The organism is Streptomyces sp. NRRL F-2664 (genome assembly GCF_000719345.1).
Lineage (GTDB): Bacteria > Actinomycetota > Actinomycetes > Streptomycetales > Streptomycetaceae > Streptomyces.
On sequence record NZ_JOFX01000006.1, the window covers coordinates 56,359 to 113,671 of the forward strand.

Below are 57,313 nucleotides of genomic sequence, written 5' to 3' on the forward strand. Positions count from 1 at the left end.
AGATCTCCGGCGGCCGCATGCACTACATGTTCAACCGCGTGGGCGGCCTGAAGGAGGACCTGCCGGCCGGCTGGCTCGGCCGGGCCCGCGCCGCGATCGCCGACGTGCGCACCCGGATGGACGTCTACGACAAGCTGGTCCACGGCAACGAGATCTTCCGCGGCCGCACCCGCGGCGTCGGGGTCCTGTCCGCCGAGGCGGTACACGCGTACGGGGTCTCCGGTCCGATCGCCCGCGCCTCCGGCGTCGACTTCGACCTGCGCCGCGACGAGCCCTACCTGGCCTACGGCGAGCTCCAGGACGTCCTGAAGGTGGTCACCCGGACCGAGGGCGACTGCCTGGCCCGCTTCGAGTGCCTGCTGGAGCAGACCCACAACTCCCTGGACCTCGCCGTGGCCTGCCTGGACCGGATGGACGGCCTCCCGCCGGGTCCGGTCAACCAGCGCCTGCCCAAGGTCCTGAAGGCGCCCGAGGGCCACACCTACGCCTGGACCGAGAACCCGCTGGGCATCAACGGCTACTACCTGGTGTCGAAGGGCGAGAAGACCCCGTACCGGCTGAAGCTGCGCAGCGCCTCCTACAACAACATCCAGGCGCTGGCCGTGCTGCTGCCGGGGCAGCTGGTCGCGGACATGGTGTCGATCCTCGGCTCGCTGTTCTTCGTGGTCGGCGACATCGACAAGTAGCGGAGCGCCCGCACGGGGCCGGGCCGACCGGACGGCGGGCCGGGGAGCGGCCGGGCCGGGGGTGGTTGTCCGTGCGGCAGGGCAGACTTGGCGCCATGTCCCACTCCCCCCGCCGGGCGTGCCCGGCCTGCGGCCGCGACTGCGCCGTCACCGCGGGCCGCATCGCCCGCCACGACCCGCCCGCCCCGCGCGACCGCGCGGACCTCGTGTCCTGCCCCGGCTCCCGGGCCCGGGTGGTGCTCGGCGCCGCCGCACCGACCCTGGACGGCTTCGTACTGCCCGAGTTCCCCGGGCAGCTGCCGCTCTTCTGAGAAGAGCCCGTAGGACTACGAGATCGCGGTGCGCAGCCGGACCACGTCGATCGGCTCGGTCTCGTCGTGGGCCGTCAGGTCGATGACCTGGCCCACCGCGCGGGTCTCGTCGGTCGGCGCCTTGAACTCCGGCTCAGTGGTCTCCTGGGCGGACTCCGCCTTGTGGACGGCGAGGGCCTCGGCCCCGACGACGTCGGCGAGGTCCTCGTTCTGGACGGCCTCGATCGCCGCGCGGGCCTGCGCCGAGTTCTTCGTACCGAAGAAGTCGAAGCCGCCCTCGACCCGGGAGGCCGTGCGCCGCTGGGCCGCGTACGGGGTCATGGCGGCCGCCGGCCGGCGGGCCGGGACGGAGGAGGCCGGCGACGTCACGGGCAGCTCGCCCACGGCCCGTGCCGTGGGCAGCGCCCGCTCCTGCGCCTTGCGGGCCAGCGCGGCCATGGCCGCATGGGCCCGGGCGTAGCCGACGGAGGTGGGGGCGCCCGCCGAGGTGCGTTCCTCGGAGACGGCCGGGAGCTGCTTCGGGTCCGCCGCGGCCGGGGCCGCAGCGGCCTCGATGGCCAGCAGCCGGCGCTTCTCCAGGGCACTGGCGCGCTCGGTCTCGGCCGTCGCGTACCTGCGCAGCAGCGCCGCGTGCTCGCCCCGCAGGCCTGCCAGTTCGACGCGCTTGGCCCGCAGCTTGGCGTCGAGCCGGCCCCGCAGCATCCGGGCCTCTTCGAGCTCGGACTCCAGCTCGGCGATCCGCTCGTCGGTGCGCCACTCGTCCTTGACGCGCTCGCGGGCCAGTTCCGCGACGCGGCGGCCGGCGGCGCGGTCCCAGGAACGCATCACGACGGCGCCGGCGGTCCCGGCGGCCGCGGCGAGGGCCACGAGCAGCCGCAGCGCGGTCGCGTCGTCGGGGCCGGCCAGCAGCCAGGCCGATCCGGCGCTGGCGACGCAGACAGCGGCGACGGCCGTCGGAGTGAGCAGCCGGTGCAGGGGTTCGGGATTGCGGTGGCGTCCTCGGGGCATGGCCTGAAATTTACAGGGCGTGGGGGTCGTGCGGGATACCCACCCGGCAATCTGTTCCCGGGCAGTTACCCCGCATTTCCCCACCGACCGGCATGCACTACTTCTTCAGAAGGCCCTTCGCCTCCAGGTAGCTCTTCGCGACATCGGCGGGCTTGGCGCGCTCGGCGTCCACCTTGCGGTTCAGGTCGGTGAGGTCGGCGGTCGTGAGGACCTTGGTCAGCCTGTCGAGGGCGGCCGCGACCTCGGGGGCGCCGGCGTCCTTGGCGTTGACCACCGGCAGGACGTTGTCCGCGTTCTGCAGCTTCTTGTCGTCCTCCAGCAGGACCAGTCCGAAGCTGTCGAGGGTGGCGTCCGTGGTCGTGGTGAGCACGAGCTGGTCGACGCCGTCCTTGACGGCCTGCTTGGCCTGCGGGGTGCCGACGCCCTTCGGGTCGATACCGGAAACCTGAATTCCGTATGTCTTCGTCAGTCCCGGTCCGCAGAAGGGGCGGACGGAGCATTCGTCGCCCGCCGCGATCTTCACCTTCAGTCCCGACCTGCCAAGATCGGAAAGGGTCCGGACGTTGTTCTTCTCGGCGAATTCCTTGGTCACCGCGAATGCGTTCTGGTCTACGGCGGAGCCGGCGGGCAGCACCTTCAGCCCGAGCGGAGCGGCGAGCTTCTCCAGTCCCGCCACCGTCGCCGCGACGTCGCTGGAGGCGACCGGCTTCTCCTCGGGCGCCTTCGGCCCGTTCACCTTGGCGTTGAGGAACTCCGCCAGCGTGGCCGCGTACTCGGGGACGACGTCGATCTCGCCCTTCTCCAGTGAGGGCTCGTACAGCTCGCGGTTGTTGACCGTCTTGACGGCCGTGCTGTAGCCGGCGTCCTTGAGGACCTGCGCGTACAGCTCCGCCAGCACGTTGGACTCGGTGAACCCGGCGGCGCCGATCACCAGGCTGCCCTTGCCGTCCGCGGCGGGGGCGGCGCCGGAGCCGCCGTCCTTGCTCTTCTCCAGGCTGTCACCGCCGCACGCGGCCAGCGACACCGTCAGGGCCAGGGCGCCCAGGGACGCGCCGAGGACGCGCGTGGTCTTGGTCATGGAGTTGCTCCGTTCGAAAGAGAGGAGTACGGGAATCAGCGGGCCCGGGGCAGCAACCGGTCGGCCGCCACCAGTACGCCCTCCACCAGCAGGGCCAGGGCGGCCACGAGCAGGGCCCCGGCCACGACCTGGGACGTGTTGTAGGTGTTGAAGCCGGCGGTGATGATCCGGCCCAGGCCGCCCTGCCCGACCATGGCCGCGATCGTGGCCGTGGCGACGACCTGCACCGCGCCCGAACGCAGCCCGGTCATCACCAGGCCGCGGGCGAGCGGCAGTTCCACCCGCCAGAAGAGCTGCCCGCCGGACATGCCCATCCCGCGGGCGGCCTCCACCACCGAGCGGTCCACCTCGCGCATACCCACGTACGCGTTGGTCAACAGGGGCGGCACCGCGAACAGCACGAGGGCGGCCACCGTCGGCAGGTAGCCCGCGTTGCGCAGCGGGGAGACCATGAAGAGCGCCAGCACCGCGAAGACCGGTACCGCCCGGCCGGCGTTGGAGACGTTGACCGCGAGAGTGCCCCCGCGGCCGAGGTGCCCGAGGTACAGGCCGATGGGCAGCGCGACCGCGCAGGCGAGCGCCAGGGCCAGCCCGCTGACGTAGACGTGCTCGCCGAGCCGGTGCCAGACGCCGTTCTCCCCGGCCCAGTTGGCTCCGTCCGCGAGCCAGTCCCAGGCTCCTCCCACCACGCCCAAGCCCGTCAGGCCCCCTTCGCCGGAGCGGCGGTCCCGGCCCCGGCCCGGGTCCACGGCGTGAGCAGCCGCTGCACGGCGAGCAGCAGCAGGTCCGCGACGAGAGCGAGCAGGACGCACAGCACCGACGCGGTGAGCACCTGCGCCTTGAAGGAACTGTTCACCGCGGGGGCGATGAGGTTGCCGAGGCCGCCCTTGCCGACGATGGAGCCGACGGTGGTCAGCGCGACCGTCGAGACGGTGGCGATCCGCACCCCGGCGAGCAGCGCGGGCAGCGCCAGCGGCAGTTCCACCTGCCACAGCAGCCGTCCGGGCCCATACCCCATACCGCGCGCGGCCTCACGGACCTCCTCCGGCACGGCCTCCAGGCCGGCCAGGGCGTTGCGGACCAGGATGGTCAGCGAGTACAGCACCAGACCGGTCACGACCAGCGCCGCCGACAGGCCGAAGACGGGCAGCAGCAGGGAGAACATGGCCAGGGACGGCACCGTGTAGAGCAGGGTGGTGAAGGTGAGCACGGGCGCCGACCAGCGTCGGCCGCGGCGGGCCAGCAGGGCCAGCGGCACGGACACGACCAGGCCGATCAGGACGGACACACCGGTGATCCACACGTGTTCGACGGTGGCGTCGGTCAGTTCCTGGGAGCGGGAGGTGACGTAGTCCCAGCACAGCCAGTCGTTCGCCACCAGGCAGTTCTGCCCCGCCACGCACCCCACCCCCCGTCATGACACGTACGTATGCTCGACAGCCCGGCCTTGGACGACCCTAACCCCCGCCGCTGCCGATGGCCGGAATCTTTCGCACAGGGCAACACGCCCTTCACATTCGGGCGGCATACGTGGGGAAGGATGGGCCCGTGATCCGATTCGAGCATGTGACCAAGCGCTACCCCGACGGGACGACGGCCGTCGAGGACCTGTCCTTCGAGGTGGCGGAAGGAGAGCTGGTCACCCTGGTCGGACCGTCGGGCTGCGGCAAGACGACCACCATGAAGATGGTCAACCGGCTCATCGACCCCACCTCCGGCCGGATCCTGCTCGGCGGCGAGGACATCGCGGCCGCCGACCCGGTCGAGCTGCGCCGCCGGATCGGGTACGTCATCCAGCAGGTCGGGCTCTTCCCGCACAAGACGGTGCTGGAGAACACCGCGACCGTGCCGCAGCTCCTCGGCACCCCCCGGGCCGCGGCCCGCGCCCGCGCGGCCGAGCTGCTCGAACTGGTCGGGCTGGACCCCGCGGTGTACGGCGGCCGCTACCCGGAGCAGTTGTCGGGCGGCCAGCGCCAGCGCGTCGGCGTGGCCCGGGCGCTCGCCGCCGACCCGCCGGTCCTGCTGATGGACGAACCCTTCGGCGCCGTGGACCCGGTGGTGCGCGAACGCCTCCAGAACGAGTTCCTGACCCTGCAGAGGACCGTGCGCAAGACGATCCTGCTGGTCACCCACGACCTGGAGGAGGCGATCCGGCTCGGCGACCGCATCGCCGTCTACGGGACGGGCAGCATCGAGCAGTTCGCCCGCCCGGCGGAGGTGCTCGCCGCACCCGCCACCCCCTACGTGGCCTCCTTCGTCGGCGCCGACCGGGGACTGAAGCGGCTCTCCGTCACCACGGTCGGGGCCGGCGACCTGACACCCGCCGACGGCCAGGCTCCGCCGGTGTCGGTGCACCTGGGCGCGACGCTGCGCGAGGCGCTCGCCGCACTCCTGCAGGAGGACTCGGGCCGCATCGGCGTCACCGACCCCGACACCGGCGAGCTGGCCGGCGTACTGACCCCGGACGACGTCCACCGGGCGCTGCGCCGGGCCGAGTTGCAGGAGGCATGAGAAAGGGGCCCGACCGGTGGTCGGGCCCCTGCCCTGCTCCGCGGCCGTGCCGCACGGCCGTCAGGCCTGGATGCGGCCGCTCATCCACACCAGCATCGGCGGGATCTCACGGCGCCACGTGTTGAAGTTGTGGCCGCCGCTGTCGAGGATGATGGACGAGACCCGGTCCGGGCCCTGCACCTTCTTGATGAACTTCCGGGTGTCCGCCAGGTTCGGCTCGCCCTTCTCGCTGCTGGTGACGAGGAAGGACGTACCGGCCGGCTTCTTGTTCTCCATGACGTGGAGGATGTCCGCGCGCTTCTTCAGCTTCTGGTCGCCGTGGAAGAGGTCACCGGTCGTCGGGTCGTCCGGAGCGTCGTAGTACGCGGACAGGCCGGCCGCGGCACCGAAGGTCTGCGGGTAGTGCGCGGCGATCTTCAGGGCGCAGTAACCACCCGTGGAGTTGCCGATGAAGCCCATGTTCTCGGGCTTCTTGCCGACCCGGAAGGTGTCTTGAACGGCCTGCGGGAGGTCCACTCCGAAGAAGGTCTCGGTCTGCGGCCCGTCGGGGATGTCCACGCACTCGGTGTCCCGCGGCGGCGCCACCGTCGGGCGCAGCATGACCAGGATCATCGGCTTCATCTTGCCCGACTTGGACAGGCTGAAGGCCTTCATCGGGTAGTCGAGCCCCTTGATCAGGTTCTCGGCGGTACCCGGGTAGCCCGTCAGGACGATGGACGCCGGGAAGGTCTTGTCCTTGTACTGCGGCTGGAAGTACTCCGGCGGCAGCCACACGTAGCCCGGGCTCGTGATCTTCGACTTCTGCCCGGATATGGCAACCTTCAGGATCTGACCGCCCACCTGCGGCTTGGCGCCGCCGGGCACGTCCAGCTTCTGCTTGTCGACGACCTTGATGTCCTTGCTGCTCATCGAGTGGTCGACGACCTTGCCCATCGACGTCTCCCGACCGAACAGGTCGGCCCAGGAACCGTAGAACAGGAACGACTTGTTGGCCGCGAGCCCCACCGCCGAGAACAGCGCCAGCTGGGTCGCCAGCAGGAGCCCGATCCGGCCGGACACCGCACGCCAGGTGCGGCCCGAGAGCTTCGGCCAGAACCAGATGGTGGCGGCGAACAGCAGCACACCGGCGAGGACGGCCAGCGCCAGGACCGTATTACTGGTGAGACCCATGAGCAGTCAGTCGACTTTCTGATGGCAGGACTGGAAATTTCCGGCGGAAGAGTGAACCCGCTGTCCGTCGATGTCGTCCTAAGGGACGCACCACACACCGGAGGCTGTCGCGGCCTTCGGCCACATGATCTCTCGCGGAGCAACGGGAAGCGATGTCTAGCAGGATAGATGGCGATAAGTCGGGACAGGTTCCGAGCAGGGTCCGCCGAATCCTCCGAGGCCCACAGCCGGAGTCGGTGCCCGGCCTGGTAGGTACGGCCGTCACGATCGTCGGCCTTCTGGACATTGCGGCGGGCGTCTTCCCGCGGTTCCGGCACAGCCGGATCCACGCGGTCACCGAGGTGCTGCCCGGCTCCCTCGGCCCGTTCGCGGCCGCCATGTCCATCAGCGTGGGCGTGCTGCTCCTGCTGCTCGCCCACGGCCTCAAGCGGCACAAGCGGCGCGCCTGGCGGGCCGCCGTCGTCCTGCTGCCCGCGGGCGCGGCCGCGCAGTTCACGTACCGCCACTCGATCACCGGCGTGGTCATCGCGGCGGTGCTCCTGGCGCTTCTCCTGCGCCACCAGAGCGAGTTCAAGGCGCTGCCCGACCCGCGCAGCCGCTGGAAGGCACTGGCCAACTTCGTCCTGATGAGCGCCGGCTCCATCGGACTCGGCCTGGTCATCGTCAACGTCCACCCGGGCAAGGTCGTCGGCAACCCGGGCCTGTACGAGCAGATCACCCACGTCGTCTACGGCCTCTTCGGCTTCGAGGGACCCGTCGACTACGCGGGCCGGGTGTCCTGGACCGTCGGCTACTCCCTCGGCGCGCTCGGCATGCTGACCGCCCTGACCACCATCTACCTGGCCTTCCGGCCCGAGCACCCGGCCGCCCGGCTCACCGCCGACGACGAGGGCAAGCTGCGCGAGCTGCTCGCCCGCCACGGCGGCCGCGACTCCCTCGGCCACTTCGCGCTCCGCCGCGACAAGGCCGTCGTCTTCTCCCCCAGCGGCAAGGCCGCCGTCACCTACCGCGTCGTCTCCGGTGTGATGCTCGCCTCCGGCGACCCCATCGGCGACGTCGAGGCGTGGCCGGGCGCGATCGAGCGGTTCATGGAGGAGGCCAAGGCCCACTCCTGGACCCCGGCCGTGATGGGCTGCAGCGAGACCGGCGGCGAGGTGTGGACCCGCGAGACCGGCCTGGACGCCCTGGAGCTGGGTGACGAGGCGATTGTCGATGTCAAAGACTTCTCCCTCTCCGGCCGTGCCATGCGCAATGTCCGCCAAATGGTGAAGCGCATCGAGCGCAACGGCTACACCACCAAGGTGCGCCGGGTGAGCGAACTCACCGAGCAGGAGCTGGAGCAGGTCCGCGGCGCCGCCGAGGCCTGGCGCGGCACCGACACCGAGCGCGGCTTCTCCATGGCCCTGGGCCGGGTCGGCGACCCGGGCGACGGCGACTGCTTCATCGCCACCGCGCACCGCGTGGAGGAGGGCGACACCAGCCCCTTCGGCGACCTCAAGGCCATCCAGCACTTCGTGCCGTGGGGCAAGGACGGCATGTCGCTGGAGCTGATGCGCCGCGACCGCGGCGCCGACCCCGGCATGAACGAGCTGCTGATCGTCGCCTCCCTGGAGGCCGCCCCGTCCCTGGGCATCGAGCGGGTCTCCCTGAACTTCGCGATGTTCCGCTCGGCGCTGGCCCGCGGCGAGAAGATCGGCGCCGGCCCCGTCCTGCGGATGTGGCGCAGCCTGCTGGTCTTCCTCTCCCGCTGGTTCCAGATCGAGTCGCTGTACAAGTTCAACGCGAAGTTCCGCCCGCGCTGGGAGCCGCGCTTCGTGGTCTTCCGCGCCACCCGCGACCTGCCCCGCATCGGCTTCGCCGCGATGCAGGCCGAGGGCTTCGTGACGCTGGCCCTGCCCCGGCTCTTCGCCGCCCGCCGCCGTCCCAAGCCGGTCCGCACCTGCACGCACAACCTGATGGCGCCCGTCGCCAAGCAGCCGGAGCGCGAGGTCCAGCCCGCGTAGCGGGTCCCCGGCGGACCGGGGCCCGCCCCCGCTCCACCGGCCCCGCGGCCCCGCCGCCGCGCACCGTCCCCGAAGGCCCGGCCGGCCCCGCCGACCGGGCCTTCGGCGTACCCGGCCCGCCCCGCCGGCCCTGCCCGGGGGGGCGCCGCCCGGGCGGCCGGGGCGGACGGGGCAGCCCTACCCTGGAGCCATGGACAACAAGCGCGGAGCCACCGGCAGAGGTCGGGTCGCAGGTCTGCCGGAATGGGACCGCTGCGCGGTCATGGGCGTCGTCAACGTGACCCCCGACTCCTTCTCCGACGGCGGACGCTGGTTCGACACCACCGCCGCCGTCAAGCGCGGCCTCGACCTCGTCGCCCAGGGCGCCGACCTCGTGGACGTCGGCGGCGAGTCGACCCGCCCCGGCGCCTCCCGCGTCGACGAGGAGGAGGAGCTGCGCCGCGTGGTGCCCGTCGTGCGCGGCCTGGCCTCCGAAGGCGTCACCGTCTCCGTCGACACGATGCGTGCCGCCGTCGCGGCCCGCGCCGTCGACGCGGGCGCCGCACTGGTCAACGACGTCAGCGGCGGCCTCGCCGACCCCGGCATGATTCCGGCCGTCGCGGCGGCCGAGGTGCCCTTCGTGGTGATGCACTGGCGCGGCTTCAGCGCCGACATGAACAGCCTCGCCGTCTACGGCGACGTGATCGCCGAGGTGTCCGGCGAGCTGCGGTCCCGCATCGACGCCGTCGTCGCCGGCGGCATCGCTCCGGAGCGGCTGCTGGTCGACCCGGGCCTCGGCTTCGCCAAGAACGCCGAGCACGACCTGGCCCTGGTCGCGCACATGGCGGACCTGCGCGCCCTCGGCTTCCCACTGCTGGTCGCCGCCTCGCGGAAGCGTTTCCTCGGCCGGGTCCTGGCCGGCGGGACGGACGCCACCCCGCCGCCCGCCCGGGAACGGGACGCCGCCACGGCCGCCGTCTCCGCGATCGCCGCCCACCAGGGTGCCTGGGCCGTACGGGTCCACGAGGTACGGGCGAGCGCCGACGCGGTTCGGGTGGCCCGCGCGGTGGAAGAGGCACTGTGATCCTCATCGACCGACAGGGAGCACAGTGAGCAGAACCGACATCGAAGCGGTCGAAGAGGTCAACACGGCCTTCTACGAGGCCATGGAGCGGGGGGACTTCGACACTCTGTCGGCGCTCTGGCTGGAGGACGAGATCTCCTGCGTGCACCCCGGCTGGCCCGTGCTGTCCGGCCGCGGCGAGGTGCTGCGCTCGTACGCGCTGATCATGTCCCACACCGAGTACATCCAGTTCTTCCTCACCGACACCAAGGTGGCCGTGATGGGCGACACGGCGCTGGTGACGTGCACCGAGAACATCCTCAGCGGGGGCCCCGCCGAGGACGGCGGCGAGCTCGGCCCGCTCGTCGGCCAGCTGGTCGTCGCCACGAATGTGTTCCGACGCACATCCGAGGGCTGGCGCCTGTGGTCCCACCACGGTTCTCCCGTGCTGACGGAGTCCGACGAGGACGACGAGGACCCCGCCTCCTGACCCCGACGGCGGGTACAGGACTGTTTCGCAGGTAAATTCGAAGTCGGACGACGCCGACCGCACTCGGCGCAGGCCCATGGCCCCGGGGCAGCCCCGAGGCCGGAAGCACCTACGAAAGCAGGAGTGATTCGCGTGGATCGTGTCGCGCTGCGCGGCCTCAAGGCTCGCGGGCACCACGGCGTCTTCCCCCGGGAACGCGAGGAGGGCCAGACCTTCATCGTCGACCTCGTACTGCACCTCGACACCCGCCCCGCCGCCGCCGGGGACGACCTGGCGAAGACCGTGCACTACGGCGTGGTCGCCGAGGAGGTCGTCGACGTGGTCCAGGGCGAGCCCGTCGACCTGATCGAGACCCTGGCCGAGCGGATCGCCCAGCAGTGCCTGAAGCACGAAGCGGTGGCGCAGGTGGAGGTCGTCGTCCACAAGCCGGACGCGCCCATCACCGTCCCCTTCGACGACGTGACCATCACGATCACCCGGAGCCGCGCATGAACAACGGACTGAACGCCCCGAGCGACCCCACCGTCCAGCCGGTACCCGCATCCGTCGTCGAGACGGTCGACGCGGCGGACGTGACCCTGTCCAACCCGAAGTGGGCCGTCATCGCGCTCGGCGCGAACCTCGGCAACCGCCTGGAGACCCTCCAGGGCGCCATCGACGCCCTCGGCGACACCCCCGGCCTGCGGGTCAAGGCCGTCTCCCCGGTCTACGAGACCGAGCCGTGGGGCGTCGAGCCCGGCTCGCAGCCCGCGTACCTCAACGCCGTCATCGCCGTGAAGACCACCCTGCCCCCGTCCTCGCTGCTGGAGCGCGGGCACGCCATCGAGGAGGCGTTCGACCGCGTCCGCGAGGAGCGCTGGGGCCCGCGCACCATCGACGTCGACATCGTCGCCTACGCCGACCGCGTCTGCGACGACCCGGTCCTCACCCTGCCCCACCCGCGCGCCCACCAGCGTGCCTTCGTGCTGGCGCCCTGGCACGACATCGACCCGGAGGCCCAGCTCCCCGGCCGCGGCCCCGTCTCGTCCCTCCTGGCCGGAATCGGCCTGAGCGGTGTCACGCCGCGCCCCGACCTGGAACTCCACCTCCCCGAGTAGTCGTTAGTAGCCTGTTCACGGCTACTCGCTGAAAGTGGGGAACGGGCAAGTGAAGCAACTGAGGCCGGCGGTCCTGGCGGGCATCTTCGTGGTCGCCGGGGTCCTGTCCTGGGCCGGCGCCCGGCTGTGGAACGCGTACGGCACGCTGCCGGGCGTTCCGCTGGCCGCGCCGATCGTGCTGGGGGCCATCGCGGCGGTGCTGCTGGCCACGGCACTGTCCCTGAGGGCCCGGCTGAAGGCCCAGCGCGAGCGCCGGCCGGGGGCCAAGGGCGTGGAGCCCCTGATGGCGGCCCGCGCGGTGGTCTTCGCGCAGGCCAGCGCCCTGGTGGCCGCGCTGGTCGCGGGCATGTACGGCGGTGTGGGCGTCTTCCTGCTGACCGAATCCCTCGACGTGCCCGCCCGCCGCGACCAGGCCTGGTACGCCGGATTCTCGGTCCTCGCGGGCATCGCGGTCATCGCGGCCGCCCTCTTCCTGGAACGCGTCCTGAAGCTCCCCGAGAACGAGGACCCCACCCCCGAATCCCCGGCCCCCGCCTGACCCGGCCCCCGCCGTCAGGTCCTCCGGGGTTACGCCTCCCACGGCCCGCGGACCAGGTGTCCGCTCACCAGGAAGCCGGGGTGAGGTGTGAGCCCGAAGCAGTACAACGTGGAGGGCTTGGCGCTCGGAGCCCGCGGTGTGACCGCCCTGACCTCGACCCACGCCGACTCGTCGAGGTCGAGTGTGTGCTCCTCCGCCTGGAACGTCCCCCGCTTCGGCCAGCTGTCGGCGACGATCAGCCGCGACGCCAAGCCCTGCGGGCGGGGGGTGAACCGCGCACCGACAATCTTGGCGATCTCCGCCAAGAAAGGGACGTTCGAGCTGATCAAGACTCTGGCGGGCCATCGAGTGACCCGGTAACCGTCTCCGTCTTCGTAGCCGTCCAGGAACCCGTTGAAGGTCGCCGCGTCTCTGAGCACGACCCTCGGAAACCGCTGGCGCATATGGTGCGGGTCACCGCCGACGTACTGCCGCATGAGGTCGGCGAGGTACGAGGAGACGACGCGCACCCGAAAGCCGGGTACGTCACGGCCGAGGTAGCCGGAAGGCCTCGTCACGGCTTCCAGCCGCGCGGGAAGCCCGGTGACGTGCGTCAGCGCGTTGGCGTACCTCTCGGCGAACGCCTGGTCGTTCACCACCAAGGACAGGTAGTTCTTGCCCACCGTGCCGTCGGAACACGTCGCCCCCACCACGTAACCGAACTTGTAGCCGGGACGGATGGAAAGCCGTCCGCGACGCAGTTTGCGGGCGGGCGCCCAGGCCACTACGGTGCCGACGGCGTCGCGCGCGTGGGTCCATCCGTCAGGAGTCCACAGAAGCTGATCGGGAGCCACGGCGAAGGTCGCGTGGTCCGTCGCGACGTCGACGAGGGATCGCGTCCTGGCCACTTGCACCTCGGTGACCTCGGTCTGTTCGCTGCGGCCTCCCCGCAACGTCCACAAGCGATCCCCCGGCCGAACATCGCGGGCCCGCAGCCGCCCGCCCACGGCATTCACCGTCTGCCTGCTCGGCACGCCCCACACCATCGTTCCCCCTCCGCGAACCGGTGTCTCGGAGGGGGAACGTAGCGGACAGCACCGACAATGCGGCTAGCGCGCCATGATGAGGCTCATCGCCTCGGCCCGGGTGGCAGTGGCGCGGAGCTGGCCGCGCACCGCGGACGTGGTGGTCTTCGCTCCCGGCTTGCGGATGCCGCGGACCGACATGCACATGTGCTCGGCCTCGACCACCACGATCGCACCGCGGGCGTCGAGGATCTCCATGAGGGAGTCCGCTATCTGCGTCGTAAGACGTTCCTGCACCTGCGGCCTGCGGGCATAGACCTCCACGAGGCGGGCCAGCTTCGACAGGCCCGTGATCTTGCCGTTCTCCGCCGGGATGTACCCGACGTGCGCCACCCCGTGGAACGGCAGGAGGTGGTGCTCGCACAGAGAAACGATTTCGATGTCCTTCACCAGGACCATCTCGTCATGTCCCAGGTCGAACACCGTGGTCAGAACGTCCTCGGGCTTCTGCCACATGCCGGCCAGGATCTCCCGGTACGCGCGTGCCACGCGGGCCGGGGTCTCCAGCAGGCCCTCGCGGTCCGGGTCCTCGCCGACCGCGATCAGGAGCTCTCGGATCGCCGCCTCGGCGCGCTTCTCGTCGAACTCGCCGATCGTGCCCTCGTCACCGGTCAGGGTCACTGGGTCGGTCATCTCTTCCTCGTTCCTGTCCGCACACGCGGTCGTACAAATGTGCCGCGCCCCCCAGGCTAGAACCTGGGGGGCGCGGCTTCCATTCCGGGTGGGTCGGGCCCCGGTTACTCGGGGCGGTCCTCCGGAGCCACCTCGATGCCCTTCTCCGTGGAGACCGGCGCGACGGAGGCCGTGCCGTTCGCCGCGTTCGTCAGCTGCAGCTCCTTGGGGGAGAGCACCGGCGGACGGGTGGAGGGCGTGCGGCGGGAGGAGCCGGTCCACGCGGGGCGGGCCGGGCGCTTGACGATGGTCGAGAAGATCTCGGCGATCTCCTCCTTGCCCAGCGTCTCCTTCTCCAGCAGCGCGAGGACCAGGTTGTCGAGCACGTCGCGGTTCTCGACGAGGATTTCCCAGGCCTCGTTGTGCGCGGTCTCGATCAGCTTCTTGACCTCTTCGTCGACCAGCGCCGCGACCTCTTCCGAGTAGTCCCGCGGGTGCGACATCTCGCGGCCCAGGAACGGCTCGGTGTTGTCGCCGCCGAACTTGATCGCACCGAGACGCTCGGTCATGCCGTACTGCGTGACCATGGCCCGCGCCGTGGCGGTGGCCTTCTCGATGTCGTTCGCCGCGCCCGTGGTCGGGTCGTGGAAGACCAGCTCCTCGGCCGCGCGTCCGCCCAGCATGTAGGCCAGCTGGTCGAGCATCTCGTTGCGCGTGGTCGAGTACTTGTCCTCGTCGGGCAGGACCATGGTGTACCCCAGGGCCCGGCCGCGGGACAGGATCGTGATCTTGTGGACCGGGTCGGAGTTCGGCGAGGCCGCCGCGACCAGGGCGTGTCCGCCCTCGTGGTACGCGGTGATCTTCTTCTCCCGGTCCGACATGATCCGGGTCCGCTTCTGCGGGCCCGCCACGACGCGGTCGATGGCCTCGTCCAGCATGTGGTTGTCGATCAGCTTCTTGTCCGAGCGGGCCGTGAGGAGCGCGGCCTCGTTGAGGACGTTGGAGAGATCGGCGCCGGTGAAGCCCGGGGTGCGACGGGCGACGGCGCCCAGGTCGACGTCCGGGGCGACCGGCTTGCCCTTCTGGTGGACCTTGAGGATCTCCAGACGGCCCTGCATGTCGGGACGGTCGACCGCGATCTGCCGGTCGAAGCGGCCCGGGCGCAGCAGCGCCGGGTCGAGGATGTCGGGCCGGTTCGTGGCGGCGATCAGGATGACGCCGCCCTTCACGTCGAAGCCGTCCATCTCGACGAGCAGCTGGTTGAGGGTCTGCTCGCGCTCGTCGTGGCCGCCGCCGAGGCCCGCACCGCGGTGCCGGCCGACGGCGTCGATCTCGTCGACGAAGACGATCGCCGGCGCGTTGGCCTTGGCCTGCTCGAACAGGTCACGGACACGCGAGGCACCGACACCGACGAACATCTCGACGAAGTCGGAACCGGAGATCGAGTAGAAGGGAACACCGGCCTCGCCCGCCACGGCGCGCGCGAGCAGGGTCTTGCCGGTGCCGGGCGGGCCGTAGAGCAGCACACCCTTGGGGATCTTGGCGCCGACGGCCTGGAACTTCGCCGGCTCCTGCAGGAACTCCTTGATCTCATGGAGTTCCTCGACGGCCTCGTCCGAGCCCGCGACGTCGGCGAACGTCGTCTTCGGGGTGTCCTTGGTGATGAGCTTGGCCTTGGACTTCCCGAAGTTCATGACCCGGGAGCCGCCGCCCTGCATCTGGTTCATCAGGAACAGGAAGACGACGACGATGAGGACGAAGGGCAGGAGCGAGAGCAGCACGCTCAGGAACGGGCTGGTCTTGTCCGGGGTGACGGAGTACCCGTCCGGGATCTGACCGGCGTCGTACTTGGTCTGGAGGCTCTGGGCGAGCTGGACGCCCTGATCCCCGATGTAGTTGGCCTGGAATTTGGTGCCGTCGTGCTTGCCGAGCTTCTCGCCCTGCTTGAGCTCAATCTTGATCATCTGGCTGTCACCGGTGGTCAGCTTGGCTGTCTCCACCTGGCCAGTGTTGATCGCCTTGATGACCTCGCTGGTGTCCACCGACTTGTAGCCGCCGCCGGAGCCGACGACATTCATCAACACGACCACGGCGAGGACGGCCAGCACGATCCACATGACCGGCCCACGGAAGTATCGCTTCACGTCCATCCATACGGGGCGCCAGGCGCCCCGTCCCTCCTGCCCGTAGGTAAATGCTGCTGTGTGAGTAAAGACTGTTCTTCGGAATGTACCCCTGAATTGTCACCCGCGGCCCGTGGGACGGCTGACAGACCCGCCTTCCCCTGCTCCAACGGCGGGCATCGCCCCCAGGTTCCCGGCGGCGCCGGTGATTCCCGGGGGCCGGGCCGGGTCAGCCGCCGTAGACGTGCGGGGCGAGCGTGCCGACGAACGGCAGGTTGCGGTACTTCTCCGCGTAGTCGAGGCCGTAGCCCACGACGAACTCGTTGGGGATGTCGAAACCGACCCACTTCACGTCGATCGCGACCTTCGCGGCCTCGGGCTTGCGCAGCAGCGTCACGACCTCCAGGGAGGCCGGCTGGCGGGAGCCCAGGTTGGACAGCAGCCAGGACAGCGTCAGACCCGAGTCGATGATGTCCTCGACGATCAGGACGTGCTTGTCCTTGATGTCGGTGTCCAGGTCCTTGAGGATCCGCACCACGCCGGAGGACTGGGTCCCGGCGCCGTACGACGACACCGCCATCCAGTCCATGGTGAGCGGGGTGGACAAGGCGCGCGCCAGGTCCGCCATCACCATGACGGCGCCCTTCAGGACACCGACGATGAGCAGGTCCTTGCCCGCGTACTCCGCGTCGATCTTCGCGGCCAGCTCGGCCAGCTTCGCGTCGATCTCTTCCTTGGTGATGAGCACCGACTGGAGGTCGCTGCCCATGTCCTTCTCGTCCACCCGCATCACTTTCGTTGTCGGCCGGGGCTCCGGGGTGGCCCCCGGAGGACTCAGCCGTGTTTCAGCACCAATCAGCCCTGCCGGATGACAAGTCTGCCACCCTGCCGCTGGGCCTCGACCCGGCCGGGCAGGTTGATGGCGCCCTGACCGCGCCATCCGGTGATGAGGCGGTCGACTTCCTCGATGTGGCGGGCGAAGAGGGAGCCCGCGGGGGAGCCCGCGGCGACGACCGCCCGGCGCAGCACCCGGCGGCGGACGGCGGGGGGCAGGGCGTACAGCTTGGCGCACTCCAGGCGGCCGTCCGCGTCGCGCACGCCGCCCTCGGCCTCGGCGGCCCAGGCGTCAAGGGCGTCGGCGTCGTCGCGGGAGAGCTGGGCGGTACGGGCGAGGGCCTCGACGACGCCCTTCCCGAGAGCCTTCTCCAGGGCGGGCAGTCCCTCGTGGCGCAGCCGGGAGCGGGTGTAGGCGGGGTCCATGTTGTGCGGGTCGTCCCAGACGGCCAGGGACTGGACCATGCACGCCTTGCGGGCGGTCTGCCGGTCGACCTGGAGGAAGGGGCGGCGGTAGCGGTGGCTGCGGCCGGGGCCTCCGGAGACTTCGGCCATGCCGGACAGCGAGCGGATGCCGGAGCCGCGGGCGAGGCCCAGCAGGACGGTTTCCGCTTGATCGTCCCGGGTGTGGCCGAGCAGTACGGCGGCGGCGCCGAGGCGGTCGGCGGCCTCGTCCAGGGCGCCGAAGCGGGCGTCGCGGGCCGCGGCCTCGGGGCCGCCGTCACGGCCGACGCGCACGGCGACGGACTCCACCGGGTCGAGGCCGAGTGCGGTCATGCGGACGACGACCTCGGCGGCGCGCTGGTCGGAGCCGGCCTGCAGTCCGTGGTCGACGGTGATGCCGCCGGCCCGGATGCCGAGTTTGGGGGCCTCGAAGGCGAGGGCCGAGGCGAGCGCCATGGAGTCGGCGCCGCCGGAGCAGGCGACGAGTACGAGTGGCGGGGTGCCCGCGCCGGTGCGAGGGTCGGGGCGGGTGACGGCTCCGGACGGGGTCCGGGGGCGGTCGGTGAGCTCGGTGAGGACGTCGTGGAGTACGCGGCGGACCGCCAGGCGTATCGCCGCGACCGCAGGATGGGGACCCATGTCCGGTGCCCTTCGATGGAGTTCGGATGCCACGGAGGCTTCGGGGTGGTGCTGGGTGTGCCGGCCCGGCTGCCTCCGCGGAACGGAGGATGTCACTCAGAGTGCGTCGATGGTGACAGAGCCGAGCCGTTCCCCGAGCATCGCACGCCCTTATACGGCTCACGGTCCCTCGGACGGGTGATGCTGCTTCCCCCAGTGAGACATGTTTAGGCCTCTCCGTCACATGTGGCGCGAGTGAACGCCGGGAAGCGGCGGGGAGGCGGGAGCCCGCCCCGGCGGGCGGGGCGGGCCCGTGCCGCCGCTCAGCCCTCCCCGGCCCCCTCGGTGCCCTTGCCGTGCACCCGGGTCACCCAGTCCGCGGGCCGGTCGATCTCCGCCTTGGTGGGCAGCGTGTTCGGGGAGGTCCAGACCCGGTTGAAGCCCTCCATGCCGACCTGGCCGACGACGGCGCGCACGAACCGCTCGCCGTCGCGGTACTGGCGCAGCTTGGCGTCGAGGCCGAGCAGTTTGCGCAGGGCGGCGTCGAGGCGGCCCGCTCCGCTGGCGCGGCGCTGTTGGAACTTCTCGCGGATCTCGGCGACGGAGGGCACCACCTGGGGGCCCACCCCGTCCATCACGAAGTCGGCGTGGCCCTCCAGGAGGGACATGACCGCCGTGAGGCGGGCCAGGATCTCGCGCTGCTCCGGGGTCTGCACCAGCTCGACGAGGGAGCGGCCCTCGTCCCCGCGCTCGGCGTCGGGGCGGGCGCCGGCGAAGGACTGGGCTGCCTCCCGGATGCGTTCCAGGACCGTGGCGGGGTCCACTTCGGTGGCGCCGAGGAACGTCTGGATTTCGCCTTCAAGGTGGGCGCGCAGCCACGGGACGGCCGTGAACTGGGTACGGTGCGTCTCCTCGTGCAGGCAGACCCACAGCCGGAAGTCGTGCGGGTCCACCTCCAGCTCGCGCTCGACGTGGACGATGTTGGGGGCGACGAGCAGCAGCCGGCCGCCCGCGGCGGAGGCCGGCAGGTCGCGGGAGACGGGCGCGAAGGTCTCGTACTGTCCGAGGACCCTGGAGGCCAGGAAGCTCAGCAGCATCCCCAGCTCCACACCGGTGACCTTGCCGCCGAACGCACCGAGGACGGCTCCGCCGGGGGCGCCGGCCCGGCGCTCCTGCATCTTGCCGAGGAGCGGCGTGAGCAGCTCCTTGAAGCCGGCGACGTTGGCCTTGACCCAGCCGGCCCGGTCGACGACCAGGACGGGGGTGTCGGGGACGGCGGCGCCGTCCGGGATCATCCGGGTGAACTCGCGCACGTGCCGTTCCGAGGTCCTGGCGTGCCCGCGCAGCTCGGCGACGACGGCCCGCGCCTCGTCCCGGGTGACCTCCGGGCCGGGCCTTACCAGCCGGGTCGCGGTCGCCACCGCGAGGTTCCAGTCGACCATCTCCGCACCACTGATGCTCGTCATGCGTCAACCGTACGTGGGCGAGCCCTCCGGCGGATCCCCTACGGAGCTGCCGCGACGGCCGCGGCCAGCTTGTCGAGGCCCCTCTCGGCGCCCTCGGGGCCGGGGCTGTTCGCCGTGAGGAAGGCGAAGGCGAGGAGCCTGCCGGCGGGGTCGACGACGGTGCCGGAGAGGGAGTTCACCCCGGTGAGGGTGCCCGTCTTGGCACGGACCAGTCCGGCGGCGGGGGAGGTGCCGGCGTTGCGGGCGCGCAGGGTGCCGGTGAAGCCCGCGACGGGGAGTCCGGTGAGGACGGGCCGCAGCTCGGGGTGGGCCGGGTCGGCGGCCTTGGCCAGCAGGCCCGTCAACAGGGCGGCGCTGACCTTGTCGGCGCGGTTCAGGCCGCTGCCGTCGGCGAAGCGGGAGCCGGTCGTGTCGAGGCCGAGGGCGCCGAGCCGGTCGGTGACGGCCTTCTCGGCGCCCTCGAAACTGGCGGGCCGTCCGGAAGCGAGGGCGGTCTGCCGGGCGAGCGCCTCGGCGATGTCGTTGTCGCTGTTGGTCAGCATGCGTTCGACGAGGCCGCCCACCGGGGTGGACTGGGTGACGGCCAGCGGCTGGGCGCCGGCGGCGGCCCTGGCCCGGGCGGGTGCGGCGGTGACCTCGATGCCGCGTTCGGCCAGCAGGGTGCGGAAGGTGCGCGCGGCGGCCCCCGCCGGGTCGTCGGTGCGGTCGACGGGCCCGGAGGTGGAGTCGTCGGGGCGGCCCTGGTCGGCCGCGAGGGCGGTGACCGGGGCGATGTTGGGGTTGACGCCGATCGGGTGCCGGACGGGTCCGGTGTAGAGGCTGTCGTCGTACCCGAGGGTCACGGTGCCGGTGCCGGCGGCCTTGAGGGTCTGGGCGGTGTCGGCGGCGAGGGCGACGAGGCTGCCGCCGGATCCCGCGGGGCTCTTCTTCTTCGCGGTGAGGGAGGGGTCGCCGCCGCCGACCAGGACGATCTGCCCGGGGGCGGTGCCGGGCACGACGGTGGTCCTGATGCGGTGCTCGGGCCCGAGGGCGGCCAGTACGGCGGCCGCGGTGGCGATCTTCACGGTGGAGGCGGGCGTCATCGCGTCGCGGGCACCGGACTCGTACAGGACCTGTCCGGTGGCGGTGTCCACGACGGAGGCGGTACGGACGGTGCCGAGCGCCGGGTCGGCCAGCAGCGGCCGCAACCGGGCGGCGAGCCCGTCGGCGGTTGCGGCGGCCGCGGCCTGTCCCCGCGGCACGCCGGGACCGACGGCTCCGAGTACGCCCGGGGCACTGGGCGCGGCCTGCGGGAGGGATCCGGGTCCGGCCGCGCCGCCGTGATCTGCGCCACCCGTACGGCCCCAGGAGGCGGCCGCGTCCCGCTCGGCCTTACGCTGGCCGGAGTCCCACGGACCGGCGGCGGTCACCGCTGCCACCGACAGGGCGAGGCCGGCGACGGCCGCACCCGCGGTGAGCTGCCACGTCTTGACCAATGGCACCTCGGACCAGCCCCTTTCGCGATCACACATATGCGTGAGGGACACTTAACCACTGCGTCTTGCCGCGAGCATGGCACCCCACCCGAGAGGGCTGGGCCGGACGCGCACGCAGTTGAATCAATGCCGTCTCGAAGCAATGAAGCTGATCATGGAGGAGCAGGACGTGGAGTTCGACGTCACCATCGAGATCCCCAAGGGTTCGCGGAACAAGTACGAGGTGGACCACGAGACCGGCCGGATCCGTCTGGACCGTCGCCTCTTCACCTCGACCAGCTACCCGGCCGACTACGGCTTCGTCGAGAACACCCTCGGCGAGGACGGCGACCCGCTGGACGCGCTGGTCATCCTGGACGAGCCGACGTTCCCGGGCTGCCTGATCAAGTGCCGCGCCATCGGCATGTTCCGCATGACGGACGAGGCGGGCGGCGACGACAAGCTGCTGTGCGTGCCGGCCTCCGACCCGCGTGTGGAGCACCTGCGCGACATCCACCACGTGTCCGAGTTCGACCGCCTGGAGATCCAGCACTTCTTCGAGGTCTACAAGGACCTGGAGCCGGGCAAGTCCGTCGAGGGCGCGAACTGGGTCGGCCGCGCCGAGGCCGAGGCCGAGATCGAGGCCTCGTACAAGCGCCTGGAGGCGCAGGGCGGCCACCACTGAGCTCGCGCTCGGCGGTGACGGGCCGGGGGACTCCCCCGCGCCCCGATGACATGACGGGCGGTATCCCCCTGGGGATGCCGCCCTTCGTCGTGTGCGGCCGGGGAGTCACGTTTCGCCGGGGAGGAAACGGTTCCGCATACTGATACCCGCGGGTGATCACGAACGGGAGGAAGCGTGGCGGAGGCCGACGGGGCCGAGGACGGCAAGCCCCGGTCCGACGAGGCGCACAGCGCCTTCACGCCGCCTCCCGGCATGGAGCCGGGCGTCCTCGACGACGACCGGCCCACCTCGGAGTTCGTGCGCCCGCCGAACACCGGGCCGGTCCCGTCCGAGCCGGAGGGATCGGCCTTCGCCGCTCCGGCGACCTACAGCGCGGCGCAGTCACCGCCCGCCCACACCCCCGGCCAGGGCTTCCCCGTCGCCCAGCTGAAGGACTCCCCCTGGCAGGACCGCATGCGCACGATGCTGCGCATGCCGGTCGACGTGCGCCCCGTGCCGGACCTGGTCCAGCGGCCCAGCGAGACGGGTCCCGCCGTCGGCCGCGTGCTCGACCTGACGCTGCGCATCGGCGAGCTGCTGCTGTCGGGCGGCGAGGGCTCCGAGGACGTGGAGGCCGCGATGTTCGCCGTCGCCCGCTCCTACGGGCTGGACCGCTGTGAGCCGACCGTCACCTTCACCATGCTGTCGATCACGCACCAGCCCTCGCTGGTCGACCACCCCGTATCGGCGAGCCGGACCGTGCGCCGCCGGGGCACCGACTACACGCGGCTGGCCGCCGTGTTCCGGCTGGTGGCCGACATCAGCTCGCCGGAGACCGACATCTCGCTGGAGGAGGCCTACCGGCGCCTGGCCGAGATCCGGCGCAACCGGCACCCGTACCCCACGTGGGTCCTCACGGCGGCCGCCGGGCTGCTCGCCGGAGCCGCCTCGGTGCTGGTCGGCGGCGGGGTGGTGGTCTTCCTCGCGGCCGCGCTGGGGGCGGTCCTGGGCGACCGGCTGGCGTGGTTGTGCGCCGGTCGCGGGCTGCCGGAGTTCTACCAGTTCGTGGTCGCGGCGATGCCGCCGGCCGCCTTCGGGGTGGCGCTGAAGCTCGCGGAGATCGAGGACATCAAGGCGTCCGCCGTGATCACCGGCGGACTGTTCGCGCTGCTGCCGGGGCGGGCCCTGGTGGCGGCCGTGCAGGACGGCCTGACCGGCTTCTACATCACCGCCGCCGCCCGGCTCCTGGAGGTCATGTACCTCTTCATCGGCATCATCATGGGCGTCCTCGTCGTGCTCTACCTCGGCCTCCAGCTGGGCGCCTCGCCCAAGCCGGAGGAGGTCCTGCAGATCACCCAGCGGCCGCTGGTGCAGATCGCCGCGTCGATGGCGCTGGTCTTCACCTTCGCCATCCTGCTCCAGCAGGAACGCTCCACCGTGTGGATCGTGACCCTCAACGGCGCAGTGGCATGGGTGACCTTCGGGGCGCTGCACTACGCGGGCGGGATCCCGCCCGTGCCGTCCACGTGCATCGCGGCCGGGCTGGTGGGGCTCTTCGGGCAGCTGTTCTCCCGCTACCGCTTCGCTTCCGCCCTGCCGTACGTGACGGCCGCCATCGGACCGCTGCTGCCGGGCTCGGCGACGTACTACGGGCTGCTGCTGATCGCCGAGGACCGGCTCAACGAGGGCCTGGGCTCCCTGGTCAACGCGGCGGCCATCGCCCTGGCCATCGCGATCGGGGTCAACCTGGGGTCGGAGACCTCCCGGCTGTTCATGCGGATCCCCGGGGCGGCGAGCGCCGTCAAGGGGCGCGCCGCCGCGAAGCGGACCCGCGGCTACTGAAGCGGACCCGCGGCTACTGAAGCGGACCGGCGGCTGCCGAGGCCGTGTCCGCCTTCCGGCCGGAGCACGAGAACGGGCCGCACTCCCTGCCCCTGCGGGGCGGGCGTGCGGCCCGTCGGCGTGCGCTGTCAGCGCTTGGCGTGGCGTCCGCGCTGGCCCGGGGACTGCGGGCCGGTGCCGTCGACGGCGCCGACCGCGTCGGGCGCCTGGCCGGCATGGGCCTTGTTCTCCTTGCGGGCCTTGAGCACCTCGAAGACCACCGGGATGACGGAGACGAGCACGATGCCGACGAGGATCGGCTCGATGTTCGTCTTGATGAACTCGATCTGGCCGAGCCAGTAGCCCGCGACGGTGACGCCCGCGCCCCACCCGATGCCACCGATGATGTTGTAGGTCAGGAAGGTGCGGTACCTCATCGAGCCGGCGCCCGCGACCATGGGGGCGAAGGTGCGGATGATCGGCACGAAGCGGGCGAGCACGATGGCCTTCGGGCCGTGCTTGTCCATGAACTCGTGGGCCTTGTCCAGGTTCTCCCGCTTGAAGAGCTTGGAGTTGGGCCGGTTGAAGAGCTTCGGCCCGAAGAACTTGCCGATCATGTAGCCGACCTGGTCGCCGATGATCGCGGCGGCCACGATCAGGGTGCAGACCAGCCACAGCGGCTGCTTGATGTACTGCCCGTCCGCGACCAGCAGGCCGGCGGTGAAGAGCAGGGAGTCGCCGGGAAGGAAGGCGAAGAGACCCGACTCGGCGAAGACGATGACCAGGATGCCGATCAGGCCGAAGTGCGAGATCAGGTAGTCCGGGGACAGCCACTCAGGGCCGAGCGCAAGCGTATACACGGGTTCCGGGCTCTCCTGGATCGGGGGAAGGCAGGGATGGGGGCGGTTTCAATTATCAACGCACACGACCCCCCTCCGGTTCCAGGTCCGGCGGGGGCCGTGCGCGTGACGTTCCGCTTACGCCCTGCGCACGCCGTTCACGCCTTGCGCACGCCGTTCGCCAGGATCGCATCCCTCAGGTGCGCGGCCATGCCCGGCCTCACCGCGTCGTAGAACGCCGTGAACCGCTCGTCCGCCACGTACATCTCACCCAGGCACACGTGCATCTCGTAGGGGCAGTCGTAGAACCACCTGTGGATGTGCAGGCGGTGCTCCTCGGCCAGGTCCATCGCGGCCTCGCCGTCGGCGGGTTCGCCCGCCTCCATGGCCGCCGCGTACCGGCGGCCCCACTCGGCCGACTCGTCCTGCATGCGCCGCCAGTCGTCCTTCGTGTACGAGGCCGCGCGGCGCTGCGACTCGGCGTACGCCTCGGTGCCGCCCCAGCGCTCCTCGGCCTCCTGCGCGTACTGCTCCGGGTCCTGGTCGCCGAAGACCTCGAACCTCTCCTCGGGCGTGAGGTTGATGCCCATCTTCTTCGCCTCCATGGCGTGCTCAACGGCCTTGGCCATCTGCTGGAGCCGGGCGATCCGGTCGGTCAGCAGGGCGTGCTGCCGGCGCAGATGCTCCTGCGGATCCGAATCCGGGTCGTCCAGCAGGACCGCGACCTCTTCGAGGGGGAAGCCGAGCTCCCGGTAGAACAGGATCCGCTGCAGCCGGTCCAGGTCGGCGTCGTCGTACCGCCGGTGTCCCGCACGGCTGCGGCCGCCCGGGGAGAGCAGCCCGATCTCGTCGTAGTGGTGCAGGGTGCGCACCGTGACTCCGGCGAAACCGGCGACCTGGCCCACGGAGTAGCCCATTTCTTCCCTCCTCTGCTCGGGTACGCCCTCCACTGTGGTTCCTCACGCCGCGTGAGGTGCAAGCCGCCGGCGCGGGCTGCTTGCCGAGGGGCCCGTGGCCCCGCCCGTGCGGGCGCACCGCGCCGAGGGCAAGAAGCCGGATCGCGGACGGGAACCAGGCCGAGCCCCGCCTTTCTAGCCCATCGCCTTGGTGCCGTCGATGGACTCCCGGACGATGTCCGCGTGGCCCGCGTGCCGGGCGAACTCCTCCACCAGGTGCAGCAGCATCCAGCGGATCGAGACCTTGCCGTCCTGCGGGAACCAGGGCGCCGGCGGCAGCGGGAAGGTCTGGTCCAGGGCCGGGACGGCGGCGACGAAGGCCTCCGTCTCCTGCCGGACGCCGTCCCAGAAGGCCAGGACCGAGTCCACGGACTCGCCCTCGACGAGCCGGAAGGACTCGCCGTAGTTCTCCTCGGTGCGCCCGAGTTCGTTCGGCCGCTGCTGGGCCATGCGCAGCCAGCTCAGTTCGCACTCGGCGACGTGCTTGAGCAGCCCCGACAGGCTCAGTTCGCTGGCGCTCGGACGGCTCGCCGCCTGCTGCGCGTCCAGCCCGAGGAGGGTCTCGCGGAGCGCCGCGCGCTGGGACTCGACGAAGGCCAGGAGCGTGCCGCGCTCGTCTCCGAGGACCTCGGTGGAAATCTGGGCCATGACCGGACCGCCTCTGCGTAGGGGTGCCGGGGGCCTCTCCCCCGACACCTCACACGCTACGGACCCTTGCGGTCAGGTTCTGTCCTAATGGGCAGGGCTGCCCGCCGCGTTCTCCTCGTCCGGACGGATCACGGGAAGCGACGTCGCCGGCTTCGGCAGCAGGGCCTTGGACAGGTCCTGCCTGCCCGTCGGGTCGAGCCCGTACATCGCCTCGTAGATCTTGCGGACAGCCGGCCCGGAGGCCCCGGATCCGGTGCCGCCCTGGGAGATCGTCATCACGATCGCGTAGTCCTCGGTGTAGGAGGCGAACCAGGAGGTCGTCTGCTTGCCCTGGACCTCGGCGGTACCGGTCTTGGCGTGCATCGGGATCTGCTTCTGCGGCCAGCCGCCGAAGCGCCAGGCGGCGCTGCCGTCGGTGGCCACGCCGGCCAGGGCCCTGTCGATGTTGTCGCGCGTCCTGGCGTCCATCGGGAGCCTGCCCTGCTCCTGCGGGGCGATCTCCTTCACCGACGTCCCGTCGGCGCTGACGACGGCCTTGCCGACGCTCGGACGGTGCAGGGTGCCGCCGTTGGCGATGGCGGCGTAGACGGACGCCATCTGGAGCGGGGTCACGAGGGTGTCGCCCTGCCCGATCGAGTAGTTGATCGCGTCACCCTCGCGCAGCTGGTTGCCCTCGCGGCAGTTCTCGTAGGCGATCTTCTCGGCGAAGCTGCCGTTCTTCTTGCCGTCCCGGCACCAGGCGTCCTTGTTGGCGTCGAAGAAGTCCTGCTTCCACTTGCGGTCCGGGACCCGGCCGGGCACCTCGTTGGGCAGGTCGATGCCGGTGCGCTTGCCCAGGCCGAACTCGTGGGCCGTCTTGAAGAACCAGTCGTTCGGGTCCTTCTTCGGCTTGATGCCGCCGTCCTTCTTCCACTCCTGGTCCGCGATCAGGTAGTACACCGTGTCGCAGGAGACCTCCAGGGCCCGGCCGATGGTGATGTCGCCGTGGCCCTGCGACTCGAAGTTCGTGAAGGTCTGGTTGCCGACGGTGTACGAGCTGGGGCAGGGGTAGCGGTTGTTGAAGGGGTAGCCCGCGTTGACCGCCGCGGTGGAGGTGACCACCTTGAAGACGGAGCCCGGCGCCGCCTGCCCCTGGATCGCGCGGTTCAGCAGCGGGTAGTTGGACTCCTTGTCGGTGAGGGCGGCGTAGTCCTTCGCGGAGATGCCGCCGACCCAGGCGTTGGGGTCGTAGGTCGGGTTCGACGCCATGGCGACGATGCGGCCCGTCTTCGTCTCCATCACCACGACCGCGCCCGAGTCGGCCTCGTAGTTGCGGCCGGTGTTCCTGTCGTGGACCTTGCGGGCGTCGATCATCGCGTTGTTCAGCTCGCGCTCGGCGACCGCCTGCACCCGGGAGTCGATCGAGGTCACGATGTTGGAGCCGGGCCGGGCCGGGTCGGTACGGCCCTGACCGATGACCCGGCCGAGGTTGTCCACCTCGTAGCGGGTGACGCCGGCCTTGCCGCGCAGCTCCTTGTCGTAGGTGCGCTCCAGGCCCGAACGGCCCACCTGGTCGGAGCGCAGGTAGGGGGAGTCGGTCTTCTTCGCCTTGGCGATCTCCTCGTCGGTGACCGGGGAGAGGTAGCCGAGCACCTGCGCGGTGTTGGCCTGGTCCGGGGCGGCGTAGCGGCGCAGCGCGGTCGCCTCGGCCGTGATGCCGGGGAAGTCCTCGGGGTGCTCGCGGATCTGCAGGGCCTGCTCGGTGGTCGCCTCGTCGCTGACGGGGATCGGCTGGTAGGGCGAGCCGTTCCAGCAGGGCTGCTTGGTCTGGGCGTCGCAGAGCCGGACCTTGTCGACGACCTCCTGGGGGTCCATGCCCAGCACCCCGGCGAGCCGGGTCAGCACGGACCTGCCCTTGTCCTTCATCTTCAGCAGCTCGGTGCGGCTCGCGGAGACCACCAGGTGGGTGGCGTTGTCGGCGAGCGGGACCCCTCGTGCGTCGAGGATGGAGCCGCGCACGGCAGGCTGGACCACCTGCTGGACGTGGTTGTTCTTCGCCTCGTCGGTGTACTCCTGGCCGTTGCGGATCTGCAGGTACCAGAGCCGCCCGCCCAGTGTGAGCAGCAGGGAGAAGACCACGACCTGGATGACGACGAGCCGGTTCTGGACCCGCGGGGTCCGGCCGGTCTCCGGTATGTTGCTCAACTCGATCTCCCCCGGGCGGCTGCCTACGCCCGGCCGAGTCTAGCTAGAACGGGAACGCCGTCCGTCCGTGCTGTACGGAGATCCACTTCTGGGTGGTGAACGCCTCGACCGTGGCTTCGCCGTTGAGCCTGCCCAGACCCGAGGCCTTCTCGCCGCCGAACGCGGCCAGCGGTTCGTCCCCGATCGTGGAGTCGTTGACGTGGATCATCCCCGTCTCGATCCGCCGGGCGAAGCGCACGCCCCGTTCCACGTCCCGGGTGTGCACGGCGCCGCTGAGCCCGTACGGGGTGGCGTTGGTCAGCCGCACGGCCTCGTCCTCGCCGTCGAAGACCACCAGCAGCGCGACGGGACCGAAGATCTCCTGGCCCAGCAGCGGGGAGTCCTCGGGGATCCCGGCGAGCACGGTCGGCTCGACCAGGTTGCCGCGCGTAGACCCCCTGACGAGGGCTTGCGCGCCGGATTCCACGGCCTGGTCCACGAGTGCGGTCAGGGCGTCGGCCTGGAAGGAGTTGATCAGCGGGCCGATGTGGGTGTCGGCCTCACGCGGGTCACCGGTCTTCAGAGCGCGCACGCGTGCGGTGAACTTCTCGGTGAACTCCTCCGCGACGGAGGCGTCGACGAGGATTCGGTTGGCGGCCATGCAGACCTGGCCCTGGTAGACGAAGCGGCTGAAGACGGCCGCGTCCACCGCGTAGTCGAGGTCGGCGTCGTCGAGGACGACGAGCGCGCTGTTGCCGCTGAGCTCCAGGACCGTGCGCTTGAAGTGGCGGGCGGCGATCGCGCCGACGTGCCGGCCGACCCGGTCGGACCCGGCGAAGGAGATGACCTTGGGGACGGGGTGCGTCAGGAGCGCGTCGCCTATCTCGGCGATGTCGGTGACCAGCACGTTCAGCAGGCCGGCGGGCAGCCCCGCGTCCTCGAAGATCTTGGCGATCACCCCGCCGCCCACGACGGGGGCGTTCTGGTTCGGCTTGACGACCACGGCGTTGCCGAGGGCCAGGGCGGGCGCGACCGACTTCAGGGTGACGAGGAAGGGGAAGTTGAAGGGGCTGATCACGGTGACGACGCCGACGGGCAGCCGCTGGACCCGGTTCTCCTTGCCCTCGACCGGCGAGGGCAGGATCCGTCCTTCGGGGCGGACGGCCAGCTGGAGCGACTCGCGGAGGAACTCCATCGCGAGGTGGACCTCGTACTCGGCCTTGGGACGGGTCCCGCCGAGCTCGTCGATCATCGCCTCGACGATCTCCTTCTCACGCTCCTCGGTGATCCGCAGGGCGCGCTCCAGGATCGTGCGTCTGGTGTACGGACTGGTCGCGGCCCATTCCCGCTGGGCGCGCTCGGCGCCGCGGTACGCCCGGTCCACCTGCTCGACCGTGGCCACGGTGATGGCCGCGAGCTTCTCCCCGTTGTACGGGTTGACGTCGATGATGTCCCATGAACCGTTGCCGGCCAGCCATTCGCCGTCGATGTACTGGTGAGCGAGGTCGCTGAATATGGACATGCCATCCCTTACTGCGAGCGCGCACCCGTGCGCTGCACCGGAGACCGATCGGTCATCATGCACTGATCAGACGTCATACTACGTGCGGATCAAGACAGTTGGAGTAGGCCGCGGAGAAGATCCCGGGTCCGGTCGGGGTCGGGGCAGTCGGCCTGCAGACGCTCCATCGCACGCCCGTACTGCCCCACTTCCTCGTCCTTGTCCAGGTAGAGGGCGCTGGTGAGCTGTTCCAGATAGACGATGTCCTGCAGGTCCGACTCGGGGAAGCGCAGCAGGGTGAAGGCACCGCTCTCGCCCGCGTGCCCGCCGAAGGAGAAGGGCATCACCTGGAGCTGCACGTTGGGCCGCTCGGAGATCTCGATGAGGTGCTCCAGCTGGCCGCGCATGACGTTGCGGTCGCCGTACGGGCGGCGCAGGGCCGCCTCGTCCAGGACGGCGTGGAACACGGGGGCGCTCTCGGAGACGAGGACCTTCTGGCGCTCCAGGCGCAGCGCTACGCGGCGGTCGATCTCGGCGGCGGTGGCGCCGGGCATGCCGCGGCTGACGACGGCGTGGGCGTAGGCCTCGGTCTGCAGCAGCCCGTGGACGAACTGCACCTCATAGACGCGGATGAGCGACGCGGCACCCTCCAGCCCGATGTAGGTCTGGAACCAGCCCGGCAGCACGTCACCGTAACTGTGCCACCAGCCGGTCGCGTTGGCCTCGCGGACCAGCCCCAGCAGGGACTCGCGCTCGGTGCTGTCCGTGACTCCGTAGAGCGTGAGGAGGTCCTCCACGTCCCTTGCCTTGAAGCTCACCCTTCCCAACTCCAAGCGGCTGATCTTCGATTCGGATGCGCGGATCGAGTAGCCGGCCGCCTCACGGGTGATGCCGCGGGATTCTCGGAGTCGCCTGAGCTGGGAGCCCAGGAGGATGCGGCGCACCACAGAACCGCTGGTTTCTGCGGTCACTAGTACTGCCCTCCCCATCGCATTGGCGTGCGCGTGGTGTGCGCGGCGTCTCGGGGCCCCCGTACCCCAGAGGCCGCAGTCTGCCACCAAAACGCATCGGGCCGTACTCGTTCTGTAACGGAATCCCGACCTCAGGGAAAGAAGACCGTAAGTATGCGTAGGAAGAAATGAGCAAGAACCGTCACGGGAGCGGACAGGTCCGGCGCGTGCACGTGCATCTGCCCTTGCATCCGGCCCGGCCATTCGGAACGATGGTCCCCGCGCACCTGCGTGCTCTTCGCGCCGGCGCGGGACCCACCCCGCAGTTCTCTTTGGACACAAGCCACCGCTTCGTCCGCGAATCCCGGGAGTGCCTCGCATGGGGACGAATGGATCGACCATGCTCGAGCCGTTACGGCAGGGGCTTCCCCCGGTCGACCCCACGGCTGTCTCCGGGTCCGCCTCCTGCGCTCTGCCCGCGCGGTTCGACGCGGTGCGGGGCGCGCGCACTTTCACCCGCTCGACCCTGTCCCAGTGGGGTCTGGACGAGCGCTTCGACGATGTCGCCCTGGTCGTCTCCGAACTCGTCACCAACGCGCTGCGGCACGCCCTGCCGGAGGACTCGCGGGGGCCGGACGCCGAGCCGGAGCCGCCGGTGCGGCTGCACCTGATGCGGTGGAGCACACGGCTGGTGTGCGCGGTGCGCGACCCCAGCGAGGACCGGCCGGGCGGGGCGTTCTCGCCCGAGCGGACCGAGGAGAACTTCGACCTGGAGTCCGGGCGCGGACTGTTCCTGGTGGACTCCTACAGCGACAGCTGGGGCTGGCATCCGCTGGCCGGGAGGCTGACCGGCAAGGTGGTCTGGGCGCTGTTCCTGCTCCACGACTGAGCGTCCCGTACACGCCGACCGGCCGGAACCGATCCCTGCGATCGGTTCCGGCCGGTGCACGTGCATGGCGTGATGAATGCGCCGTTCCGTCAGCCGATCAAGTGATCGAACTCGCCGTCCTTGACGCCCAGGAGCAGGGCTTCTATCTCGGCCGGCGTGTAGACGAGCGCCGGACCGTCCGGGAAGCGCGAATTGCGCATGGCGACATCGCCTCCGGGCAGCTTCGCGAACTCCACGCAGGAACCCTGCGAGTTGCTGTGTCTGCTCTTCTGCCACGTCAGCTCAAACAAGGAAGCGAGTTCTGCAGCTGCCATCCCGTTGTACGCGTGGTCCACAGGAAGCCCCCGATAGTGCAGATGTCAACTCCACCGGATCATAGCTGTGTTCACCAGCTGCTGCATGCGCAGATGCACGTGCACGCGGGGTGTTCCAGTGATCACAGACAGGTCCGCGCTCCGTCGGACGTCTACGTCTCGGGGAGCGCCGGGCGCCGGCGGCCGCCCATGTGGGCCCGGTCGGCGGCCGCCGTGCCGTCCTCCCAGCCCGCCTGGTCGGTGGCGCCGCGCAGCCGGGTGGTGGTGGTCCGCGGGAACATCTCCTCCGCCCGTGAGGTGACCGCCACGTCGCGGGCCACCAGGGCCGGCAGGTTGTCCGGGGCCTCGCCCGCCGCGTGCTCGGCCGTCTCGGCGAGCCGGTGGCCGAGCCGGCCGGCGTAGGCCAGCAGGAACGACTGCCGGAAGGTCTTGGTGCGTTTGCGTCCACCCGACCGCTGCACGGCCTCGGCCCGCGTCATCGCGGCCGTCCCCTGCACCAGGAGCGAGGTGTACAGCAGCTCCACCGCCTCCAGGTCGCTCTCGAACCCGACCACCGTGGAGAACCCGAAGCCGCTGTTCCACACCGCCCGGCAGCGGTTGGCGGTGGCCACCGCGTCGAGCAGGACCGCCTTCGCCTCCTCGTAGGGCGCCTCGACCCCGATCCGGCAGGCCGCCGGTACCTGGACCGGTCCCCTGCCGCTCGCCGCGAGGACGGCTTCGTCCACGGTGTGCCGGGCCATCAGCTCCTGGGCCTTGCCGCTGAGCGCCTCGGCCTCCTCCGGGAAGGTGGTCGCCTCGGCCTTGGCGAGCAGGGCCCGGATGCGGCCCAGCATGCGCGGTTCGATGTGGGCGTGCTCCGCGAGGGCGTCGACCGGGTCGCCGGGCAGCGGCCCCACCGGCTCGATCGAGGGCAGCCGGATCAGCAGCCGCAGCACCTCCAGGACGGCGGTGGCGAGCGTGAACCGGTCGGCCCGCTCCCGTCGGGCGAGGCCGTCGGCGTACTCCTCGTCGTCCTTCCACCACACCTCGGCGGTGCTCCAGCGCTCCGGGAGCCGCGCGTAGCGGCGCGCTTCGGCGGCGATCAGGTCCCCGGCGATCCGCAGGTGCCGCTCGTCGAGGTCGCGGCGGACCAGCCGCAGCAGGTCGGCCGGCTGCCAGCCCCGCTCCCAGCCCTGCCGTACGTACGCCTCCCCGCGCGCCAGCAGCTCGCGGCCCACACCCGGCCAGCCCCCGGGATCGGCGACGAGCAGCGAGGCACCGGTGTCCAGACCGGCGTCGTCCTGGGCGTACAGGGCTGCGGCGAAGGCGCGGTCGACGGTATCGGCAAGGTCTCTCACACCGCTCAGCTTGGCATGTGCGCCGTCGCGCCCCGTTTCCGGCGGCCGGACGGCCCGTCCCGGCGCCGCTGTCGGACCCCGGTGGGACACTCGCACCCATGAGCGACCGCACTCCCCGGTGGGCCCTCGCCGAGGACGGCGACGGGTGGTGGCAGGCCGCCCCCGTGCCCCCCGCCGGCGCCGCCCGGGCGGACGGGCCCCTGCTGCGCGTCCGCGACCCCGCCGAGGCGATCCGCTCCGCCCCGCCCGGCACCCGCTGGGTATGGCGGTCCACCGCCGCCGTGTATCCGCGCCTGCTCGCGGCCGGCGTCCGCGTCGAGCGGTGCCACGACATCGAGGACGCCGAGCTGCTGCTCCTCGGCCACGAGGGCCGGTCCGGCGAGCCCCGCTCGGCGGCCGCCGCCTGGGCGCGCCTGCACCATGCGCCCGTACCGCCCGACCCGCCGCAGCGCGCCGCAGACCCCCGCGCGCAGGACCCGCTCTTCGACCCGCAGCCCGCCGCCCCGCTCCCCCTGGACGCCCTGCTCGCCGTCCACGCCGACCAGGCCGTCCGGCTCGGCGCCACCGAGCACCCCGACCGGATGCGGCTGCTCGTGGCAGCCGAGTCCGCGGCCTTCCTCCTCGCCGCCGAGATGCACCGGGCGGGTCTGCCCTGGCGGGCCGACGTGCACCGCGCCCTGCTGACCGAGCTGCTCGGCGAGCGGTACGGGGGCGGCGGAGAGCCCCGGCGCCTCGCCGAGCTCGCCGACCGCGTCTCGGCCGCCTTCGGCCGGCGCGTGCGCCCCGACCTGCCCGCGGAGGTCGTCAAGGCCTTCGCCAAGGACGGGATCAAGCTGAGGTCCACGCGCCGCTGGGAGATCCAGGAGCTGGACCATCCGGCCGTCGAGCCGCTGATCGAGTACAAGAAGCTGTACCGGATCTACACCGCCCACGGCTGGAGCTGGCTCGGCGACTGGGTCCATGCGGGCCGCTTCCGCCCGGAGTTCGTCCCGGGCGGGACCCTCACCGGCCGCTGGGTCACCAACGGCGGCGGGGCGCTGCAGATCCCGAAGGTGATCCGCCGGGCCGTCGTCGCCGACCCGGGCTGGCGGCTCGTCGTCGCCGACGCCGACCAGATGGAACCGCGCGTGCTCGCCGCCATCTCCCGCGACCCCGCTTTCATGGAGGTGGCCGGCCGGCCCGAGGACCTCTACACCGCCGTCTCACGCCAGGGCTTCTCCGGCGACCGCGACAAGGCCAAGATCGCCGTGCTCGGCGCCGTCTACGGGCAGACCTCCGGGGACGGCCTGAAGAACCTGGCCGCGCTGCGCCGCCGCTTCCCCCGGGCCGTCGCCTACGTGGACGACGCGGCGAAGGCCGGCGAGGAGGGCCGGCTCGTCCGCACCTGGCTCGGCCGCACCTGCCCGCCGCCCGCCGGCTCCGGCGAGGGGTACGAAGCCGGCGACGGCGGCGTCGATCCCGGCGGCGGTCCCGACGGGATCGACGCCGGGGCCCCGCAGGGACGGGAGGACGGCTGGACCCCCGGTCACGCCTCCACCAACACCCGGGCCCGCGGCCGCTTCACCCGCAACTTCGTCGTCCAGGGCAGCGCCGCCGACTGGGCCCTGCTCATGCTGGCGGCCCTGCGGCAGGCGACCGCCGGGATGCGCGCGGAGCTGGTGTTCTTCCAGCACGACGAGGTGCTGGTGCACTGCCCCGCCGAGGAGGCCGCGGCGGTGGTGGAGGCGATCCGCGCCGCCGGTGACCGGGCCGGCCGGATCGCCTTCGGCGACACCCCGGTCCGGTTCCCCTTCACCACGGCGGTCGTGGAGTGCTACGCCGACGCCAAGTGAGCCCCTGGGGTGTGTCTTGTGGATCGGGGCGGCCCCCGCGAGCCCGGCATGGGTCAAGAGACCCGCCCTAGCCGGCGTCGCCGTTCCATCCCGGCGCGAGCGCGATCTCCTTCAGCCGTTGCAGCGTGAGCGCGGGCGCCTCGCGGGTGGCGGGGCCGAACTGGTTGGCGGCGTTGAAGGCGGAGACCGTGACCAGCAGGCCGTTCGAGCGCAGGGTGGCCACCCTCCACTGGGTCACGCCCCTGCCCTTCTCGCCGGCCCCCTGCGTGACCACGACCTTCGTACCGTCGGGCCGGACGGCCACATCGGGGGAGGAGAAGACCGAGGGGGCCTCGCCGTGGGAGACGTTCAGCTGCACCAGGGACAGTCCCTTGCCGTCGTCCAGCACCGCGTAGCCGTACGACTCCTGCCCGCCCTTGGAGGCGACCGGGATACCGAACGGGGCCAGCAGCGTCTCCAGGGCGTCTCCGGCGTTGCGGTCCTTCAGCGCCGCGTCCGGTCCGGCCCCCTGCCGGACCGGGTCCCGCTCGGCGGCCGGCAGGTCGTTCAGCGCCGTGAGCCACACCGGCGAGGTGACCAGTGCCTTCAATCGCTCACTGGACAGCGGCGGCTCCGGCCGGGAGACGGCCGCACCCTTCTGCGCCGGAGCGTTCCACTCGGAGGCCGTCACGGAGAAGCCCTGCGGGGTCACCAGCACGGCCTGCCAGCACTTGGTGTCCACGCGGCGGTCGGCGTACTCGTACCCCTTGAAGACCATCAGCTTCGAACCGTCCGGCAGCTGCTCGGTGCGGCAGTCGTCGTAACGCAGGAGGTTCTTGTCACCGCACCGGGTGAGCGCGGCGGCCCGGCTGCCGCCGGGATCCACCCGGGAGAGGGCGACGTCGACGGCCGCCTTCCCCCTCCCGTCGTCGTACACGCCGAAGGCCGCCGGGCCCGTCTCGCTCTCGGTACCGCGTCCCGTCGCGGCGGTCAGCCGCCCGCCCCCCAGGGCGTCCTTCAGATGGGCGACCATCTGTTCCGCGCCGACCGCGCCGCTGCCGACCCGGGACCTGCCCGCTCCGCCGCCCGGCGCTTCACCGTCGGCGCCGGGACCGCCGTCCGGAGCGGGCTGCGCCGCGATGTCGGTCCCCTGCGCTCCGCCGCCCGGGCCGTCGAGGAGGCCGCCGCCGTAGGCGCCCGCCGTCGCGATGACGGCCAGGGCCAGCCCGCAACCGCCGACCACCGCGGCCCGGCGGCGCGCCACCAGCCGCCGCCCGCGCTCCTCGCCGGCGTCCACCAGGGCGTGCCGGTCGGCCGTGAAGGCGCTCCCCGTCCGCCGGAGGGCCGCGCCGAGATCATCTTCGAAGGGCATGAGGCCTGAGACCTTCCGTTTCAGGGGGGTGGGGTGGGCGGTGCCAGGGGGCGGGTCGGGGCGGGCGCCTCAGTGCTCCGTGAAGGCCGCCGGACTGTCGCCCAGTTGGTCCCGGAGCCGGGCCAGCGCCCGCGTGGTGCGGGTCCGCACGGCTGCGGAGCTGACGTTCATCGCGTCGGCCGTCTCCTCGACGCTGCGGTCCTCCCAGTAGCGCAGGACCAGGACCGCCCGGTCCTTCGGCGTCAGCCGCCCCAGCGCCTCCAGCAGCGTCATCCGCAGGACCGGATCGCTGCCGGCGGCAGCCACCGCCCCGGTGTCGGGGAACCGCCCGACCGGCCGCTCCCCCGCCGACCGGCGGCGCCGGTGCGTCAGGTAGGCGCGTACCAGCACCGTCTGCGCATACGCCGCCGGATTGTCCACGCGGGCGATCCGGCGCCAGTGCAGGTACATCCGGCCCAGGGTCTCCTGCACCAGGTCCTCGGCGAGATGCGTGTCCCCGCTCGCCAACAGGCATGCCGATCGGTACAGGTGCCCCGCCCGGCTCGCCGCGAACTCGCGGAACCCGTCCCTGCGCCCCTGTCGCATCCACTCCCCTCCCCCTCGCGTCCGTCCCACTGCCCCTCGCGTCCGTCCCACTCCTTCGACGCGACGGCGGTGCGGAAATGTTTCACCCCTCGGGCGGAATCACACCGCCCAGGTCGTGGAAGTACACGTGGAACTGCTCACGGACGAAGCCCTCCGCCTCGTACAGCCCCTGCGCGGCGGTGTTGTCGTACGCCGTCTCCAGCTGGACGCCCGTCACCCCGGCGGCGCGCGCCCGCCGCAGCACCTCCCGCAGCAGCGCCCGGCCCGCGCCGGTGCGGCGGCCTCCAGGAGCGACGTAGAGGTCGTTGAGGATCCAGGCCGTCGACAACGTCAGGGAGGAGAAGGCCCGGTACACCTGGGCGAAGCCGACGGTCCCGGCACCGGGCACGTCCGCGAGCAGGACCAGCGACTCGTCCCTCGCGAGCCGCTCCGCGAGGAAGGCCCGCGGGGCGTCCGCGTCCTTCACCTCCACCTCGTAGAAGTCGAGGTAGCCGCGGAAGAGCGCGGCCGCCGTGTCCACGTCCGCCTCGCCGGCCGCCCGGACCACGACACCCGGGTCGCCCCCGGCGGACCCGCCGACCTGCTCCTGTGCTGCCCGACCGCTCATGTGCCTCTCCCGGTGTGTGCGTGGCGCGCCGCCTCGAAGTGCCCACGCTACGACGCGCGTTCGGCCGGGTGCAGCCCGGCGCTCGGACCGGATGTGCCGGATCCGTACACATGCTCTATGTTGCAGAGGCAAAACACGGGGGTTCCACATGGCGCGACGCAGGAGCCGCGCCCTGGAGCGGTGGCAGGTGCTCGACGAGCCGGGACTGGGGCGACGGACGACAGATGGCACGTGACTACGACAGCCAGCTTCTGGAGTCGGTGGCGGTACGCCGCCGCAGGATGAGGGACGCGCTGCTCTTCGGCGCCCAGCGGGCGCGGCGCACGGCGGACGAGCGGCTCGGGAAGCTGTTCGCCGGCATCGCCATCGCGGCCGTCCTGTGCGCGGGGTGCGTCGGCTGGTCCTTCATCCAGCACACCCTCGCGAAGCAGAAGGCCGAGCAGCACAAGCAGCAACAGCAACAGCAACAGCAGGGCCGGCTGCAGCCGTACGGGCAGCCCGCGACGCCGCCGAAGCCGTCCGGTCCGCCCGCGAGCCCGTCCGCGTCGAAGTCCCCGAAACCGCCGAAGAAGACGTCAGAGCCCACGCCCTCGCACGCGGACCGGTCGCCCGGGCCGGTCAAGTCGTAGAGGAAGCAGCAGCAGCCGGCGTGCAGATCCGGGAGAGTTCACGGTCCGGCAACGGCGCCATGTCCCCCTTCGCCCCGAAAGGCCGCAAACCCGCGATGATAGGTTCCCGCACGTGGTGAGCACAACAACGACTTCCCGGGCGCAACTCAGCCGGGTGACCCTGATCGGCGAGCGGCGCCGCGCCGACATGGTCCTGCCGTCCGACACGCCGATCGGGCAACTGCTCCCGGACGTGCTCCAACTGCTCGACGACCGGGCCGCGTCGCGTCCGCTGACCCGTCAGCTGATCGCCCCGGACGGCTCCGCGCTGCCGCACGACAGCACGCTGGCGACGGCCGGCATAGCCGACGGTGCCGTGCTGCGGCTGGTCCGCAGCCACGCTGCTCCGCCCGCCCCGGTGGTCCACGACGTCACCGACCTGGTCTCGGACGACCTCGACCTCCAGGCCTGGCGCTGGCGGCCCGCCGCCCGGCGGGGCAGCGCGGGCGTGGCGACCGTCGCCTTCACGGTGACCGCGGCGCTGCTCGCCCGCCAGGAGTTCGCCCTCGGGGCACTGGCCGGGGCCCTGGCGGTGGTCACGCTCGTCCTGATGGCGGCCGGTGCGCTCGTCTCACGGATCGGCCAGGGCAACCGCGGCCTGGCGACGGCGCTGTTGCTCGCCGCCGGCGGCCTGGGCGTCCTCGCCGCGTGGACCGCCGCCGACGCACACGGCTGGCCGGGCACCGCACGACTCGCCGCCGTCGCCGGCGCGTTGGTCCTCACCCTGGCCCTGCTCGGCCACTTCTCGCCGCTCGGCCGCGGCGGACTCATCGGCGCCGCGGCCACCGCCGTGATCACCGGACTGTGGGAGGCCGTCGCCGCCGTCCAGGACGATCCGGCGCGGCTCGGTGCGGTCATGGCCCTGGTCTCCGTCGTGCTGCTCGGCCTGCTGCCACGGCTCGCGCTCATGGCCTCGGGCCTCACGGCACTCGACGACCGCCGCTCCGGCGGTGCCTCCGTCAGCCGCCACGAGGTGGGCAACGCCCTCGCCGCCACGCACCGCGGGCTCGCCCTCGCCACGATCGTCACGGCGGCCTCGGCGGCGGCCGCCGGCTGGCTGCTGACGCTCGCCGAGAAGCCCTCCGTGTGGACGGTCGCGCTGCCGTGCGTCGTCGCCGTCGTCCTGCTGTCGCGGGCCCGCGCCTTCCCGCTGGTCGCCGAGGTCGTGGCACTGATCGCCGCTGCGGCCCTGCTCGTCGTACGCCTGGTGGTGCTGTGGACCGGGCACGACGGGGGCGCCGGGCCGCTCGCGGTCCTGGTCGTCGCGGCCCTGCTGCCGCTGCTCGCCCTCGCGGTGCAGCCGCCGGACCACGTGCAGGTCCGTCTGCGGCGCACGGCCGACCTCGTCGAATCGGTGGGCATGGTGGGTCTCTTCCCGCTCGCCGTCGGGGTGTTCGGCGTGTACGGGCAGCTGCTCAACAAGTTCTGAGGAAGAGGGGCAGGGGCAGACATGCCGAACGCAGAGAACTGGCAGGGCGACGTCCTGCGCGACCTCCGGGGCGCGGCACAGCCTCCCGCGCAGGCTCCGGCACAGGGACAGGGGCAGGGGCAGGCGCAGGGGCAGGCACCGGTGCAGGGGCCAGCACAGGCCGGGCCTCACCGGCAAGCGGCCGGGGGCTCCGCCGTGCAGGCGCCCGCCCCGGGCGTCGCCGCCCCCGCGCACGGGCACCCGCAGCACCAGGTACCGGTCACCGGACCGCAGGGCGCCGGCACGGTGCAGCGTCCGGCACCCGGACCCGGCGGGCACGCTCCCGCCCCGGCTCCCGCGTACGGATACCCGCAGCAGGGACCGGCCGCGGTGCCCGCCGGCCCCCAGGGCCACCTCCCGCCGCAGGCCCAGCCGTACCCGCAGCCCCAGCCCCAGGCCGGGTACGCCGCCGCCGACCACGGCCAGCGCACCCGTACCACCCCCGACTCCAAGCCCGCCGTGGACCGGCAGCTCTCGACTGCTGGCCGCAAGCCCCGGCACGGCGAGCCCTTCACCGCCCGTGCCCTGCGCGCCGTACGGAGAACCGTTTCCTCGTCGGCCGCCCGCGAGGTCGCCGAAGCCACCCGCGCCGCCGAACTGCTCCAGCAGCCCGTGACTACCGGCCGCCAGATCGCCGTCACCTCCATCCGCGGCGGCGCCGGCAAGTCCACCGTCGCCGCCCTGCTCGGCACCACGTACGCGCACTACCGGCAGGACCCGGTCCTCTTCGTGGAGGCCGACCCGGCGCTCGGCTCCCTGCCCATCCGGCTCGGCGCCGAGAGCCTGCGTTGGACCACCGGTGACGTCGCGGACATCGTCGAACCCCAGATGTCGCTGCTCGACATCACCGGCTACCTCGTCCAACTCCGCGACAACGCCTGGCTGCTGCCCGGCAGCCAGGGCCAGATCGGCGCGATGCTCGACACCCGCGCCTACGAGCGGGCCATGGTCGCACTGCGCCGCTACTTCGGCGTGACCGTCGTCGACTGCGAAACCCTCCCCGCCGAGGTCGCCCGCGTCGCCCTGTCCGCGTCCCAGGCCCGCGTCCTGGCGACCCCCGCCACCCTCGACGGCGTCAGCAGTACGTACGCCGTCCTGCAGTGGATGCAGGGCCTGCCCCCGCACATACTGGCCAGCACCTCCGTCGTCATCACCGAGCAGGCCCCGCACTGCGGGGTCGACCTCGCCGACGCCGTCCGCACCCTGGAGGCCGCGGGACCCAGCGTCCACGTCCTGCCCTACGACCGCCACCTCGCGGACGGCGGCCACCTCCGCACCGAACTGCTCGCCCACTCGACCCGGCAGACCGCAGCGCGGCTCGCTGCGGACGTCTTCCAGCTCTCCCAGAAGCGCCACTGACGATGAGTACCCGACTGATCCACCGCCCGGCACGCACCGTCAGGCCGCCGGCGCCCCCCGCCGCGCGCATCATCGAGGCCCCGCCCAACCTCCCCGAGGGGAAGGCCGGGAGCATCGCCATGTCGCTACTGCCCGTGGCCGGCGTCATGTCGTCCGTCGTGATGATGACGGTCGTCCGCAACAGCCAGTTCGCGGCGCTCGGCGCGCTGATCCTCGTCGTCACGATCGTCGGCTCGGTCGCGCTCGTCTTCTCACAGCGCGGCAAGGCCCAGCGCACCCGGCGCACCCAGCGCGAGGCCTACCTCGCCTACCTGGAGGACCTGCGCGAGGAACTCTCCGCCGAGGAACGCGAACGCGGCGAGCACGCCGACGTCCTGAACCCGCCGCCGCACGCCCTGTACGACATCGTCCGCGACCCCGCCCGGCTGTGGGAGCGCCGCCGCGTCGACGGGGACTTCCTGCGCGTGCGCGTCGGCACCGGCGAGATGCCCGTACGCGACCTCCAGATCGGCCAGCAGGGCTCCACCGTCCTCACCCCTCCCGACCTCTTCATGCTGAACGAGGCCTCGGCTCTCACCGCCCGCTTCCGCAACGGCACCGAACTCCCGCTGACCGTGCCGCTCGACCGCGTCGGCAACGTCAGCGTCATCGGGCCCCGCGAGGACTGCCTGCGCGTCGCCCGCGCCCTGCTCGTCCAGGCCGCCGCCCTGCACGCCCCCGACGACGTGGCGATCGCGCTGGCCGTGCCCGGCGAGCGGATCACCGACTGGGAGTGGGCGAAGTGGATGCCGCACCTCCTCGACACCGAGCAGCTCGACGGCCCCGTCGCGGCCCGCCGCATCGCCCCCTCCGCGGACCAGCTGGCCCGGCAGATCGGCCCCGAGCTGCGCCGCCGGGCCTCCTACGCCGCCGAGGTGCGCCGCGGACTGTCCGGCAAGGACGCCCTGTCCATGACCTCGCGGCTGCTGGTGGTGACCGACGGGCACGGTGAGGACGCCGTCGACCTCCCCCGCCCCGACGACGCCGTGGGCCTGCGCGAGATGGGCGTGACCGTCCTGCACCTGCTCGAACAGCGCATCCAGGAACCGGGGCACGTCGGCGTACGGATCACCGTCGACGGCGACCGGGTGCTCATCGAGGACCTGCGCCAGGACGAACCTGTCAGCGCCCACGGCACTGTCGACGAGGTCGGCATCCCCTTCGCCGAGGGCCTGGCCCGGATGCTCGCGCCGCTGCGCCTGTCCGCCGAGTCCCTCGTCGACGCCCCGCTGTCCGGACCCGTCGACTTCGCCGACCTGCTCGGCATCGACGACGTGGCCCGCCTGGACCTCGCGAGCCTGTGGGCACCGCGCGGCGAACGCGCCTTCCTGCGCGTGCCCATCGGCGTCAGCGACTCCCGCGAGCCCGTGCTGCTGGACCTCAAGGAGTCCTCCGAGCTGGGCATGGGCCCGCACGGCCTGTGCGTCGGCGCGACCGGCTCCGGCAAGTCCGAGCTGCTGCGCACCCTCGTCCTCGCCCTGGTGGCCACGCACCCGCCGGAGGACCTCGCCCTGGTCCTCGTCGACTACAAGGGCGGCGCGACCTTCGCGCCGTTCGCCGACCTCCCGCACGTCGCCGGCGTCATCACCAACCTGGAGAACCAGGCCGGGCTCGTGGAACGCGTCCACGCCTCGCTGGCCGGCGAGGTCAAGCGCCGCCAGCAGGTCCTCAAGGACGCCGGCAACGTCGCCGACATCGGCGACTACGCGGCCCTGCGCGCCGACCGCCGGCCCGACCTGGACCCGTTGCCGCACCTGTTCGTCGTCATCGACGAGTTCGGCGAGCTCCTCACCGCCAAGCCCGACTTCATCGACCTGTTCCTGTCCATCGGCCGCATCGGCCGGTCCATCGGCGTCCACCTGCTGCTCTCCAGCCAGCGCATCGAGGGCGGCAAGCTCAAGGGCCTGGACACCTACCTCTCCTACCGGCTGGGCCTGCGCACCTTCTCCGCCGACGAGTCCCGCACCGTCCTGGACACCACCGACGCCTTCCACCTGCCGCCGCTGCCCGGCTTCGGCTACCTCAAGGTGGACACCAGCCACTACGAGCGGTTCAAGGCCAGCTACGTGTCCGGCGCCTACCGGGGTCCCGTCCAGCGGACCGTGGACGAGGACGCCGGCCCGCTCGCCCTGGAGTACGCGGCCTTCAACTCCCACTCCGAGCAGGAGGCCGCGGGCGGTCAGGAGCCCTCGGCACGCCGGCGCGAGACCGGCCCCACCGAGATGGGCGTCATCGTCGAGCAGCTCCAGCACGCGGCCGGCCCGGTGCGCCGCATCTGGCTGCCCCCGCTGCCCGACGCGATCGCCCTGGACACCGTCGCCGGACCCCTCGACGTCGGCGTCCGCGGCATGCAGCTGACCGCGCGCCGCGACCGGATGGTCGTACCGCTCGGCCTGCTCGACGACCCGACCAAGCAGTGGCAGGGCCGCTGGTACCTCGACCTGACCGTCGCGGGCGGCCACGCCGCCGTCATCGGCGGCCCGCAGTCCGGCAAGACCACCCTGCTGCGGACCCTGGTCCTCTCGCTCGCCCTGACCCACACCCCGCAGGAGGTCGGCGTCTACGGCCTCGACCTGGTCGGCGGCGGCCTCCAGGCCCTGTCCGGCCTGCCGCACGTCGGCGGGATCGCAGGACGCGCCGACCGCGAACGGGCCGCCCGCACCGTCGAGGAGGTGCGCACCATGCTCGCCCTGCGCGAGGACCTCTTCCGCGAGCACGGCATCGACTCCGTCGAGCAGCTGCGCACCCTGCACGCGGCCGGCCGCCTGCCGCAGCTGGCCTCCGCCGAGATCGTCCTGGTGATCGACGGCTTCGGTGCGCTGCGCGACGACTTCGAGGAGCTCGACGACGCCGTCGTCGACATCCTCAAGCGCGGCGGCGGCTACGGCATCCACGTCGTCGCGGGCATGCTCCGCTGGAACGACGTCCGCATCGCCGTCCAGTCGAACTTCGGCACGCGCGTCGAGCTGCGCCTGAACGACCCCAGCGAATCGAGCATCGAGCGCAAGCTCGCCGAGACCCTCGCACCCGACGAGCCCGGGCGCGTCCTCACCGACGGCAAGCTCTTCGCGCAGGTGGCGCTGCCCCGCACGGACGGGCTCACCGACACCTCGGAGCTGGGCGCCGTCCTGGAACGCACCGCCCGAACGGTCCGCGCCACCTGGAGCGGCGACGCCGCACAGCCCGTGCGGGTTCTGCCGCACGTGCTGGAGCCCCACCTGCTGCCCGGCCCGGTCGCCGAGCCGAAGCGGGTGCCCATCGGCCTCGACCAGAGCGCGCTGGCTCCCGTCCTCCTGGACCTGTTCCACCACGACCAGCACCTGCTGGTCATGGGCGACAGCGAGTGCGGCAAGACGAACCTGCTGAAGACCGTCGCCGGCGGTCTCATCGAGCGCTACGGCGAGGACGAGCTGGTCTTCGCCATCATGGACCCGCGGCGCAGCCTGCGCGGCGTCGTCCCGGAGGAGTTCAACGGCGGCTACGCCTACAACGCCAAGATGTGCGCCGGACTGGCCGCGGGCATCGCCACCGAGCTGGAACGGCGGCTGCCCGACGACAGCGCGCCGCTGGAGGACCTGGAGCCGGGCAGCTGGGGCGGCGGGCCGCGGATCGTGGTCCTCGTCGACGACTACGACGTGCTCACCACCGCGGGGCAGTCCCCGCTGGCGCCGTTCGTCCCGTACATCCCGTCGGCGGCGGACATCGGCCTGCACTTCGTCCTGACCCGCCGGGTCGCGGGCGCCTCGCGCGGGATGTACGAGCCGCTGGTGCAGGGCCTGCGCGAATCGGGCGCCTCGGCGGTCGTCATGGCGGGCGACCGCAGCGAGGGGCAGCTGTTCCCGGGCGTGTACGCCTCCCAGCAGCCGGCCGGCCGCGGCGTCCTCGTCCGCCGGGGCCAGTCGAACCGCCTGATCCAGACCGTGTACGCCGCCGAGTGAAGGACCGCAGGACCACATGACCAAGGACGTCGTAGCCCTCACCCAGCAGATGCCGGCCCCCTGGGCGGTGCTCGCGGGCCTCCTCTCGGGCGGCCCCGACAAGCTGGTGGACACGGCCGGCGAGGGGGCGGTGATCCAGCTCTGCGACGAGCAGGGACGGCCGCTCGTCTCGGTCGAGGCGCCGCTGCTCGTGCAGGTCGAGGGCGAGGCGGAGCGGTTGCTCGGCGCCACCCCGCCGCGGGTCCCCTTCTGGTGGACCGAGGCCCGCGCCACCACCGGCGTACCGGAGGCCGAGCGGCTCGCGGGCACCTTCGCGGCCCGGCTGGCCTCGCTGGCCGGGGGGAGCGCCTGGCCGCCGGAGGCCGCGCGCTCGGTGGCGGTGGTGCGGAGCGACGGGATCAGCGTGGCGCCGACGCCCGCCGCGGCGCAGCCCGCCGTGGACGTGCTGACCCAGAACGTCGCCGTGGTCATCATGGACCGCCCGGTCGTCGCGATGACGGCGTGGCTCTCCGACGCCTTCCGGGCCGCGGCGGCGGCCGAGCGGGGCCTGCAGATCGTCACCCCGCCCGGGACGGTGCTGTCCCCGGCGGTGCTGGCCAACATGCCGGACTGGCCCTCGCGGTGGGTCGTGCAGGACCAGCGGGACGGGTACTACGACGGGCTGTCGGGTGCGGTGCTGCGCTGGCAGGAGGGCATGTTCGCCACCGTCGTGTCCCCGGACGCCACCGAGGAGGACCCGCGCACCCCGGTCGCCGCCGCGTACAAGGAGGCGGTGAACACCCCCGAGCGGCAGCTGGCCCTCACCTTCAGCACCGTCCACCCCGCGGACGACCGCCTGGTCCTCGGCGGCGCCCTGGAGACGGTGTGGCGCGAGCTGACGGGCGCCCCGCCGGCGGGCTGGGGCACGGCCGAGCCCGCCAACCTGCCCTGGTCTCCGGGCCGGCTGACGGACGTGGCGTTCACCCGGGCCCCCGAGCCGACGTGGTTCGTGGTGGTGGGCGGCCCGGAGCGGCCCGGACTCGCCACGCTGCGGATCAACCGTACGAAGGCGGGCGTCGAGGAGACCGTGACGATGGCGCTCGGCTACGGCGCCGGCGAGGAGCCGCCGCTGGACGCCCTCCCGCGGGTCGCGGAGGCGCTGGTCACCCGCCACCGCCTCCGGTCGATGCTCGTACAGCTCCGCAAAGCGCGGCGCGACCTGCTGGTACCGCCGCGCTTCGAGGGGCCGGGAGTCCCGCTGGCCTTCGTCCTGGGGGCGGAGGAGGTGCACGGGATGCCGGACGACCGGGCCCGGCGCACGCCACTGGCCGAGGTGCCGGTGCGGCTGGGGCCCAAGTCCCGCCCCGGCTACTACTACCCGATGCCCGGGGATCCGTCGGACCTCACGGGCTGGGCGGTGTTCGAGCGGCTGATGGCGCATCTGAAGGGCTCGTGAAGATGCCTGGCGGTTTGTCATGGGTAAGTCACAACTGGCTCGTTGCAGGTTGCAGGTGCGATGTATGTTGATAGAAATGGTCATACTGATGGCCGATTGACTGCCGGTGCAGTCGGTGCAGTCGTTCGAGAGTGCGGGGGAGTGTGGGATGAAGTTCGACATGGGGACTCAGGTTCTGACGAACCTGATGTCGGGGTCGCGTAACTCGAATACCGACCTGGGGTCGCTGATCAAGCAGCTGGTGGCCGCCGCGCAGCCGTTGGAGGGCAAGTTCCAGGGGCAGGGCAAGGTGGCGTTCGACTCGTTCAAGCTGCGTGCGGACGGGATCGCGAAGGAGCTGAACGCCTCGCTGGCGGCGATCCTGGGCGGCCAGTCCGGCATGGAGCAGGCGTTCGGGTCGGGTGACCAGGAGCAGGGCGAGAACGCCCGCCAGACGCAGGGCTCGGCGAACTTCGACGCGGCGCGTTTCCGCGGCCGCTGAGCCGGCCGGGCTCCCGGCTCCATCCGGATTCTTCTTTCTTCAACCTCGCGGGGAGTGTGGTCGGTATGTCAACTGGTGGGACGGACCGTCGTGCGTACGACGTGGGCGCCTCGACGGAGGTGCAGGGCGGCATCAAGGCGGTGATCGGCCAGCTGGAGCAGGTGATCGCCGCGCGTGAGGCGCAGGTGGCCGCGGCGATGTCCGACTTCGCGGCGGACGGTGTGGCGGACGACTACCACGCCAAGGAGCTGCGCTGGAAGAACGCCTCCCAGGAGGTCAAGAACATCATCCAGCTGCTGAACACGACGCTGGAGAAGAACGACGCGACGGCGCGCCAGACGCTCCAGCGCGCGAAGGCCGCGGTCGACAACATCGGCTGAGCAGGATCGTTTCAGCGGATCACTGGATCAGCGGAACCGGTAGGGAAGTCGGGCTCACGGGGGTGGGGCGTCCATGACGTCATGGGACATCAAGCCGCAAGGTGTACAGGGCCAGTTGAAGACCGTCGGCACGAACGCCGGCGAGTTGGAGAAGGCCTTGAACGCGCTGCTCACAGCGATGTCGGAGGCGGCTCAGGCCGCGGGGACGGCGGTGCCGGGCTCGCAGGCGGAGACGAAGCTGCAGGGTCCGGTGGCGCCCGGGCGGCCGCCCCTGTCCCAGAAGGCGATGGGCCCGGTGGCGGCGGCGCTGGGTGAGTACCTGACGGCCCGCAAGCCGGAGTTCAAGTCGATGGCCGAGCGGATCGAGGCGTGCGTCCTCGGCGCGGTCGCGGCGACGAACGAGTACCTGGAGGGTGACCTGGACCAGGCCAAGGCCGCCCAGGACGCGGCGAAGTCCGTCAACCTCGACATCCTGCGCGAGAAGACCGGGGGCAAGAAGTGAGCGGGGACGCGCCGGTCGACCCGGCCGAGGTGCCGGTCTTCACGGGAGACCTGCCGACGCTGGACGCGAAGGTCAAGCTGATCTCGTCCGGCGGGGCCGCGGTCTCGACGAAGGCCTCGGACGTCCACACCAGCTTCGGGGGCCTCCAGGCCTTCTACCAGGCACCGGAGGCCGACCAGCTCTTCGCGACGACGAAGCCGGTCTCGGATCTGGGCCTGAAGCTCAGCTCCGACATGTGCACGATCGCCGGCGCTCTGGGCACGTACTCGCGCGACGCGGCACCGGTCGTCAAGAAGCTGGAGAACCTGAAGGCGGAGGCGGCGGCCTTCCGTACGAAGGTCGCCGATGACGACAAGTGGCGTGAAGACGGCGACCTGATCGACGAGAACCTGGAGCGCCGCAACAAGATCGCCGAGGTGTGGGCGGAGTTCCAGGAAGTGGAACGGGCCGCGCACGCGAAGATCGTTGCCCTGGTGGGCGGCAAGCCGCTGCGGGTCAACGACGGCTCCAACGCCAAGGACATGTACGGTTACGACGCCGAGGCGATGAAGCAGTCCAAGTCCCTCCCCTGGGGCGACGCGGTGGAGGAGTCCATCCCCGCGTGGCAGGTGTGGGAACACGCCTGGGAGTTCGGCAAGGGCGTCGTCGTCGACGGCGTCTGGGGCACCCTGAAGGGCCTCGGCGGCCTGGTCGGGCTCCAGGGCTGGGACGTCTTCAAGCAGTCCTGGACCGGCCTGGCCAAGCTGGGCACCGGTCTGGCGATCTCCTCGATCCCCGGCGTCGGCCCCCTCTTCCTGTCCGCACCGGCCGACAAACTGCCGTCCTGGCTGCGCGACTCGCGCACCGCGATGAAGGAGACCGGCAAGGCCCTGCTGGCCTGGGACCAGTGGGGCTCCAACCCGTCCCGCGCGGCGGGCGCGGTCACCTTCAACGTCGTGACCACGATCTTCACCGGCGGCGCGGGCGGCGCCGCCGCCGGAGCCGGCAAGGCGGGCGCGGTCGCCAAGACCCTCTCCTTCGCGGGCAAGGCCGGCCACGCCATCGACCCGATGACGTACATCTTCAAGGGCGCGGGCGCGGGCTTCTCGAAGATCGGCGACGTGATGGCCGGCCTGAAGGGCATGGGCAAGTTCGAGGTCCCGAGCATCAACGTGGACGGCGTGGTCGCCCTGCCGGACGGGGCCGTCCACCTCCCCGACGGCGCGATCCACCTCCCGACGGGCACGGCCGTCCCGGACGGCGCGATCAAACTCTCCGACGGCACCATCAAACTCCCCGAGGGCACCACGACCCTCCCGCCGGGCACGGTCAAGCTCCCGGTGGACGGCCCGCCGAGGTTCATGGACCTCGAAGGCAACATCTACAAGGCCGACGGCACGCTCGACCAGAGCGGTACGGCGGCCCGCCAGGAGCCGTCCCCGGATGCGGACGCGGGCGTGCCGCGCACCGAGGCCCCGAAGACGGACACCCCGTCCACCGCCAGGGTCCCGGAGCGCGAGCTGGTCGGCGTCGGCGCCCGCGGCGGCGACGACGCGATCCGCCTCGGCTCCGACATCTCCGACCCGGTCCACGCGATCGACAACACCCCGCGCGGCGTCGACGCCACCCCGGTCAGGATCCCGGAACACGAACTCGCGGGCGTCGGCGGCCGCGGCGGCGACCACACCCCGGGCGGGACAGCCCCGGACAACATGCCGCGCAACGACCTCAACAACCCGGGCGGCCCCCGCCCGGACACCCCGAGCACGCCCGCCACGCACGCGGACACCCCGTCCACGGCCGGCACCCACGCGGACGGCCCGGGCACCGGAGCCACCCACGGCGACGGCCCCGGCGGCACGGGCGGCAACCACAACCCGCTGGGCGGCCACGGCCCCGGCTACAACGGCATCCCTGACCTGGGCGACGACGCGGCCCGGGGCGCCGGCGACGGGACGCCCCCGGCAGGCGGTCACGACGGCCAGGCGACTCCTCCCGCGGCCGGACAGCAGCTGACGCCGGAGCAGGTCAAGGCCAGGCAGGACGAGTTCGTTCAGAAGGCGAACGAGGACAAGGCCTGGTTCAGCCAGTACTACCGGGTGGACGGTCACCGTCACAGCGTTCAAACCAAGATCGACGGCGTCGAGCTGCCGATCCTGGCGAAGGACAGCGACGGGTCCTGGATTTCCAAGAACAGCCTCCCGTCCGCCGGCTCCGAGACGAAGTTCGGCAAGGATCCGTTCCTCCGCGACGACGCCCACCCCAAGATCGACCACCTCGACGACGTCGCACGGGACCGCAAGGTCTCGGTGGACCTCGCCAACGCCGAGCGCGCGCACAAGAACGGGCCCACCGCCGACACCCTGGACGAACTGGCGAAGGCACAGGCTCGTTTCGACACGCGCATGACGCCGAGGTGGGGCGAGAACACCTCCAACAACACGTCGTTCTCGGAACGACTGGGCGAGGACGCCGCACGACTGCACGTGATCCCGGAGAGGTTCCCCGGGTCGGTGGAGCAGCCACTGCCGAAGACGCCCAACGGTGCCAACATGTTCGACCAGCTGTACCGTCGTCCCGACGGCAAGCTGATGATCATCGAAGCGAAGGCGCCGTCCTCCAGCCTGCTCTGGCGCAAGGGCGTCGGCCCGGCCGAAGGCTTCATGGTGAAGCAGGGCACCGAGCCGTACCTGCGCACAATCATCGCCGAAATGGAACTCCGGCCGAACCTGAAGGTGACCGACCCCTTGGGCAATGTCTGGAAAAACTCGGACCTGGCGGATGAACTCACAAAGGCCCTGGACAGCGGAAACCTGGAGTACGCCATGGTGAAGGCCAAGGATGGCGGCTCTCAGTACGCTGGGGCCGTCCTTGAATTCTTCAAGATCTGAAAAAGGAGACAGAGTCCGTGATCGTGCCGCGCCAGGACTATCCGAAGGACGAGATGGCGGCGGTGGTTCCCTCCATGGAGGGGTCGCTGTCCTATTCGCTGGAGGAGATCGAGACCTCGCACAATTCCAGGTCGGGCGCGGTCATGAGGTCGCTGAACGTCGCCTTCGTGCGCTGTGTCGGGGACCCTGGTGCCGTCATGCTGGAGACGTGGGAGTCCTGGCTGCTGGCCATGCAGGTGCACTCCGCCGTCTTCGCAGCCGTGGACCCGGACCGGGAGACGGTCACCTGCAAGATCCGGCAGGAGGAGCGCCACCTCGCGACCACCGGGCCTCAGACCTACCTCAACGCGAACACCTGGCTCAACGCCTTCTACCTCGCGATCATCTGCCGCGAAGCAGCCCGCCTCGACATGCTGGCGCGGATCCCGGTTTCCCTGCTGCGCGACTTCGGCGGCGCCCTGGACGAGTACACCTATGCCTGGGTGGAGACCCTCCAGAGCTTCTGGCTCCGCCGCGACGATGTGGGCGCGCACCTGGTGCGCGCCGTGGACCTGAGCGCTCCCGAGCAGGCCCGCGTCATCGACGCCGAGACGATGAGCAAGCTCCGCTACCCGCCGATCATGATGCTGTACCGCTACCTGCGCAACGACGCCGCCGGCTTCAACGAGTCCCTTGCCGATGCCGTCCGCTGGCACAAGGAGTACTGGACCGCCGACGAGGACCGCCGGCAGAACATCCTGGGCATCGTCGCCCTCGCTCCTCTGGCGATCGCCTGCCTGGCGAAGGCCAACGGGCTCCCGTTCGAGGTCGAGACCGAATACCTCCCGGAGGCTCTCCTCGACTTCGCCTGGCGCGGCGAATTCGACGCCTAGCGGGATACGCCCGGTGACCGTAGCCGGAGCGGGCATCTCGCCCCGGGCGCCACGGCAGAGGAACGTGTCGGGCGACTCGGGTCCGGTGTCGTGCGGGGCACCCGTGGCTGGAGACGTGTACCGGGACGCCGACGCACCACCACCGCGGCGTTCGGAACTCCTCGTGGAAGTTCACGCCCAAGTACCTTGTCGAAGCGGCCGACTCGGGGAAATCCCCACGTAGCCGCCGGTCGGGGCTTGAGTAGGGTGGGCGAGATCAAGGCACACGGGGGGAAGATCGCGTATGGAAGCGCTGCGGCATGACGACCCCCGGCGGGTCGGGGCGTACACCGTGCTCGCGCGGTTCGACGCCGACCCGGAAACCAGCGCTCCCGAGCGGGCGTTCGTCGTCCGCAGCGGTGACGGGGACACGCTCCTCGCGCGGCTTCCCCGCCCCGGCGTCGATCCGGCCCGCTGGGCCGTCGAGGCCGAAGGGGCCCGGCGGCTCGCCGTGTCGGGGTTCCTGACGGTCGGCGAGGTCGGCGGCGGTGCGGGTGAGCCGCCCTGGTGCGCGGGCCCGTACGTCCCCGCCCTCACGCTGCCCGCTGCCCTGCGGGCGCACGGCGGGCCGCTGCCCGACCCGGTCGTGCGGGCGCTGGGTGCGGCCCTCGCGCGGACGCTGGCCACCGCCCACGCGCAGGGAGTCACGCACGCCGGTCTGTCCCCCTCCGCCGTGCTGCTCACCACCGACGGCCCCCGCCTGAGGTGCTACGGCGCCGTACGGGCCGCCGCGCCCGACGGCGAGCGGCGCGACGGGTTGCCGGGGCTCGACTCCGGCAGTCTCGCCCCCGAGCCGGCGGCCGGCGGCCGGCCGCAGCCGCCGGGCGACGTGTACGCGCTCGGCGCCGTACTGGCCTACGCCGCGACCGGCCACACCGTGCCCGAACGCGACGAGCTGCCCGCCTTCCTGCGCGAGCCGGTCACGGCCTGCCTCTCCCGCGACCCCGACCGGCGCCCGCAGGCGCACCAGCTCCTCATGTACCTGGAGCAGGCCGCGTACGAGGCGACACCGCCGGTGGTGACCGCGGCCCCGACCGCGTCCCCGAGCCCGCCCGCCTCTGCGGCCGCCGCGCCCGCCCCCCTCCCCCTCCCTGCCTCGGTCGTCGTCGCCCTCGCCCGTCAGTCGGCGGAGGTCCTCGCCGCCGAACCGCCCCTCGACGCCTCCCGGACGTACCACGGATGATCGCCCCGCTCACGCACGACGACCCGTACGCGCTCGGCGGCCACCGCCTCGTCGCCCGCCTCGGCAGCGGCGGCATGGGGACCGTCTACCTCGCCCGTTCGGCGACCGGGCGCACCGCGGCCCTGAAGACGATGCACGCGCACATCGCCGCCGATCCCGCCGTCCGCGCCCGCTTCCGCCTCGAAGCGGATGCCGCCCGCGTGATCGGCCCCGTGCACGGCGCGCGCGTCTTCGACGCCGATCCGCTCGCCGAGGTCCCCTGGCTGGCCACCGAGTACGTCCTGGGCCCGCCCCTCGACGAGGCCGTGCGTCTCGCGGGGCCGCTGCCCGAGCGCGCGGTCCGCGCCCTGGGGGCCCTGCTGTGCGCGGCGCTGGGGCAGCTCCACGCCTCGGACGTCGTCCACCGCGACCTCAAGCCCTCCAACGTCATGGTCACCGCCGACGGCCCCAAGGTCATCGACTTCGGCATCGCCCGCGCCCTCGGCGACGACCGCCTCACCCGCACCGGCACGGCCGCCGGCACACCTGCCTTCATGTCGCCCGAGCAGGCCACCGGCCAGGAGCACACCCCCGCCGGCGACATCTTCGCCCTCGCCGGCGTCCTCGTCTTCGCGGCCACCGGACACGGCCCCTTCGGCAGCGGCGGCCACGCCGACCTCATGTACCGCGTCCGCCACGCCGACCCCGACCTCATCGGCGTCCCGCCGGGCCTGCGCCCGGTCCTGGCCCGCTGCCTCGACAAGGACCCCGCGGGCCGCCCCGCCACCGGCGACCTCGCCGCCCTGCTGCACCCCGGCCCGGGCGGCTTCGCCGACCACCTCCCCGAGCCGCTGCTCGCGGAGATCACCCGCCGCGCCGGCGCCGTGTGGAGCATCCCGCCCCGGCGCCTCCCGGCCCCGCCGGAGCACGGAGTCCCCGCGACCGTCCCGAGCGACTCCCCCCGGCCGCACGCCCCGACGGCCGGCACGAAGGGGTCCGGCCCGTCCCGCCGCCGGCTCCTCACCCTCGGCGCAGCCGCCGGCCTCGCGGCGGCCGGTGCAGGCGCCGGCGTGTGGGCCCGGTTCGGCCGGCCGGACACCACCGCCGCGCAGCCGCCCGCCGCCGCGCCCACCGGGGGTCCCGCACGGGACCTGCTCTGGCAGGAGCCCGTCAGCTACGCCGACCCGCTGATCCCACCCGCACCGCTCCTCCTGGACGGGCTCCTCCTCGTCGGCGAGTACGGGGTGAAGGGCCTCGACCCCGCGACGGGCGCGGCCAAGTGGGCCGATCCATCGGTGTACTTCATGCGCCGCACCACCACCGACGGCACGAAGATCTACTCCGCCGACCACGCCCTCGACGAGAACGAGCCGCTCCGCATCGCGGCGGTCGACACGGCCACCGGCAAGCTCCAGGCCCCCTTCGGCACGCTCAAGGATCTGCAGGCGATCCTCTACGGGACGCAGCTGCTCTGCGCCGCCCCCGACGCCGTCTACCTCGTGGGCGGCCGCGGCCCGCACCTCCGCGACGGCTTCCTCAAGGACCAGAAGTGGTTCCTGCTGAAGGTCGACAGCCGTTCCGGCGGGAAGCTCTGGGAGGTCCCGCTGCCCGCACGCCCCGACCGGTCCCCGCACCTGCACTTCTTGTCCGCCCGCGCCGTGGGCGGCCACCTGGTCCTCGTCCAGCAGTCCGCGGACCGGGAACCGCGCCTCGTCGTGCACGACGCGCTGACGGGCCGGGCGCTGTGGGACCGCCCGCTGCAGAGCCCGCAGCCGGTCCTGAATCGGGCCCACCTGGCCGTGGACGACCGGCACGTGTACCCGTCGGCCGGTGAGCTCATCGCGCTCGACCTCGCCGACGGCAGGCCGGCCTGGCGCTTCGCGGGGCGGACCCCGACGGCCCGCTTCGGTCCCCCGGCCGTCAAGGACGGCGTGGTGTACGCGGTCGAGGAGAACCGCGGCCTGGTCGCACTCGACGCCGCGAACGGCACCCCACGGTGGACGGAGGGGCCCCGAACGGTCGCCGCCGAGGACCTCGGCGTCCCGCCCGCGGTCGGCATCTCGACGGTGTACGCGTACTCCGGCGCCTCCGCCGCACTGGTGGCCGCCGACCTGCGCACCGGCGCCCCGAGCAGGCCCGTCGGGGCCGCCCGGGCCCGCTTCTTCGCCGATCCCGCCGCCCGGCGGCTCATCGCCGTCGGTGACGCGTACGTCGCCGCGTACCCCCTCGCCTGAGCTCACAGAAAGCAGCACCGCACGCCATGAAGCCCCTGGAATCCGGAGACCCGATCCGCCTGGGCCCGTACCGTGTCCTCGCCGTCCTCGGCGAAGGAGGCATGGGCAAGGTCTACGTCGGCCAGGACGGCGAGGGACGCGCCGCCGCGGTGAAGGTGCTGCACCCCCACCTGGCGCACGACCACGACCTGGCCCGGCGGTTCGTCCGCGAGGCCCGCATGGCCGCCGCGGTCGGCGGCCCGTCCGTGGCCCGGGTCCTGGACGCCCGGACCGAGGGCGGACGGCCTTGGATCGCCACCGAGTTCCTGACCGGCCCGACCCTCTCCGACGCCGTACGCTCCCACGGCCCGCTCGACGAGCCGACCGTACGGGCCCTCGCGGCGGCCCTCGCCGGGGCGCTGCGCGACATCCACGCCGCGGGCCTCGTCCACCGGGACCTCAAACCCGCGAACATCGTGCTCACCGCGGCGGGCCCGCGCGTCATCGACTTCGGCATCGCCCGCCCCGAGCACGGCCTCACCCTCACCACCACCGGCCAGGTCCCGGTCACCCCCGGCTACGGTGCGCCCGAGCAGGTCCTCGGGCAGCGCGTCGGCCCGGCGGCCGACGTCTTCTCCCTCGGTGCGGTCCTGGTGTACGCGGCGAGCGGGCTGCACGCGTACCAGGGTTCGCACGTCGCCGCCGTGCAGTACGAGGTCGTGCACGGGGAGCCGCGCCTGGACCGGGTACCGCCCGCGCTCCGGCCGCTGATCGCCCCGTGCCTCGCCAAGGACCCGGCGTCCCGGCCGCTGCCGGACCGGATCGTCCTCTCGGCCGCGCCGCCCCGCGGTGCCGAACGCGCCTGGCGGCACGGCGCGATCGCGCAGGACATCGCGGCCCGGGAGCACGGCCTGCGCCGGCTGACCGCCGTACCGGGCGGGGTCGCACCGCGCCCGCTCTCCCGGCGCCGACTGCTGACGGGCCTGGCGGCCGGCGGGTCCGTGCTGGCGGCCGGCGGGGGTGCCGCGGCCTGGTGGGGCCTGGCGAGCCGTTCCGGCGGTGACCCCTTCGACCTTCCCCCGGCCGTGCGGACGCCGGAGGGCAGGATCCTCGACGCGAAGAAGGGCGACTACGTCCTGGGGGAGACTCCCGCGCCGCTGTGGAGCGTCGCCTCGGCCGTCTCGGCCGACACGCCCGCGCCCCTGCCCGTACGGGACGTGGTGATCGTCGCGGCGCCGGAGGGCGGCATCGCCGCGCGCAGCGTCGTCGACGGCACACTGCGGTGGACGGCGGCGGACGCGGTGGCGACCAACCGCTATCTGTCCCTCTCCGACCGGCTGGTGGCCGCCACGGACGGCGACGGGAGACTCGTGACGTTCGTCGCCTCGACCGGGAGGCCCAGGTGGACGGCTCCCGCGGAAGCCGCATGGCTCCTCGCCGCGGACGACGAGGCCGTCTACCTGGTGACGAAGGACCGGCGCGTGCGCAGCGTCGGACGCGCCGACGGCAGGATCCGCTGGACCGTCGGCGTGGGCGCCGACCTCGGCACGAAGGCCGCCTCGCGCGGCCTGGCGGCCCAGGGCCGACTCGTCGTCACGGCGGCGGACGGCAGTGTCGTCGCCCTCGACACCGCCGACGGCCGCACGGTCTGGGACCTCCGCGAGCAGTCCGCCGGCGGCCGGGCCATGGTCGCCCTGTCGGGCCGCACGCTGTGCGTGAGCGGGAAGAACCTCTCCGCCGTCGACGTCGTCGACGGCAAGCAGCTCTGGTCTGCCGAGAACCCGAAGCCGGCGGACGGGACGCCGGTCTCGTGGGGCCCGCCGACCATCCACGGGGACCACGTCTACGCGAGCGTCCTGACCTCCCCCCTCCGCCTCGACCTGCGCACCGGCCGGGGAACGGACTGGGCCTACCAGCTCCTGTTCGAGTGCGATGCGCCCAGCCCGCTCGTCGTCCAGGGCAACGGACTGTGGTCCGTCGCCGTCAACAGGACGGAGGGGGGCGTCAACGTCGTCGACCTGTCGGCCGAGGGCAGGACGTCGTGGGTGTTCCGCATCATCAAGAACCCCGACCGCTACTGGATCACGGCAGACGCGAACCGCGTGTTCCTCCTCGACGGCACGACCCTCGCCGCCCTGCCCGTGTTCTGAGCCGCCGGGCGTCGCGCGGCGGGCCCGGCGGTCAGACGCGGAAGGGCGGCTGCGGCCAGCGGTGCGGGCGGTACGGGGCCCACCACCAGAGGTCGCCGACGCCGACCAGGAGGGACTCGGCGGCCAGATCGGCCCGGACGGACGGGACGAGTCCGTCGGCCGTCGGGGCCGCCCGGACGGCCTCCACGCCCGCCAGGTAGTCCGGTTCGTCGATCACGATCCGGTTCAGCACGCCGGACCGGTGGTCACGGATCTCCAGGAAGCCGGGTCCCCTGCGGACGACGCACTTGCCGAGGAAGAAGCCCTCGGCCCAGGCCGCCCGCAGTTCCGCCGCGTCGGCGGGCCCCTCGATCCCCGACGGCGGGTAGAGGTGGCTCAGCGTGAACGCCGAGGGGCCGGACCGGCAGGACCCCGCCTCGGGCAGGCGCACCCGCCAGTCGACGACGACGCCCCACGCGGTCAGCTCCCGCAGCAGGTTCAGGAGGCGTACGGCGCACAGCGGAGCGGCCGCGGGAGACAGGTCCACGAGGGCGCCGAACTCGGCCCGCCGTACGCCCGTGCGGTACAGCTCCCGGGCGATGTGCGCCGCGTCGGCGCAGGCGTCGGCGACGGCGACGCTGCCGAGGTGCATGCCCGGCAGGGTCCGCGCATGGTCCCGGTAGTCCCGCCACAGGTCGATCACGGGCTTGCGGGCGGCGATCACGAGGCGTCCTCGTACGCGGGGCCGGGGA

50 protein-coding genes and 1 pseudogene (2 of these 51 running past the window's edge) are annotated in these 57,313 nt (G+C 72.2%); 26 read left to right on the top strand and 25 right to left on the bottom strand.

All coding sequences use genetic code 11. The features are described 5' to 3' along the window. Together IF89_RS0109030 and IF89_RS0109035 are read left to right on the top strand one after the other, a co-directional pair. Positions 1-686 carry the 3' portion of an NADH-quinone oxidoreductase subunit D gene (locus IF89_RS0109030; protein WP_030763842.1) on the top strand. Its footprint begins 457 nt before the window's first position, so the window shows 686 of its 1,143 coding nt (coding positions 458-1,143); its start codon lies off the left edge, out of view; it ends in the stop codon at positions 684-686. Positions 687-781: 95 nt separating this feature from the next. After that, positions 782-997, top strand: a complete 216-nt coding sequence (locus IF89_RS0109035) for a hypothetical protein (RefSeq protein ID WP_030763844.1) — start codon at positions 782-784, stop codon at positions 995-997. Positions 998-1,012: 15 nt separating this feature from the next. Here the strand turns inward: IF89_RS0109035 and IF89_RS0109040 are convergent, their stop codons facing one another. The 4 genes from IF89_RS0109040 to IF89_RS0109055 form a co-directional block, all read right to left on the bottom strand. Then, the gene (locus IF89_RS0109040; protein ID WP_030763847.1) at positions 1,013-2,005 is read right to left on the bottom strand and encodes a hypothetical protein; all 993 of its coding nucleotides are present in this window, start codon (positions 2,003-2,005) and stop codon (positions 1,013-1,015) included. A 97-nt stretch (positions 2,006-2,102) separates the two neighbouring features. After that, positions 2,103-3,083, bottom strand: coding sequence for an ABC transporter substrate-binding protein (locus IF89_RS0109045; RefSeq protein ID WP_030763850.1), 981 nt, complete (start codon positions 3,081-3,083; stop codon positions 2,103-2,105). Between the two features lie 35 nt (positions 3,084-3,118). Beyond that, positions 3,119-3,778 carry an ABC transporter permease gene (locus tag IF89_RS0109050; protein ID WP_030763853.1) on the bottom strand — a complete coding sequence of 220 codons (660 nt, stop codon included), beginning with the start codon at positions 3,776-3,778 and terminating at the stop codon, positions 3,119-3,121. A 5-nt stretch (positions 3,779-3,783) separates the two neighbouring features. Continuing rightward, entirely contained in the window at positions 3,784-4,482 is a 699-nt protein-coding gene (locus IF89_RS0109055) for an ABC transporter permease (protein ID WP_030763855.1), read from the bottom strand. Positions 4,483-4,631: 149 nt separating this feature from the next. Here IF89_RS0109055 and IF89_RS0109060 point away from each other — a divergent pair, with 149 nt between their 5' ends. After that, complete coding sequence (locus tag IF89_RS0109060) at positions 4,632-5,594, top strand: ABC transporter ATP-binding protein (RefSeq protein WP_030763857.1); 963 nt, start codon at positions 4,632-4,634, stop codon at positions 5,592-5,594. Between the two features lie 60 nt (positions 5,595-5,654). Here the strand turns inward: IF89_RS0109060 and IF89_RS0109065 are convergent, their stop codons facing one another. Then, positions 5,655-6,764: an alpha/beta hydrolase gene (locus IF89_RS0109065; protein ID WP_030763860.1), complete on the bottom strand. Its 1,110-nt coding sequence runs from the start codon at positions 6,762-6,764 to the stop codon at positions 5,655-5,657. 152 nt (positions 6,765-6,916) lie between these two features. Here IF89_RS0109065 and IF89_RS0109070 point away from each other — a divergent pair, with 152 nt between their 5' ends. From IF89_RS0109070 to IF89_RS0109095, 6 genes are all read left to right on the top strand, one after another. After that, positions 6,917-8,767: a phosphatidylglycerol lysyltransferase domain-containing protein gene (locus IF89_RS0109070; protein ID WP_030763862.1), complete on the top strand. Its 1,851-nt coding sequence runs from the start codon at positions 6,917-6,919 to the stop codon at positions 8,765-8,767. 190 nt (positions 8,768-8,957) lie between these two features. After that, the gene (folP, locus tag IF89_RS0109075) at positions 8,958-9,830 is read left to right on the top strand and encodes a dihydropteroate synthase (RefSeq protein ID WP_030763866.1); all 873 of its coding nucleotides are present in this window, start codon (positions 8,958-8,960) and stop codon (positions 9,828-9,830) included. A gap of 25 nt (positions 9,831-9,855) precedes the next feature. Further along, the gene (locus IF89_RS0109080) at positions 9,856-10,299 is read left to right on the top strand and encodes a nuclear transport factor 2 family protein (RefSeq protein WP_030763868.1); all 444 of its coding nucleotides are present in this window, start codon (positions 9,856-9,858) and stop codon (positions 10,297-10,299) included. Between the two features lie 132 nt (positions 10,300-10,431). Next, positions 10,432-10,791 (top strand): dihydroneopterin aldolase, encoded by a 360-nt coding sequence (gene folB / locus IF89_RS0109085; protein ID WP_030010912.1) that lies wholly within the window; start codon positions 10,432-10,434, stop codon positions 10,789-10,791. Next, the gene (gene folK / locus IF89_RS0109090; protein WP_030763871.1) at positions 10,788-11,396 is read left to right on the top strand and encodes a 2-amino-4-hydroxy-6-hydroxymethyldihydropteridine diphosphokinase; all 609 of its coding nucleotides are present in this window, start codon (positions 10,788-10,790) and stop codon (positions 11,394-11,396) included. Before folB ends, folK begins: the two co-directional genes overlap by 4 nt. Before the next feature lie 49 nt (positions 11,397-11,445). After that, positions 11,446-11,934 carry a DUF3180 domain-containing protein gene (locus IF89_RS0109095; protein ID WP_030763874.1) on the top strand — a complete coding sequence of 163 codons (489 nt, stop codon included), beginning with the start codon at positions 11,446-11,448 and terminating at the stop codon, positions 11,932-11,934. 29 nt (positions 11,935-11,963) lie between these two features. Here IF89_RS0109095 and IF89_RS0109100 read toward each other — a convergent pair whose 3' ends face one another. The 7 genes from IF89_RS0109100 to dacB form a co-directional block, all read right to left on the bottom strand. Further along, positions 11,964-12,947 (bottom strand): hypothetical protein, encoded by a 984-nt coding sequence (locus tag IF89_RS0109100; protein WP_234327706.1) that lies wholly within the window; start codon positions 12,945-12,947, stop codon positions 11,964-11,966. Between the two features lie 75 nt (positions 12,948-13,022). Further along, entirely contained in the window at positions 13,023-13,631 is a 609-nt protein-coding gene (gene folE / locus IF89_RS0109105; protein ID WP_030763880.1) for a GTP cyclohydrolase I FolE, read from the bottom strand. 104 nt (positions 13,632-13,735) lie between these two features. Next, positions 13,736-15,760: an ATP-dependent zinc metalloprotease FtsH gene (ftsH, locus tag IF89_RS0109110; RefSeq protein WP_030763883.1), complete on the bottom strand. Its 2,025-nt coding sequence runs from the start codon at positions 15,758-15,760 to the stop codon at positions 13,736-13,738. Between the two features lie 202 nt (positions 15,761-15,962). Continuing rightward, positions 15,963-16,523, bottom strand: a complete 561-nt coding sequence (gene hpt, locus IF89_RS0109115; RefSeq protein ID WP_030228417.1) for a hypoxanthine phosphoribosyltransferase — start codon at positions 16,521-16,523, stop codon at positions 15,963-15,965. Between the two features lie 65 nt (positions 16,524-16,588). Next, positions 16,589-17,650 carry a tRNA lysidine(34) synthetase TilS gene (gene tilS, locus IF89_RS0109120; protein ID WP_030763886.1) on the bottom strand — a complete coding sequence of 354 codons (1,062 nt, stop codon included), beginning with the start codon at positions 17,648-17,650 and terminating at the stop codon, positions 16,589-16,591. A gap of 302 nt (positions 17,651-17,952) precedes the next feature. Next, positions 17,953-19,095 (bottom strand): zinc-dependent metalloprotease, encoded by a 1,143-nt coding sequence (locus tag IF89_RS0109125; protein ID WP_030763888.1) that lies wholly within the window; start codon positions 19,093-19,095, stop codon positions 17,953-17,955. Between the two features lie 38 nt (positions 19,096-19,133). Then, the gene (dacB, locus tag IF89_RS0109130; RefSeq protein WP_078628182.1) at positions 19,134-20,606 is read right to left on the bottom strand and encodes a D-alanyl-D-alanine carboxypeptidase/D-alanyl-D-alanine-endopeptidase; all 1,473 of its coding nucleotides are present in this window, start codon (positions 20,604-20,606) and stop codon (positions 19,134-19,136) included. A 133-nt stretch (positions 20,607-20,739) separates the two neighbouring features. Between dacB and IF89_RS0109135 the strand changes: the two genes are divergently transcribed. Both IF89_RS0109135 and IF89_RS0109140 read left to right on the top strand, forming a co-directional pair. After that, positions 20,740-21,234, top strand: coding sequence for an inorganic diphosphatase (locus tag IF89_RS0109135; RefSeq protein ID WP_030031597.1), 495 nt, complete (start codon positions 20,740-20,742; stop codon positions 21,232-21,234). 174 nt (positions 21,235-21,408) lie between these two features. Further along, positions 21,409-23,055, top strand: coding sequence for a threonine/serine ThrE exporter family protein (locus IF89_RS0109140; protein WP_030763894.1), 1,647 nt, complete (start codon positions 21,409-21,411; stop codon positions 23,053-23,055). Between the two features lie 128 nt (positions 23,056-23,183). Here IF89_RS0109140 and IF89_RS0109145 read toward each other — a convergent pair whose 3' ends face one another. The 6 genes and pseudogenes from IF89_RS0109145 to IF89_RS0109170 form a co-directional block, all read right to left on the bottom strand. Then, complete coding sequence (locus IF89_RS0109145; RefSeq protein WP_107047232.1) at positions 23,184-23,894, bottom strand: DedA family protein; 711 nt, start codon at positions 23,892-23,894, stop codon at positions 23,184-23,186. Between the two features lie 137 nt (positions 23,895-24,031). Next, complete coding sequence (locus tag IF89_RS0109150; RefSeq protein WP_030763899.1) at positions 24,032-24,790, bottom strand: MerR family transcriptional regulator; 759 nt, start codon at positions 24,788-24,790, stop codon at positions 24,032-24,034. A 174-nt stretch (positions 24,791-24,964) separates the two neighbouring features. Continuing rightward, a complete protein-coding gene (locus IF89_RS0109155; protein ID WP_030763903.1) occupies positions 24,965-25,477 on the bottom strand; it encodes a DinB family protein in 513 nt (170 codons plus the stop codon). A 117-nt stretch (positions 25,478-25,594) separates the two neighbouring features. After that, positions 25,595-27,661: pseudogene (gene mrdA / locus IF89_RS0109160) on the bottom strand (penicillin-binding protein 2); the annotation flags it as partial. A 43-nt stretch (positions 27,662-27,704) separates the two neighbouring features. Further along, positions 27,705-29,162, bottom strand: a complete 1,458-nt coding sequence (locus IF89_RS0109165) for an aldehyde dehydrogenase family protein (RefSeq protein ID WP_030763909.1) — start codon at positions 29,160-29,162, stop codon at positions 27,705-27,707. An 89-nt stretch (positions 29,163-29,251) separates the two neighbouring features. Next, positions 29,252-30,130 (bottom strand): helix-turn-helix domain-containing protein, encoded by an 879-nt coding sequence (locus IF89_RS0109170; RefSeq protein WP_051806906.1) that lies wholly within the window; start codon positions 30,128-30,130, stop codon positions 29,252-29,254. A 340-nt stretch (positions 30,131-30,470) separates the two neighbouring features. Between IF89_RS0109170 and IF89_RS0109175 the strand changes: the two genes are divergently transcribed. Further along, positions 30,471-30,980: an ATP-binding protein gene (locus IF89_RS0109175; RefSeq protein ID WP_078628184.1), complete on the top strand. Its 510-nt coding sequence runs from the start codon at positions 30,471-30,473 to the stop codon at positions 30,978-30,980. A gap of 89 nt (positions 30,981-31,069) precedes the next feature. On the opposite strand, the gene IF89_RS0109180 is transcribed toward IF89_RS0109175, so the two are convergent. Further along, positions 31,070-31,315 (bottom strand): DUF397 domain-containing protein, encoded by a 246-nt coding sequence (locus IF89_RS0109180; RefSeq protein ID WP_030656519.1) that lies wholly within the window; start codon positions 31,313-31,315, stop codon positions 31,070-31,072. 131 nt (positions 31,316-31,446) lie between these two features. Then, positions 31,447-32,631, bottom strand: coding sequence for a DUF2786 domain-containing protein (locus tag IF89_RS0109185; protein ID WP_030763918.1), 1,185 nt, complete (start codon positions 32,629-32,631; stop codon positions 31,447-31,449). 98 nt (positions 32,632-32,729) lie between these two features. Here IF89_RS0109185 and IF89_RS0109190 point away from each other — a divergent pair, with 98 nt between their 5' ends. Next, the gene (locus IF89_RS0109190) at positions 32,730-34,463 is read left to right on the top strand and encodes a bifunctional 3'-5' exonuclease/DNA polymerase (protein ID WP_030763920.1); all 1,734 of its coding nucleotides are present in this window, start codon (positions 32,730-32,732) and stop codon (positions 34,461-34,463) included. A gap of 67 nt (positions 34,464-34,530) precedes the next feature. On the opposite strand, the gene IF89_RS0109195 is transcribed toward IF89_RS0109190, so the two are convergent. From IF89_RS0109195 to IF89_RS0109205, 3 genes are all read right to left on the bottom strand, one after another. Continuing rightward, positions 34,531-35,814 (bottom strand): hypothetical protein, encoded by a 1,284-nt coding sequence (locus IF89_RS0109195; RefSeq protein WP_030763922.1) that lies wholly within the window; start codon positions 35,812-35,814, stop codon positions 34,531-34,533. Positions 35,815-35,883: 69 nt separating this feature from the next. Then, a complete protein-coding gene (locus tag IF89_RS0109200; protein WP_030763925.1) occupies positions 35,884-36,399 on the bottom strand; it encodes a SigE family RNA polymerase sigma factor in 516 nt (171 codons plus the stop codon). 82 nt (positions 36,400-36,481) lie between these two features. Then, positions 36,482-37,006: a GNAT family N-acetyltransferase gene (locus IF89_RS0109205; protein ID WP_043193457.1), complete on the bottom strand. Its 525-nt coding sequence runs from the start codon at positions 37,004-37,006 to the stop codon at positions 36,482-36,484. 224 nt (positions 37,007-37,230) lie between these two features. Here IF89_RS0109205 and IF89_RS49600 point away from each other — a divergent pair, with 224 nt between their 5' ends. The 13 genes from IF89_RS49600 (at position 37,231) to IF89_RS0109270 (ending at position 56,582) form a co-directional block, all read left to right on the top strand. Then, entirely contained in the window at positions 37,231-37,635 is a 405-nt protein-coding gene (locus tag IF89_RS49600; RefSeq protein WP_420706895.1) for a hypothetical protein, read from the top strand. Positions 37,636-37,747: 112 nt separating this feature from the next. Then, entirely contained in the window at positions 37,748-39,103 is a 1,356-nt protein-coding gene (gene eccD / locus IF89_RS0109215; protein ID WP_030763932.1) for a type VII secretion integral membrane protein EccD, read from the top strand. 21 nt (positions 39,104-39,124) lie between these two features. After that, positions 39,125-40,501 (top strand): ATPase, encoded by a 1,377-nt coding sequence (locus IF89_RS37840; protein WP_030763935.1) that lies wholly within the window; start codon positions 39,125-39,127, stop codon positions 40,499-40,501. A 2-nt stretch (positions 40,502-40,503) separates the two neighbouring features. Beyond that, positions 40,504-44,478: a type VII secretion protein EccC gene (locus tag IF89_RS0109225; protein ID WP_030763937.1), complete on the top strand. Its 3,975-nt coding sequence runs from the start codon at positions 40,504-40,506 to the stop codon at positions 44,476-44,478. A 16-nt stretch (positions 44,479-44,494) separates the two neighbouring features. Continuing rightward, positions 44,495-45,913 (top strand): DUF6177 family protein, encoded by a 1,419-nt coding sequence (locus IF89_RS0109230; RefSeq protein WP_030763939.1) that lies wholly within the window; start codon positions 44,495-44,497, stop codon positions 45,911-45,913. Positions 45,914-46,061: 148 nt separating this feature from the next. Further along, the gene (locus IF89_RS0109235) at positions 46,062-46,394 is read left to right on the top strand and encodes a hypothetical protein (RefSeq protein WP_030763942.1); all 333 of its coding nucleotides are present in this window, start codon (positions 46,062-46,064) and stop codon (positions 46,392-46,394) included. 65 nt (positions 46,395-46,459) lie between these two features. After that, positions 46,460-46,774, top strand: a complete 315-nt coding sequence (locus IF89_RS0109240) for a pore-forming ESAT-6 family protein (protein WP_030763945.1) — start codon at positions 46,460-46,462, stop codon at positions 46,772-46,774. Positions 46,775-46,847: 73 nt separating this feature from the next. Then, positions 46,848-47,276 (top strand): DUF6507 family protein, encoded by a 429-nt coding sequence (locus IF89_RS0109245; protein WP_030763947.1) that lies wholly within the window; start codon positions 46,848-46,850, stop codon positions 47,274-47,276. Further along, positions 47,273-50,146 carry a hypothetical protein gene (locus IF89_RS0109250; protein ID WP_030763948.1) on the top strand — a complete coding sequence of 958 codons (2,874 nt, stop codon included), beginning with the start codon at positions 47,273-47,275 and terminating at the stop codon, positions 50,144-50,146. Before IF89_RS0109245 ends, IF89_RS0109250 begins: the two co-directional genes overlap by 4 nt. Before the next feature lie 17 nt (positions 50,147-50,163). After that, positions 50,164-51,018 (top strand): immunity 49 family protein, encoded by an 855-nt coding sequence (locus tag IF89_RS0109255; RefSeq protein WP_030763951.1) that lies wholly within the window; start codon positions 50,164-50,166, stop codon positions 51,016-51,018. A 283-nt stretch (positions 51,019-51,301) separates the two neighbouring features. Then, a complete protein-coding gene (locus IF89_RS0109260) occupies positions 51,302-52,240 on the top strand; it encodes a serine/threonine protein kinase (RefSeq protein ID WP_043193460.1) in 939 nt (312 codons plus the stop codon). Further along, a complete protein-coding gene (locus IF89_RS0109265) occupies positions 52,237-54,453 on the top strand; it encodes a protein kinase domain-containing protein (protein ID WP_030763954.1) in 2,217 nt (738 codons plus the stop codon). The genes IF89_RS0109260 and IF89_RS0109265 overlap by 4 nt, the downstream gene beginning before the upstream one ends. A 26-nt stretch (positions 54,454-54,479) precedes the next feature. Further along, on the top strand, positions 54,480-56,582 hold the full coding sequence (locus tag IF89_RS0109270) for a serine/threonine-protein kinase (protein ID WP_030763955.1): 2,103 nt from the start codon (positions 54,480-54,482) through the stop codon (positions 56,580-56,582). A 31-nt stretch (positions 56,583-56,613) separates the two neighbouring features. On the opposite strand, the gene IF89_RS0109275 is transcribed toward IF89_RS0109270, so the two are convergent. After that, positions 56,614-57,285 (bottom strand): DUF5825 family protein, encoded by a 672-nt coding sequence (locus tag IF89_RS0109275; protein ID WP_030763958.1) that lies wholly within the window; start codon positions 57,283-57,285, stop codon positions 56,614-56,616. After that, positions 57,282-57,313, bottom strand: the 3' end of a protein-coding gene (locus IF89_RS0109280) for a RiPP maturation radical SAM C-methyltransferase (protein ID WP_063831266.1). 1,882 nt of this gene lie beyond the right edge of the window; only the last 32 of its 1,914 coding nucleotides appear in the window; its start codon lies beyond the right edge, outside the window; its stop codon occupies positions 57,282-57,284. The genes IF89_RS0109275 and IF89_RS0109280 overlap by 4 nt, the downstream gene beginning before the upstream one ends.

Excerpts from the sequence above, each read along its gene's own strand:
- IF89_RS0109040 (WP_030763847.1), bottom strand. The coding sequence starts at position 2,005 with ATGCCCCGAGGACGCCACCGCAATCCCGAACCCCTGCACCGGCTGCTC.
- IF89_RS0109170 (WP_051806906.1), bottom strand. The coding sequence starts at position 30,130 with ATGGGGAGGGCAGTACTAGTGACCGCAGAAACCAGCGGTTCTGTGGTG.
- folE (WP_030763880.1), bottom strand. The coding sequence starts at position 13,631 with ATGACCGACCCAGTGACCCTGACCGGTGACGAGGGCACGATCGGCGAG.
- IF89_RS0109235 (WP_030763942.1), top strand. The coding sequence starts at position 46,062 with ATGAAGTTCGACATGGGGACTCAGGTTCTGACGAACCTGATGTCGGGG.
- IF89_RS0109155 (WP_030763903.1), bottom strand. The coding sequence starts at position 25,477 with ATGGCCCAGATTTCCACCGAGGTCCTCGGAGACGAGCGCGGCACGCTC.
- IF89_RS0109270 (WP_030763955.1), top strand. The coding sequence starts at position 54,480 with ATGAAGCCCCTGGAATCCGGAGACCCGATCCGCCTGGGCCCGTACCGT.
- IF89_RS0109230 (WP_030763939.1), top strand. The coding sequence starts at position 44,495 with ATGACCAAGGACGTCGTAGCCCTCACCCAGCAGATGCCGGCCCCCTGG.
- IF89_RS0109150 (WP_030763899.1), bottom strand. The coding sequence starts at position 24,790 with ATGGGCTACTCCGTGGGCCAGGTCGCCGGTTTCGCCGGAGTCACGGTG.
- IF89_RS0109190 (WP_030763920.1), top strand. The coding sequence starts at position 32,730 with ATGAGCGACCGCACTCCCCGGTGGGCCCTCGCCGAGGACGGCGACGGG.
- IF89_RS0109265 (WP_030763954.1), top strand. The coding sequence starts at position 52,237 with ATGATCGCCCCGCTCACGCACGACGACCCGTACGCGCTCGGCGGCCAC.
- IF89_RS0109045 (WP_030763850.1), bottom strand. The coding sequence starts at position 3,083 with ATGACCAAGACCACGCGCGTCCTCGGCGCGTCCCTGGGCGCCCTGGCC.
- dacB (WP_078628182.1), bottom strand. The coding sequence starts at position 20,606 with ATGTGTGATCGCGAAAGGGGCTGGTCCGAGGTGCCATTGGTCAAGACG.
- IF89_RS0109200 (WP_030763925.1), bottom strand. The coding sequence starts at position 36,399 with ATGCGACAGGGGCGCAGGGACGGGTTCCGCGAGTTCGCGGCGAGCCGG.
- IF89_RS0109035 (WP_030763844.1), top strand. The coding sequence starts at position 782 with ATGTCCCACTCCCCCCGCCGGGCGTGCCCGGCCTGCGGCCGCGACTGC.
- IF89_RS0109195 (WP_030763922.1), bottom strand. The coding sequence starts at position 35,814 with ATGCCCTTCGAAGATGATCTCGGCGCGGCCCTCCGGCGGACGGGGAGC.
- folP (WP_030763866.1), top strand. The coding sequence starts at position 8,958 with ATGGACAACAAGCGCGGAGCCACCGGCAGAGGTCGGGTCGCAGGTCTG.
- IF89_RS0109205 (WP_043193457.1), bottom strand. The coding sequence starts at position 37,006 with ATGAGCGGTCGGGCAGCACAGGAGCAGGTCGGCGGGTCCGCCGGGGGC.
- IF89_RS0109065 (WP_030763860.1), bottom strand. The coding sequence starts at position 6,764 with ATGGGTCTCACCAGTAATACGGTCCTGGCGCTGGCCGTCCTCGCCGGT.
- IF89_RS37840 (WP_030763935.1), top strand. The coding sequence starts at position 39,125 with ATGCCGAACGCAGAGAACTGGCAGGGCGACGTCCTGCGCGACCTCCGG.
- IF89_RS0109245 (WP_030763947.1), top strand. The coding sequence starts at position 46,848 with ATGACGTCATGGGACATCAAGCCGCAAGGTGTACAGGGCCAGTTGAAG.
- hpt (WP_030228417.1), bottom strand. The coding sequence starts at position 16,523 with ATGCGGGTGGACGAGAAGGACATGGGCAGCGACCTCCAGTCGGTGCTC.
- IF89_RS0109260 (WP_043193460.1), top strand. The coding sequence starts at position 51,302 with ATGGAAGCGCTGCGGCATGACGACCCCCGGCGGGTCGGGGCGTACACC.
- IF89_RS0109070 (WP_030763862.1), top strand. The coding sequence starts at position 6,917 with ATGTCTAGCAGGATAGATGGCGATAAGTCGGGACAGGTTCCGAGCAGG.
- IF89_RS0109165 (WP_030763909.1), bottom strand. The coding sequence starts at position 29,162 with ATGTCCATATTCAGCGACCTCGCTCACCAGTACATCGACGGCGAATGG.
- IF89_RS0109125 (WP_030763888.1), bottom strand. The coding sequence starts at position 19,095 with ATGACGAGCATCAGTGGTGCGGAGATGGTCGACTGGAACCTCGCGGTG.
- IF89_RS0109225 (WP_030763937.1), top strand. The coding sequence starts at position 40,504 with ATGAGTACCCGACTGATCCACCGCCCGGCACGCACCGTCAGGCCGCCG.
- folK (WP_030763871.1), top strand. The coding sequence starts at position 10,788 with ATGAACAACGGACTGAACGCCCCGAGCGACCCCACCGTCCAGCCGGTA.
- IF89_RS0109240 (WP_030763945.1), top strand. The coding sequence starts at position 46,460 with ATGTCAACTGGTGGGACGGACCGTCGTGCGTACGACGTGGGCGCCTCG.
- ftsH (WP_030763883.1), bottom strand. The coding sequence starts at position 15,760 with ATGGACGTGAAGCGATACTTCCGTGGGCCGGTCATGTGGATCGTGCTG.
- IF89_RS0109175 (WP_078628184.1), top strand. The coding sequence starts at position 30,471 with ATGGGGACGAATGGATCGACCATGCTCGAGCCGTTACGGCAGGGGCTT.
- IF89_RS49600 (WP_420706895.1), top strand. The coding sequence starts at position 37,231 with ATGGCACGTGACTACGACAGCCAGCTTCTGGAGTCGGTGGCGGTACGC.
- tilS (WP_030763886.1), bottom strand. The coding sequence starts at position 17,650 with ATGGGTCCCCATCCTGCGGTCGCGGCGATACGCCTGGCGGTCCGCCGC.